The 57,671-nt window shown below is 61.4% G+C and carries 52 protein-coding genes and 1 pseudogene (1 of these 53 running past the window's edge); 23 read left to right on the plus strand and 30 right to left on the minus strand.

From position 1 onward, the window contains the following. Positions 1-295 carry the 5' portion of a recombination regulator RecX gene (gene recX, locus DEIDE_RS07130; protein ID WP_012693274.1) on the minus strand. Its footprint begins 293 nt before the window's first position, so 295 of the gene's 588 nt are visible here — the first part of the coding sequence; it begins with the start codon at positions 293-295; the stop codon falls past the left edge of the window. A 225-nt stretch (positions 296-520) separates the two neighbouring features. On the opposite strand from recX, the gene rpsT reads away from it, so the two are divergent. Beyond that, positions 521-796 carry a 30S ribosomal protein S20 gene (gene rpsT / locus DEIDE_RS07135; RefSeq protein ID WP_012693275.1) on the plus strand — a complete coding sequence of 92 codons (276 nt, stop codon included), beginning with the start codon at positions 521-523 and terminating at the stop codon, positions 794-796. 63 nt (positions 797-859) lie between these two features. Here the strand turns inward: rpsT and DEIDE_RS07140 are convergent, their stop codons facing one another. From DEIDE_RS07140 to DEIDE_RS07170, 7 genes are all read right to left on the minus strand, one after another. Then, positions 860-1,237: a hypothetical protein gene (locus tag DEIDE_RS07140; protein WP_041227483.1), complete on the minus strand. Its 378-nt coding sequence runs from the start codon at positions 1,235-1,237 to the stop codon at positions 860-862. Between the two features lie 69 nt (positions 1,238-1,306). Further along, positions 1,307-2,719, minus strand: coding sequence for an aminotransferase-like domain-containing protein (locus tag DEIDE_RS07145; RefSeq protein ID WP_012693277.1), 1,413 nt, complete (start codon positions 2,717-2,719; stop codon positions 1,307-1,309). Beyond that, the gene (locus tag DEIDE_RS07150; protein WP_012693278.1) at positions 2,692-3,003 is read right to left on the minus strand and encodes a hypothetical protein; all 312 of its coding nucleotides are present in this window, start codon (positions 3,001-3,003) and stop codon (positions 2,692-2,694) included. Before DEIDE_RS07150 ends, DEIDE_RS07145 begins: the two co-directional genes overlap by 28 nt. A 117-nt stretch (positions 3,004-3,120) precedes the next feature. After that, positions 3,121-4,176 carry a 3-isopropylmalate dehydrogenase gene (gene leuB, locus DEIDE_RS07155; RefSeq protein WP_012693279.1) on the minus strand — a complete coding sequence of 352 codons (1,056 nt, stop codon included), beginning with the start codon at positions 4,174-4,176 and terminating at the stop codon, positions 3,121-3,123. Continuing rightward, entirely contained in the window at positions 4,169-4,714 is a 546-nt protein-coding gene (locus DEIDE_RS07160; protein ID WP_012693280.1) for a 3-isopropylmalate dehydratase small subunit, read from the minus strand. Before DEIDE_RS07160 ends, leuB begins: the two co-directional genes overlap by 8 nt. A 17-nt stretch (positions 4,715-4,731) precedes the next feature. Beyond that, positions 4,732-5,991: a hypothetical protein gene (locus DEIDE_RS07165; protein WP_012693281.1), complete on the minus strand. Its 1,260-nt coding sequence runs from the start codon at positions 5,989-5,991 to the stop codon at positions 4,732-4,734. A 36-nt stretch (positions 5,992-6,027) separates the two neighbouring features. Then, the gene (locus DEIDE_RS07170) at positions 6,028-7,308 is read right to left on the minus strand and encodes a 3-isopropylmalate dehydratase large subunit (RefSeq protein ID WP_012693282.1); all 1,281 of its coding nucleotides are present in this window, start codon (positions 7,306-7,308) and stop codon (positions 6,028-6,030) included. A gap of 293 nt (positions 7,309-7,601) precedes the next feature. Here DEIDE_RS07170 and DEIDE_RS07175 point away from each other — a divergent pair, with 293 nt between their 5' ends. After that, complete coding sequence (locus DEIDE_RS07175) at positions 7,602-10,376, plus strand: hypothetical protein (protein WP_012693283.1); 2,775 nt, start codon at positions 7,602-7,604, stop codon at positions 10,374-10,376. 61 nt (positions 10,377-10,437) lie between these two features. Here DEIDE_RS07175 and DEIDE_RS19370 read toward each other — a convergent pair whose 3' ends face one another. Continuing rightward, complete coding sequence (locus tag DEIDE_RS19370; protein ID WP_012693284.1) at positions 10,438-10,851, minus strand: hypothetical protein; 414 nt, start codon at positions 10,849-10,851, stop codon at positions 10,438-10,440. A 254-nt stretch (positions 10,852-11,105) separates the two neighbouring features. Here DEIDE_RS19370 and sdhC point away from each other — a divergent pair. From sdhC to DEIDE_RS07200, 4 genes and pseudogenes are all read left to right on the plus strand, one after another. Continuing rightward, positions 11,106-11,465 (plus strand): annotated as a pseudogene (gene sdhC, locus DEIDE_RS07185) (succinate dehydrogenase, cytochrome b556 subunit); the annotation flags it as partial. Further along, the gene (locus DEIDE_RS07190; RefSeq protein WP_012693286.1) at positions 11,465-11,842 is read left to right on the plus strand and encodes a succinate dehydrogenase hydrophobic membrane anchor subunit; all 378 of its coding nucleotides are present in this window, start codon (positions 11,465-11,467) and stop codon (positions 11,840-11,842) included. The pseudogene sdhC and the gene DEIDE_RS07190, both read left to right, overlap by 1 nt. A gap of 30 nt (positions 11,843-11,872) precedes the next feature. After that, complete coding sequence (gene sdhA / locus DEIDE_RS07195) at positions 11,873-13,624, plus strand: succinate dehydrogenase flavoprotein subunit (protein ID WP_012693287.1); 1,752 nt, start codon at positions 11,873-11,875, stop codon at positions 13,622-13,624. 42 nt (positions 13,625-13,666) lie between these two features. Then, positions 13,667-14,428: a succinate dehydrogenase iron-sulfur subunit gene (locus DEIDE_RS07200; protein ID WP_012693288.1), complete on the plus strand. Its 762-nt coding sequence runs from the start codon at positions 13,667-13,669 to the stop codon at positions 14,426-14,428. Positions 14,429-14,798: 370 nt separating this feature from the next. Here DEIDE_RS07200 and DEIDE_RS17980 read toward each other — a convergent pair whose 3' ends face one another. The 5 genes from DEIDE_RS17980 to DEIDE_RS07225 form a co-directional block, all read right to left on the minus strand. Next, positions 14,799-15,305, minus strand: a complete 507-nt coding sequence (locus DEIDE_RS17980; protein ID WP_012693289.1) for a protein-tyrosine phosphatase family protein — start codon at positions 15,303-15,305, stop codon at positions 14,799-14,801. Next, positions 15,302-16,303, minus strand: a complete 1,002-nt coding sequence (gene hemB / locus DEIDE_RS07210; RefSeq protein WP_012693290.1) for a porphobilinogen synthase — start codon at positions 16,301-16,303, stop codon at positions 15,302-15,304. The genes DEIDE_RS17980 and hemB overlap by 4 nt, the downstream gene beginning before the upstream one ends. A gap of 61 nt (positions 16,304-16,364) precedes the next feature. Then, complete coding sequence (locus DEIDE_RS07215; RefSeq protein WP_012693291.1) at positions 16,365-16,685, minus strand: roadblock/LC7 domain-containing protein; 321 nt, start codon at positions 16,683-16,685, stop codon at positions 16,365-16,367. Further along, a complete protein-coding gene (locus tag DEIDE_RS07220) occupies positions 16,682-17,023 on the minus strand; it encodes a roadblock/LC7 domain-containing protein (RefSeq protein WP_012693292.1) in 342 nt (113 codons plus the stop codon). The genes DEIDE_RS07215 and DEIDE_RS07220 overlap by 4 nt, the downstream gene beginning before the upstream one ends. After that, positions 17,020-17,370: a roadblock/LC7 domain-containing protein gene (locus DEIDE_RS07225; protein WP_012693293.1), complete on the minus strand. Its 351-nt coding sequence runs from the start codon at positions 17,368-17,370 to the stop codon at positions 17,020-17,022. Before DEIDE_RS07225 ends, DEIDE_RS07220 begins: the two co-directional genes overlap by 4 nt. 304 nt (positions 17,371-17,674) lie before the next feature. On the opposite strand from DEIDE_RS07225, the gene gyrA reads away from it, so the two are divergent. The 4 genes from gyrA to DEIDE_RS07245 all read left to right on the plus strand — a co-directional run bounded on the left by gyrA (position 17,675) and on the right by DEIDE_RS07245 (position 23,692). Continuing rightward, entirely contained in the window at positions 17,675-20,110 is a 2,436-nt protein-coding gene (gene gyrA / locus DEIDE_RS07230; protein WP_012693294.1) for a DNA gyrase subunit A, read from the plus strand. A gap of 294 nt (positions 20,111-20,404) precedes the next feature. Next, positions 20,405-21,022 (plus strand): helix-turn-helix domain-containing protein, encoded by a 618-nt coding sequence (locus DEIDE_RS07235; RefSeq protein ID WP_012693295.1) that lies wholly within the window; start codon positions 20,405-20,407, stop codon positions 21,020-21,022. A gap of 124 nt (positions 21,023-21,146) precedes the next feature. Continuing rightward, a complete protein-coding gene (locus tag DEIDE_RS07240; RefSeq protein ID WP_012693296.1) occupies positions 21,147-22,517 on the plus strand; it encodes an FAD-dependent oxidoreductase in 1,371 nt (456 codons plus the stop codon). 167 nt (positions 22,518-22,684) lie between these two features. Further along, positions 22,685-23,692 (plus strand): NAD(P)/FAD-dependent oxidoreductase, encoded by a 1,008-nt coding sequence (locus tag DEIDE_RS07245; RefSeq protein WP_012693297.1) that lies wholly within the window; start codon positions 22,685-22,687, stop codon positions 23,690-23,692. Here DEIDE_RS07245 and DEIDE_RS07250 read toward each other — a convergent pair. Continuing rightward, positions 23,664-24,470 carry an AAC(3) family N-acetyltransferase gene (locus DEIDE_RS07250; protein WP_012693298.1) on the minus strand — a complete coding sequence of 269 codons (807 nt, stop codon included), beginning with the start codon at positions 24,468-24,470 and terminating at the stop codon, positions 23,664-23,666. The genes DEIDE_RS07245 and DEIDE_RS07250 overlap by 29 nt on opposite strands. 97 nt (positions 24,471-24,567) lie before the next feature. Then, positions 24,568-26,730, minus strand: a complete 2,163-nt coding sequence (locus tag DEIDE_RS07255; RefSeq protein WP_012693299.1) for a glutamine synthetase III family protein — start codon at positions 26,728-26,730, stop codon at positions 24,568-24,570. A gap of 349 nt (positions 26,731-27,079) precedes the next feature. On the opposite strand from DEIDE_RS07255, the gene glnA reads away from it, so the two are divergent. The 7 genes from glnA (at position 27,080) to clpB (ending at position 37,364) form a co-directional block, all read left to right on the plus strand. Further along, the gene (gene glnA / locus DEIDE_RS07260; protein ID WP_012693300.1) at positions 27,080-28,447 is read left to right on the plus strand and encodes a type I glutamate--ammonia ligase; all 1,368 of its coding nucleotides are present in this window, start codon (positions 27,080-27,082) and stop codon (positions 28,445-28,447) included. A gap of 272 nt (positions 28,448-28,719) precedes the next feature. Then, complete coding sequence (locus DEIDE_RS07265) at positions 28,720-29,874, plus strand: branched-chain amino acid ABC transporter substrate-binding protein (RefSeq protein ID WP_012693301.1); 1,155 nt, start codon at positions 28,720-28,722, stop codon at positions 29,872-29,874. Positions 29,875-30,210: 336 nt separating this feature from the next. Beyond that, entirely contained in the window at positions 30,211-31,233 is a 1,023-nt protein-coding gene (locus DEIDE_RS07270) for a branched-chain amino acid ABC transporter permease (protein WP_012693302.1), read from the plus strand. Beyond that, a complete protein-coding gene (locus DEIDE_RS18410) occupies positions 31,230-33,053 on the plus strand; it encodes a branched-chain amino acid ABC transporter permease (protein WP_012693303.1) in 1,824 nt (607 codons plus the stop codon). Before DEIDE_RS07270 ends, DEIDE_RS18410 begins: the two co-directional genes overlap by 4 nt. Then, positions 33,050-33,874: an ABC transporter ATP-binding protein gene (locus DEIDE_RS07280; protein ID WP_012693304.1), complete on the plus strand. Its 825-nt coding sequence runs from the start codon at positions 33,050-33,052 to the stop codon at positions 33,872-33,874. Before DEIDE_RS18410 ends, DEIDE_RS07280 begins: the two co-directional genes overlap by 4 nt. Continuing rightward, positions 33,867-34,628, plus strand: coding sequence for an ABC transporter ATP-binding protein (locus DEIDE_RS07285; RefSeq protein ID WP_012693305.1), 762 nt, complete (start codon positions 33,867-33,869; stop codon positions 34,626-34,628). Before DEIDE_RS07280 ends, DEIDE_RS07285 begins: the two co-directional genes overlap by 8 nt. Positions 34,629-34,805: 177 nt before the next feature. Beyond that, the gene (gene clpB / locus DEIDE_RS07290; protein ID WP_012693306.1) at positions 34,806-37,364 is read left to right on the plus strand and encodes an ATP-dependent chaperone ClpB; all 2,559 of its coding nucleotides are present in this window, start codon (positions 34,806-34,808) and stop codon (positions 37,362-37,364) included. A 266-nt stretch (positions 37,365-37,630) separates the two neighbouring features. On the opposite strand, the gene DEIDE_RS07295 is transcribed toward clpB, so the two are convergent. The 5 genes from DEIDE_RS07295 to DEIDE_RS07315 form a co-directional block, all read right to left on the minus strand. Then, a complete protein-coding gene (locus DEIDE_RS07295; RefSeq protein ID WP_012693307.1) occupies positions 37,631-38,044 on the minus strand; it encodes an HIT family protein in 414 nt (137 codons plus the stop codon). Between the two features lie 155 nt (positions 38,045-38,199). Further along, entirely contained in the window at positions 38,200-38,412 is a 213-nt protein-coding gene (locus tag DEIDE_RS07300; protein ID WP_041227162.1) for a WGxxGxxG family protein, read from the minus strand. A 70-nt stretch (positions 38,413-38,482) separates the two neighbouring features. Then, the gene (radA, locus tag DEIDE_RS07305) at positions 38,483-39,832 is read right to left on the minus strand and encodes a DNA repair protein RadA (RefSeq protein ID WP_012693308.1); all 1,350 of its coding nucleotides are present in this window, start codon (positions 39,830-39,832) and stop codon (positions 38,483-38,485) included. Next, complete coding sequence (locus DEIDE_RS07310) at positions 39,825-40,106, minus strand: DUF2087 domain-containing protein (RefSeq protein WP_012693309.1); 282 nt, start codon at positions 40,104-40,106, stop codon at positions 39,825-39,827. The genes radA and DEIDE_RS07310 overlap by 8 nt, the downstream gene beginning before the upstream one ends. A 98-nt stretch (positions 40,107-40,204) precedes the next feature. After that, the gene (locus DEIDE_RS07315) at positions 40,205-42,448 is read right to left on the minus strand and encodes an ATP-dependent Clp protease ATP-binding subunit (RefSeq protein WP_012693310.1); all 2,244 of its coding nucleotides are present in this window, start codon (positions 42,446-42,448) and stop codon (positions 40,205-40,207) included. A 165-nt stretch (positions 42,449-42,613) separates the two neighbouring features. Between DEIDE_RS07315 and DEIDE_RS07320 the strand changes: the two genes are divergently transcribed. Then, entirely contained in the window at positions 42,614-43,009 is a 396-nt protein-coding gene (locus tag DEIDE_RS07320) for a carboxymuconolactone decarboxylase family protein (RefSeq protein ID WP_012693311.1), read from the plus strand. 44 nt (positions 43,010-43,053) lie between these two features. Here the strand turns inward: DEIDE_RS07320 and DEIDE_RS07325 are convergent, their stop codons facing one another. Next, positions 43,054-43,728 (minus strand): hypothetical protein, encoded by a 675-nt coding sequence (locus DEIDE_RS07325; protein ID WP_012693312.1) that lies wholly within the window; start codon positions 43,726-43,728, stop codon positions 43,054-43,056. A 241-nt stretch (positions 43,729-43,969) separates the two neighbouring features. Here DEIDE_RS07325 and DEIDE_RS07330 point away from each other — a divergent pair, with 241 nt between their 5' ends. From DEIDE_RS07330 to DEIDE_RS07340, 3 genes are all read left to right on the plus strand, one after another. Continuing rightward, entirely contained in the window at positions 43,970-44,731 is a 762-nt protein-coding gene (locus DEIDE_RS07330; protein ID WP_012693313.1) for an electron transfer flavoprotein subunit beta/FixA family protein, read from the plus strand. A gap of 45 nt (positions 44,732-44,776) precedes the next feature. After that, entirely contained in the window at positions 44,777-45,727 is a 951-nt protein-coding gene (locus DEIDE_RS07335) for an electron transfer flavoprotein subunit alpha/FixB family protein (protein ID WP_012693314.1), read from the plus strand. Between the two features lie 131 nt (positions 45,728-45,858). Further along, on the plus strand, positions 45,859-46,626 hold the full coding sequence (locus DEIDE_RS07340; RefSeq protein ID WP_012693315.1) for an SDR family NAD(P)-dependent oxidoreductase: 768 nt from the start codon (positions 45,859-45,861) through the stop codon (positions 46,624-46,626). Positions 46,627-46,783: 157 nt separating this feature from the next. Here the strand turns inward: DEIDE_RS07340 and DEIDE_RS07345 are convergent, their stop codons facing one another. From DEIDE_RS07345 to DEIDE_RS07365, 5 genes are all read right to left on the minus strand, one after another. Continuing rightward, a complete protein-coding gene (locus DEIDE_RS07345; RefSeq protein WP_012693316.1) occupies positions 46,784-47,230 on the minus strand; it encodes a disulfide bond formation protein B in 447 nt (148 codons plus the stop codon). Between the two features lies 1 nt (position 47,231). Continuing rightward, on the minus strand, positions 47,232-47,939 hold the full coding sequence (locus tag DEIDE_RS07350; RefSeq protein ID WP_012693317.1) for a DsbA family protein: 708 nt from the start codon (positions 47,937-47,939) through the stop codon (positions 47,232-47,234). Continuing rightward, the gene (locus DEIDE_RS07355; protein WP_162485414.1) at positions 47,917-48,561 is read right to left on the minus strand and encodes a hypothetical protein; all 645 of its coding nucleotides are present in this window, start codon (positions 48,559-48,561) and stop codon (positions 47,917-47,919) included. Before DEIDE_RS07355 ends, DEIDE_RS07350 begins: the two co-directional genes overlap by 23 nt. 8 nt (positions 48,562-48,569) lie before the next feature. Next, a complete protein-coding gene (gene uvrA / locus DEIDE_RS07360) occupies positions 48,570-51,584 on the minus strand; it encodes an excinuclease ABC subunit UvrA (protein ID WP_012693319.1) in 3,015 nt (1,004 codons plus the stop codon). Between the two features lie 319 nt (positions 51,585-51,903). After that, on the minus strand, positions 51,904-53,082 hold the full coding sequence (locus DEIDE_RS07365) for a class I SAM-dependent rRNA methyltransferase (protein WP_012693320.1): 1,179 nt from the start codon (positions 53,080-53,082) through the stop codon (positions 51,904-51,906). Positions 53,083-53,379: 297 nt separating this feature from the next. On the opposite strand from DEIDE_RS07365, the gene DEIDE_RS07370 reads away from it, so the two are divergent. Together DEIDE_RS07370 and DEIDE_RS07375 are read left to right on the plus strand one after the other, a co-directional pair. Further along, positions 53,380-53,901 (plus strand): hypothetical protein, encoded by a 522-nt coding sequence (locus tag DEIDE_RS07370; RefSeq protein ID WP_012693321.1) that lies wholly within the window; start codon positions 53,380-53,382, stop codon positions 53,899-53,901. A 98-nt stretch (positions 53,902-53,999) separates the two neighbouring features. Beyond that, a complete protein-coding gene (locus tag DEIDE_RS07375) occupies positions 54,000-55,256 on the plus strand; it encodes a S41 family peptidase (protein ID WP_012693322.1) in 1,257 nt (418 codons plus the stop codon). Positions 55,257-55,280: 24 nt separating this feature from the next. On the opposite strand, the gene DEIDE_RS07380 is transcribed toward DEIDE_RS07375, so the two are convergent. The 3 genes from DEIDE_RS07380 to DEIDE_RS07390 all read right to left on the minus strand — a co-directional run bounded on the left by DEIDE_RS07380 (position 55,281) and on the right by DEIDE_RS07390 (position 57,241). Continuing rightward, the gene (locus tag DEIDE_RS07380) at positions 55,281-55,538 is read right to left on the minus strand and encodes an NAD(P)H-dependent oxidoreductase subunit E (RefSeq protein WP_012693323.1); all 258 of its coding nucleotides are present in this window, start codon (positions 55,536-55,538) and stop codon (positions 55,281-55,283) included. Positions 55,539-55,710: 172 nt separating this feature from the next. Further along, on the minus strand, positions 55,711-56,508 hold the full coding sequence (locus tag DEIDE_RS07385; protein WP_012693324.1) for a TerC family protein: 798 nt from the start codon (positions 56,506-56,508) through the stop codon (positions 55,711-55,713). 142 nt (positions 56,509-56,650) lie between these two features. Next, positions 56,651-57,241, minus strand: a complete 591-nt coding sequence (locus tag DEIDE_RS07390; RefSeq protein WP_012693325.1) for a TetR/AcrR family transcriptional regulator — start codon at positions 57,239-57,241, stop codon at positions 56,651-56,653. Positions 57,242-57,671: the final 430 nt, after the last annotated feature.

Here is a 57,671-nt window from a genome sequence, read left to right on the forward strand (position 1 = left end):
GGCTGTTTTCTGCGCGGGCCACCTGTGTGTCATCCTGATATCCCAGCTCACGCACACGTTCCAGGACTGCGGTCACAAGCGCTTCGTCCTCGCTGCGCCGCTCTAACTTGGCACGCAGTTCCGATGCTGTCATAGCCCTGGCGGCCAGTGCCCTGAGGGCGTAGGCCATCAGAGCCTCACGGGCCTCGTCCGGGGTTGGTGGGGTGCGGCGCTCTGGGCGGACGGGGTGTCCAGTGTCTGTACCTGGAGCCTCACCTTCTCCAGGCGTGCGGGCACGGCGGCGTGCACGATACATGGCCTCAGTATGCCGCTTGCACATGGCATGGACTGCCAGTATAGTTACGAGGTTGTCTATCCCCCACGGGTGGACAATCCGGTGCATCTACTGCTGAACAGATAGAAAGTACCGGCGCGCCGCGCATACCTCAGCGGACGCATCGAGTTCCCCGCCAGACCGGCGCCGGAACCGCCCCGACCACGACGGCAAGTCGTGTGAGCCGGGAGAACAAGGAGAAACAGCATGGCCCTTCGTCACAAATCCGCCCAGAAACGTCACCGCCAGAGCCTCAAGCGCCGCATGCTCAACCGCAGCCGCAAGAGCACCATCAAGACCTTCACCAAGCAGGCCGTCGCTGCTGCGACCACCGGTGAGAACCTGGCTGCTGCCCAGAGCAAGGCCGAAAGCCTGATCGACAAGGCCGCCAAGGGCAGCACCCTGCACAAGAACGCTGCAGCCCGTAAGAAGAGCCGTCTGGCCAAGGCCATCAACCGCGTCAAGGCTGCCCAGCAGAGCTGAAATCGTTTCAGGAAGAGGCGGAGAAACCGTATAGGTTTCTCCGCCTCTTCCTGTTCCAGATACTCAGGGGGCCCGTCCACCTCTGACTTCTTCCAGATCCAGGGTTCCACTGAACTTGTCCAGGTCCACCACAAGGCGGTAAGTTCCGGCTGCGCCCGATCCCATGATGTTCAGAGCCCACTTGCCCTTCGGACAGGACTGGCCGGCAATCTGTCCCCCTTTAGGGTCATAGAGGCGCACGACAGCCTGCCCGCTGCGCACCTGACACGAGCCTTTTACCCCCACCGACTGATCTGCCTCGATTGTCCTGAATGTGTAGGAATTCTGGCCGGTGGCGTTCCACATATAGGTGGGGGTAAGAGTGACGTAGCCGAAGCGCAATCCGGCAGTGAAATACACTGCGGCCACAACGGCAATCAGGACAAGCACGAGAAGGCGCATCGCCATCAGTGTACCGTAAGGCACAATCCGGAGCGAAAGACAAGGCACTTTGTTCAGCCGCCCAGGCTTTCATAGCAGGCGAGCCACCCCCTCTCTGATCAGATGAGGCTCAAGATGTCCGAAGGCCATAAGCACGGCGTGCGAGCGGACGGTAGTCCCTGCAGGTGACAGTGCGACGCCCCGACCCGCGGCATAAGCCACTGCCTCAGCAGATGTCATTTTACCCGGCAGACTGACATACACATGGAGTCCGGCACGAGCAGGGGTGGCGTGCCACTCAGGTAACGCCGCGCCAAGGGCATCGATAAGCACCTCATGCCGGTGACGCAACGTCTGCCGGGCCCGGCGCAGGTGACGCCCGTAGGCGCCAGAAGCAAGGATGTCTCCCAGGGCCAGCGCGTCAAGTACTCCTGGCACGCGGTCAGTTAGAGGACGCGTGCCTGCCAGCACACGTGTCACAGATTCCGGCGCCACCAGAAAACCACTTCGGGTCACCGGTGCCAGACTCTTGCTGAAGCTGCCCAGCAGGAGCACCCGGTGCGGTGCAAGCCCCTGCATCACGGCAGGCGGGCGGCCTGTGTGGTGCAGATCAGCAGCGTAGTCGTCTTCCAGAATAAATGCACCGCTGTGCTCAGCCCAGTCGATCAGCGCCCGCTGGCGGGCAAACGGAAGGGTCACGGTGGTGGGGTACTGGCACCCGGGGGTGATGTAGAGCAGCGTGGCCCGTTCAGGCAACGCGGCGGGATCCAGCCCCAGGGGGTCCACCGGCACATCCACGACCTGGGCGCCCGTTGCCGCCAGAGCTGCCCAGGCACCGGGATAGGTCGGCGCCTCGATAGCGGCAGTCCGGCCCGGCTCCAGGAACACCCGGGCCAGGGCGTCCAGGGCTGACTGGGTACCTCCAGTCAGCATGACCATGCCGGGGGTCACCCGCGCACCCCGCTCGGCATTCAGATAGGCCGCCAGCGCACGGCGCGTTTCCAGTGGGCCCAGGGGATCGCGCAACACGTGTGATTCGGCGCTGCTGCGCCCGGCACGACGGGCCAGCGCCTGCATCCAGGCAGCTTCCGGATACAGCTCGGGGACCGGTTGACCCACCCGGAAGTCCACCGCGAAGTCGCCTCCCACGTCCTGCTCCTGACCCGCCAGGGCCCGTGCGGCCCAGGCACTCAGGGGCAGTGGAGCACTGTGTGGTTCCGGACCAGCAGACTGCAAGGGTGCGCTTACCCGCGTTCCGCTGCGCCCCTGGGCCGTGACGTAACCTTCCGTCTGCAGCTGTTCCAGGGCGTCCACCAGGGTGTTGCGTGACACGCCAAGCTGCGCTGCCAACACGCGGTGGCCAGGCAGACGGCTGCCTTCCGGCCAGTAGCCCTGGGTGACCGCCAGACGAAGCGTGCGGGCGACCCGGGCGTGCAGGGTCTCCCCCAGTTGTTCAGGCAACAGGTCGGGAACGCTCAGCGTTCGAACTCGCGCTCCAGCCATGCCGGGTTCCCACCCTCCTGTCTGAGAGCCTCGCCAGCCAGCCGCAGGTACAGGTCACGCGCTTCCTGAGCCTGCCCGGGCGACAGGCTGTACAAGGCGGGGTCAGAAAGCAGTTGGCGGATCAGTGGAAACACCGGCACATCTGCATGCAGCTGTCCATTGATGGTCACGTCGGCTGTCCATCTCAGGAGGTAGTCGAGTGCATAGGGGCCCGGCTCAAGCACACAGCCTCCGGGATAGGGAATGCGACTTGGACCGCGGAAGGTTACTGCAGGAGTCGACATATCAACAGCATGGCGCACCGACGCGCAAAGGCAATGAGGAGCCGAGCAGCAGCACGCTTGACTCGGTGATAAGAAGGGCGGATTCCGCCATAGAATCCGCCCACTACCGTCAGCAGTTCAGCCTACTGCAGGTGTGCCCATGGCCTCCAGCACGGCCCGCGTAAAGGTGCGGGTATCGGCTCGGCCACCCAGGTCACGGGTCGGATGCTCGCGCAGGGCCAGAGCTACCGCCCGGTCCACGACGTTCGCGGCGTCGCTGCGCTGCAGGCTGTGCCGCAGCATCATGCCCACACTCATAATGGCCGCTGCCGGATTGGCGATGCCCTGGCCAGCGATGTCAGGAGCACTGCCGTGAATCGGCTCGAACAGCCCTGGTCCATCACCCAGCGAAGCACTGGGCATCAGGCCGAGGCTGCCGGGAATGACAGCTGCAAGGTCCGACAGGATGTCTCCGAACAGGTTTTCCGTGACGATCACATCGTAGCGGGCCGGATCAGAAACAATCAGCATGGCCACGCTGTCCACGTATTCATGGTTCAGGTGAATGCTGCGGTACTCGCGGTCACGCAGGGCCTGGACGTCACGGCGCCACAGCTCCGAAACTTCCAGCACGTTGGCCTTATCCACGCTGGTGACCCGTCCCTTGCGCTGCTCAGCTGCCCAGAAGGCCACCTTGGCCACGCGCTCTACCTCGGCGGTGGTGTAGCGCATGGTGTTGTAGGCAGTGTCGCCTTCAATCTTGCGGTCTCCGTCGAAGTAAATGCCTCCCAGGAGTTCCCGCACGATCAGAATGTCCACGCCACGGGCCAGCTCAGGCTTGAGCGGGCTCAGGTGCTCCAGTCCCGGCTGAACCCGGACTGGGCGCAGGTTGGCATAACAGCCCAGCGCCTTACGCAGGGCCAGCAAACCGGACTCGGGGCGCAGATGACGGGGCAGGTTGTTCCAGGGGCTGGTGTGTGCCCCGCCTACAGTGCCCAGCAGCACAGCGTCTGCGTCCTGCAAGGCGTCGCGGGTCCGCTGCGGTAACGGATCGCCGTATGCGTCGTAGGCGCCGCCGCCAATGGCGTGCTCCTCAATAGTGATATCTGGAGCCACCTCACGCAGGACTTCTACTGCCGCGCTGGTCACTTCAGGGCCAATTCCGTCTCCGGGCAAGGTCACGATCTTAGGCATGGGCATTCTCCTTTCCGGGGTGGGGTTGAGCCGAGGAGGAGTCATCGGCCTCCGCAGGAACCTGGGCGCGCATGTACTCCAGCCAGCCACCGGCTTTCTGCACGTCCAGGGCAAACTGTGGCACCGGAACGAAGGTCAGGGTCTGCCCGGTGCGCAGGTTGGTAATGGTCCCACCTTTCAGGTCGAGGTTGGCCTCGTCACCGTCCTGAAAGGCCTCCACGATACCGTCGCATTCCAGCGCCAGAAAGCCGTTGTTGATGGAGTTGCGGTAATAGATTCTTGCGAAGTTCGGGGCGATGACCGCGCCCACACCTGCGCCGCGCAGCGCCCATACGGCGTGCTCCCGGCTGGACCCACAACCGAAGTCCGCCCCGGCCACGATGATGTCGCCGGGCTGAACGCGTTTGGCGAAGTCGCGGTCGTAATCCTCCATGGCGTAGGGAGCCAGTTCGGCTTCTATATCGGTGGTCAGGTGACGCGCAGGAATGATCTCGTCGGTGTTGATGTGGTCGCGGGCAAACACGTGCACTCTGGGCATGGGACTCCTTAAAGATTTCAGTTGGTGGTATTTCCAGCTGCGAAGGGCTGGAGTTCTTCGGGAACTTCCTCGTCGTACAGGTCGCGCCAGTGCGAGCCGTCGAAAGTGACTTCCGATTCCATAAAAGTCTGGGCCAGCGGGTCTGGATCACTCAGGGCGTCCAGAGGAATATCCAGGCGCACGGCCTGCGGCACCGGCAGCTCAGCGTCCTGGGGAATAGCGAGTTCGTGGTCGAACGTGGAGCGCAGCAGCTCACCCGTCCAGGCGGCCCAGGCGTCCTGGTTTCCTGCTCCGGTAGATTCACGCAGGTCGGTGCGCAGGTGCTCGGCATGCTCCTCGGGAATGACGCCGTCCTCCCATTCCACACGTCCATCGGCGTGCACCGTGACCGAGGCGGTTTCCACATCGAAGAACTGAGCCAGCTCCGGGTGAAGTGCATCTTCCTGAGCCTCGGCGTCCGGATCACCGTAGGGGTGCCACAGCTCACCGTCGAGCGAGAAGGTCGACTTTTCGATGTTGGGATGGAACTCGACATTCCCGTGGGTAGCAAAGGCAAGGCTGAGCGGCGAGTGCAGCGGCGCAGGCCGGCGCAGATCCAGCACGAGGCGACGCGCCACCGGAACCGGGCCTTCCTCGTCCTGCTGGAGCAGATCGTGGTGCGTACTTGCCCACAACTCCGGCGTGTCTCCATGGAATTCGCGCGCCACGCCTTCCAGCGCTTCGAGCAGGTCATCGGGCGGCTCCGGAGTCACGTCGATCCGCCCCTCGCCCCACTGCTCGATCAGGAACGTGGCCACGAGTTCTCCCTGCAGGTTCAGGGCCGGGTGCTGCAACAGGTATTCCAGTGCCCGGCGTGGATCGGTATGGGCCGGGAAGCTGTCCCACCGCTGACCATCGAAAGAATGCCGCTGTTCGCGCAGGCGGATGCTGCCTCCCTCAACCTGGAAGGACATGCCAGCGCCCTCGGTCGCCGTCTTTCCTAGCACCAGATCACCGCTGAAACGCCGCAGAGGCGGCACGGGAATACTCTGCACATCCTCGGCAGTCTCCAGAAAGCGGTCTGGCCGACCGGCCATCACATAGGACGTCCGGTACTCACTGTCCCAGGCGGCCCCGTAAGGCTGTGAGGCCTTCAGGGCACCTTCGATCAGTTCGCGCAGAGCGGCGTCCTCAGGTGCGCGGCTAAAGGTCACTGTACCTTCAGCGTCCATGTGCGCCTCGAAAGCGTGCACGTCAGGCATCAGGCCCAGTTGTTTGCGGCGTTTGGCTTCACCCATACGGTCAGTATCCCAGAGTCCGCAACGGTACCGGCCTCAGTCGGCGGCCACGCTGTTGTACTCACGCGGGTCACTGATGAAACCAGCCACCGCACTGGCCGCCACTGTCGCGGGGCTGGCGAGATAGATCTGCGCCGTGGGGTCTCCCATGCGACCCACGAAATTGCGGTTCGAGCTGGAGATGCATACGTCGTCCGGCCCCAGAACCCCGCTGTGCATGCCCAGGCAGGCGCCGCAGCTGGGGTAGCTCACGCTGGCCCCGGCATCCACGAAGATTTCCATGAGGCCTTCCTGCGCGGCCTGCTTCCAGATGGCCTGGGTAGCGGGAACCACGATCATCTGCACGCCGTCGGCGACCTTGCGTCCCTTGAGAATCCGGGCTACTTCACGCAGGTCACCAATCCGGCCGTTGGTGCAGCTCCCGACATAGGCGTGAGTTACAGCGATCCGGTCAGTGCCTGCCACCCGGCCATTGCTGGGAATGTGTGGGTAGGCCACGGTGGGCTCGACCGCGGAAGCGTCCACGTCAATAACGACCTTGTACTGTGCGTCCGCGTCACTCACGTACTCGGTGTACTCTCCGGGCTGCACTCCCCGCTGCTGCAGGTAGGCGCGGGTGGTGTCATCCACGGCGACGATTCCGGTCTTCCCACCGGCCTCAATGGCCATGTTGGTCAGGGTAAAGCGCCCTTCCATATCCAGCTGGTCGATGTAGTCCCCGACCCATTCCATGACCAGGTAGTTCGCGCCGTCCGCTCCGATGCGCTTGATCACTTCGAGGACGATGTCCTTGGGCGTGACTCCGGGCTGAGTCTGACCGCTGACCCGGATCAGCATGGTCTCAGGCACCTTGAACCAGACCTTGCCGGCGTAGATGGCTCCTGCCAGGTCGGTGCTGCCGACCCCGGTAGCGAACATGCCCAGGGCCCCCGCATTGCAGGTGTGGCTGTCACCACTGACCAGGGTCTGGCCAGGGCGAACAAGGCCCGTGTTTTCCAGCACCACGTGAGCGATTCCGCCGCGCCCCACATCATAGAAGTGCTTGATGCCTTTTTCCTGGACCCAGGACTTGAGCTTCTGGTACATCTTGGCGGCCTTGATGTTCATGGCAGGCACGCTGTGGTCGGGCACGGCCACGATCTGGTCCGGGTTGAAGACCTGATCCATACCGCGTTCCTCGAGCATCCGGAGTGCAGCGGGCGTGGTGATCTCGTGGCACAGCACCCAGTCGGTGGCACATTCGATCAGCTGTCCAGGAACAACCTGATCGTGCCCGCTGTGAGCTGCCAGGATTTTTTCTGCAATCGTCATTCCCATACTGGTGACCTTCCTTTATTTGGCGAGCGGGGCGTTCAGGAAAGCGCCCCCGAAACCTCTGGGCTTCGGGGGCACGTGCAGAACGCGGGGTCAGCGCTCAACGCCCCCAGCGAAGAAGAAGGCCCGCTTGGGCTTCCTTGTTCTGTATTGGCACGTCGAACATGACGGCAGTGTAGGCGTATGAATTCAGGCCGGAAGCGGGACGTGTAGACGGGTGGTCGTAGACCCCTGTTGCCACGGTGGTCATATTCGCTCGCATCGTTAAACATGGGAAATTAGAATGCTGAGGATTTATGAAGAAACTGCCTCTTTCTGCCTCAATGCTGGGTCTGACCGTTCTTCTTACTGCATGTCCTGGCCCCACGCCGCCCACGGAGATGACCCACTCGCTCACTGTTACGCTCTCGGGCGCTGCCAGTGCCCCCGTCAAAGTTATCAATACTTCGACTGGTGCCACAGTCTTCAACGACACGCTCGCGGGCAGCAAGACTTTCAATGGCCTCAAAGCGGGGAGTGTCCTTAGCGTCGAAGGGGGAGCAGTCAACAATTACACTACTCCTTCCACGCAAACCGTTACTTTGAATGCGGACAAGACTGTCACACTGGCCTATCAGCAATTGGCCGGAACCGCGCTCAACGCGTCCATGATGACCGGCCTCATTACGGGCACCGATCTTGCATTGGGCAGCGCCTACATCGGCAGCCCCCGCAGCGTGTTCTTTGGAAAGATCCAATTAAAAAATAACGCTATGAATTTTGACCTGAGTGCTCTGGTTCCCACTGCTGAGGACCTAAGGGGCAACCTCTATACAGAAGGTTGCACCGGCGCAAACAGTGAGCCCGCAGCTCGTACGTTGTACAACTCTAGTATTAACGTCTACGGCGTGCAGGGGGATCTTCTGGGCACTGTAGTTGAGAAGGTTATTGCCGGGGCGGACGCCACCAAATCAAGCCCGATCATCGTGCGACTTTACTCAGACCGTGCTTTCACCTTCACGGGAAGCTGCACACACAAGCTGGCGGATGGCAGTTCTTTCAAGGAATCCGTGGAGATCTCCGTTTCGAAAGGCTGGAACGCATTAGTATCCACTGTGAACGGAAACACGCTGGACCTTCGCAACGCCAGTGCGGATGACCGCATTCAGATGGCATTCGAAAGCGCGGCTCCAGGTGTTGCGGTATTGCTCGAGTCCGAGACAGTGCAGTTCACGACAGACAGTCCAGTCACTATCAATGCCGATATCGTCCAAGTTGGTGGTTACACCGGTACTGTTCACCTTTCTACAGATATCCCTGGACTATCCGTAGAACCTGCCACCATTACATTACCCAGCCCGCCAACCTTGCAGGGTCAGGCGGTACCGGATGAGGTCACCTTGGAGCGGCATAGCAGGTCGGGCCTGAAACCTCAGCAGGTCACAACCAAGCTCACTTTCAAGTACAGCGGCAACGATAACCTGACTTCACCGTTTAACATAATCGTTAAAGATGGGGCAAATAAGCAGGTTGGTAGTGGAGAAGGTAGGCTTGAAGTCACTCGTCCTGGCTTTACGCTTTACGCGTCCGGTTATAACCTTCTGCTTCCTCGAAGCAACTCCCTAAAATTTCCAGTCACGTTAAATGCAACACAGAACTTCACAGGCGAGGTCACATTAAGTGCCACAGGACTTCCAGCTGGAGTTACTGTCACCCCCACCACTGTGAAACTTTCTGGCTCTGCCTACACCGAACTCACGCTGACAAGTAATGCTTCTGCAGCGCCTGGCACTTACCCGATTACCCTAACGGCTAATGGGGGGGGCCGGAGCGCATCAACGAAGGTGGACTTGGTTATCCCAGAGCCCAGCGTTAACGTCAGCGTGGGTACCTACGCCGCCGACATTTCCCGCGAGGGTGAGGCAAGCATTTCGGTTAACGTTTCCAGCGTGCACGGGTTTGATGGGACAACCACTTTAACCCTTACAGACCTTCCTGCCGGCGTCACTGCTATGCCTGTTACCGCAAAGGTCACCCCCACGACCAGTACCACCGTCAAGATACCGGTCACGGCTGCTGCGAGTGCGAATCTCGGGACATACACTGTCAAGGTAACTACTCCTGATCTCGCAACGAATAGTCACAATGTGTCGTTCCAGCTGAGCATCATGCCTAAGCGCGTTCTGATTGGAAGCTCTGCCTCCAGCCTGACGCCTTCCGGTAGTGGTGTGTGGCTGGTTACAGGAAGCACGTACAACCAAAGCACAAACAAGACAGATACCACTGTGAGCCGGTACGTTGCCGGCAAGCTGTCCGCAAGCGCAATCCTGACGGACATGTCTTCGCCACGACTGCTGCCAAAAACAGACGGCAGCGTGTTGGCTATAGGTTATTACAGCGGTACTCAAGCTTTCTCCATCAGTTCCGCCGGTAACGCCACCGCCACCACACACCCGTTCACCAGTAACGATACAGTCGCTGGTTTTCCGGACGTTAAGGGGCGAATCTGGTTCGTTCAGCGGGCCTACACAGGCATCGGCGGCATGACCACCGCTCTGGCCCACTGGGACCCAGCCACCAGCACCGTCGTTCAAGTGGACACGGCGACAAACTATGGATACTCCCAGAGTGGGAAGTTCGTTGTTAGCCCCGACGGCGCAACCCTACTTTTCGTCCCGTCCTATTCAGGCAGCGCGAACAAAGTCGTCAAGATCAATGCCACCGACAGCACTATGAGTACACTTGATCTAGGTGCCACCGACAGCTTTGCTATCGACAAGGTAGGTACCATCTGGATGACGGACTACAACCATTTGAAGCGACTCAATGCTGATGGCAGCGTCACGACATTTACCAGCCTTACCCTTGATGGCGGTCAGCAGCTTATCGGTTTCGACAAAGGCACTTCGCACATACTCTGGGCCCGGAACTACAACGGAATTGTCAAAGTCGACACATCAGCTCTTTCCGCAACCAAGATTAGGCTCACTGGCGATATCTCAGGTGCCGTTACGATGGAGAACGGCGGCCTCAGTGTACTGACTTCAGAGTACACGGGCCAGAGCAGTAGCTACCTATCTATTTTGGAATAACACCTCAAAAAATTAAGCGCATCGGGGATAAGACATACCCGATGCGCTTCTTATATACTCGTCAATCCATTTTGATATCAAACACTGGGACAGGTGTCTTGTCACCGGCGTCGTCGGCTGAAGGCTGTGAGATGGATTCCTGAACTGCCAATGGTGACATCTGTACAGCTGAACCAGCGTCGGTCTGAGGGACTTTCGGCGGCACGATAGGCGTGCTTTCGTCGATGGGTTGATAAGGCTGCCCAGGTTTGACCCATTTCGTGCCCAGAATCGCTGGAGGCTGTGGGGCTCCCCCCGGAGCCGATGCCTGAGCCGGAGTCGCTGCAACAGCCGCCTGTTGCGCAGCCCGCAGAATGGCGTTCACTTCGGTGGTACTGAGCAGACCCTTATGCTCCAGGGTGCTCAGAATTCCTAGCGCCAGTCTCCGTATGTATTCGGCTTCCAAAAGGGGGTCTCGGTCATGCGGACGGGTCATGCCTTTAAACTAGCGCTCCCGGTCCTGAGAAGGGGAACGGAAAGGACACCTGCCTGTGGCGCAATTGCCCGCTTGGGCGTATGCTGCCCCTTCGAGTAACACAGATGAACAGAGTTGGTACAAAGCCGGCAGATCATCAAGGGTGTTATTCTTAAGAAGTCTGAAAAGGTGGCGTGAACACTCACCCACACGGTAACGCGTCGGTCAACCCGTATGGGGCGGCGTGACGGGAATGAGACGTTCAGGAGGACTTTGGAATGTACCGAGGAAGAGAGGGGCAGTGGGCGTTCCTGCTTCACCGCCTGTCGGGGCTGGCGATTCTGGCTTACCTGCTGTTGCATGTATTCAGCATCGGGTCGCACATTTTCGGCGAGCGGTTTTATATGGCAATCCACCACACCTATGACCTGCCGGTCTTCCGCGTGGGTCTGATCTTTATTGTCGCAGGAGTGGTGTACCACGCTTTTAACGGCCTGCGCATCATCGTGATGGACTTTACGGGAGCGGGCGTCGCCTACCAGCGGCAGATGTTCTACGCGGTGCTGGCCATCACCCTGCTGGCGACGGCGTACTCCGCGTACCGTCTGTACCCGCGACTAATGGGAGGCTACTGATGATCCGCGCGCGGACCTTCACCGATGCCCGGCAGCAATCGCACAACAATGCTGAGCTGAACTGGTGGATCTTCATGCGTATCAGCGGGTTGATCCTGGTTTTCCTGGTGCTCGGGCACATCTACATGACCTTTATTCAGGTCAGTGAATCCGATGCCACCTTCGACGCGGTGGTCGCCAAGCTCAGCAACCCTGCCTGGAAGTTCTACGACTGGATGATTCTGTTTCTGTCCCTGCTGCACGGTGCGAACGGAGCACGGTATTCGATTGAGGACTACATCCGTTCGCGGCCCAACCGGGCCTGGGTCAAGAGCATTTTCTACACGGTGATCGCGCTGGTATTTGCCTTTGGCACGATCGGCCTGATCTCCATTTGACGCACGGCGTTTTCCCAAAGGACTTTGAATATGCATCATCGTTATGACGTTCTGGTGGTCGGGGCAGGCGGCGCCGGCCTGATGGCCGCCCTGTACGCCGCCAAGGGCAATGTGTCTGTGGCGTGCATCAGCAAGCTCTACCCCACCCGTTCACACACCGGAGCTGCCCAGGGGGGCATCGGTGCGGCGCTCGGCAACGTAGCCGAGGACCACTGGGAATGGCACATGTTCGATACCGTCAAGGGCGGCGACTACCTGACCGATCAGGACGCCGCCGAAGTGTTCGCCAAGGACATCATTGACGCCGTGTACGAGCTCGAACACATGGGGCTACCCTTCTCCCGCACGCCTGAGGGCAAGATTGCACAGCGCAAATTCGGGGGGCACACCCGTGATTTCGGGAAGGCCGCCGTGGAGCGCAGCTGCTACGCAAAGGACCGCACGGGTCATATGATCCTGCAGACGCTGTACCAACAGAACGTCAAGTCCGGGACCACCTTCTACAACGAGTACCACGTCACCGACCTGCTGATCGAGAATGGCCGCTGCCGCGGCGTCGTGGCCTACGATCTCGCCAGCGGCGAACTGCACACCTTCCACGCCAAGGCCGTAATTCTGGCGGCGGGCGGGTACGGTAAGGTCTTCAAGATCACCTCCAATGCGCTGACCCTGACCGGCGACCTGATGAGCATCTATTACCGCAAGGGCCTGCCGCTGGAAGACATGGAGTTCTACCAGTTCCACCCGACCGGTCTGGCCAAGCTGGGCATCCTGGTCACCGAAGGTATTCGTGGTGAGGGCGGCATCCTTCGCAACAGCAACGGTGAGCGCTTCATGGAGCGCTACGCTCCGACCATCAAGGACCTGGCGCCGCGTGACATCGTTTCGCGCAGCATCGTCACTGAAATCCGCGAGGGCCGTGGTGTGGGTCTGGACAAGGACGCTGTCCACATTGACCTGACGCACCTGCCGCGCGAGGTCATTGAAGGCAAGCTGGCCGAAATCACCGACCTGGCGCGCACCTACCTGGGCCAGGACCCGGTCAAGGATCTGGTGGCCATCCAGCCCACGGCCCACTACGCCATGGGTGGTATTCCCACTGACCTCAACGGGCTGTGCCTGAGTGACGGCATGGGCGGCTCCGTGGAAGGTCTGTACGCGGCCGGCGAGCAGGCCTGCGTCTCGCTGCACGGGGCCAATCGCCTGGGAACCAACAGCCTGGGCGACCTGATCGTGTTCGGCCGCCGGGCCGGGACTTACGCCGCGCAGTATGCCCGTCAGGTCGAATACGCTGAGCTGCCTGAAAACCCCGAGCGTGAGAGCCAGGAGATGTTCGAAGCGCTGCGTCGCTCGAAAGGCAGCGACAACGCCGCCACCATCCGCAAGGAGCTGCAGGAGTCGATGATGAACAACGTCGGCATCTTCCGCAACGGCCCGGATATGGAGCGCCAGGTGGGCATCATTCAGGAGCTCAAGGCGCGCTACAAGAACGTGGGCGTCTCTGATCCCAGCCGCCGCTACAACAGTGAGCTGATCGAAGCTATGGAACTGGGCTTCATGCTTGACTGTGCTGAGGCCATGACCAGCAGTGCGCTTAACCGCACCGAGTCGCGTGGCGCACACGACCGCGAGGATTTCCGCGAGCGTGACGACGCCAACTGGCTCAAGCACACCATGGCCTACAAGGACCTGAACAACGACGGCAACGTCGTCATCGGGTACAAGGATGTGGCGCTCAAGGGCTTCACGCGTGCCTTTGAACCCAAACCCCGCGTGTACTAAGAAAGATCCGTTGTCATCCGGTCTTTCCAGAAAGGACGCTTCATGACCCAGACCCATGCTCAAAGCGCCGCCCCTGTCGCCGCACCGGTGCAGATGGTGAATCTGAATGTCAAGATTCTGCGCTTCAACCCCGAAACCGACAAGAAAGCCCACTGGGACACCTATCAGGTTCAGGCTCAGCCCAGTGACCGAGTGGTGGATGTCCTCAACGACATCAAGTGGTACAAGGAACCCAGCCTGACGTTCCGCCGCTCGTGTCAGCACGGTATCTGCGGATCAGACGCCATGCTGATCAACGGACGCAATCGCCTGGCCTGCAAGACGCTGGTACGTGACGTCGCCAAGGATGGCGGCACCATCACGGTGGAGCCCATTCGCGGCCTGAAGGTCGAGCGCGACCTGCTGGTCGACATGGAACCGTTTTTCGACTCGTACAAGGCGATCATGCCGTACTTCATCAACGAGTCGCCGGCCCCTGCCGGAGAGCGTTACCAGAGCGAACTCGATGCCGAGCGCATGGAGCACTCCAGCAACTGCATCCTGTGCGCCTGCTGCACGACCAGCTGCCCCATCTTCTGGGTCAACGGCGCGTACCTGGGCCCGGCTGCTATCGTCCAGGCGCACCGCTTCATTTTCGACAGCCGTGACGAAGCCACCCACCAGCGACTGAACATCATGAACCAGAACACTGGCGTCTGGCGCTGCCGCACGGCCTACAACTGCACTGAAGCCTGCCCCCGCGACATTCCGATTACTACCCTGATCGAGGAAGTCAAACGGGCCATCATGTTCCAACAGTCCTGAAGTTTGTTGTAAACCAACTTTAAAAGTCTCCAGCGGCCGGATGGCCGCTGGAGACTTTTATGTGCGCGGGATGTTGGGACGGGTTCAGCATTCTGGGAACGGTGTGCCGATGATTTTTCTCAGTGTCGTCATGCTGGCGGCGATTCCCAGACTAGAACGAGGCAGGCACCTGCCTGAATCCGTCCTACAGCAAAGCCCTAAACAACAACCTCAGCGCTTCCTTCCTCCTTGAAGCGCCTGACGCCGCAGGGAGGGCCAGAGCCGCCTATGCAGCATGAGACCAGTCAGCCTGGGCGCTGGTTCTTACCGTAACCGGGTGGCGCCAGCGAAGCCTGATGGTTTCTATCCTGCCCGGCGCGGGCTGTTGCCCTTAGCACTTCGTCTCCCCTACGCGGCCTTCGAATGCTTGGACATACTCCTCTTGTTCGCCCGGCAGAGCCTGTTCCCCGCCAGCTCGGCGCACCAGCGCTAGAGCCGCATGTGAAGGCAGACCCGCCTGCATAAGCAGGCACGCCGCGACCAGTCCACCGTGGTGCTGATGCTGCCGGCTCACCACAACCACCTGCCGCCCATCAAGCAGTGCGTTCATCACTTCATCAAGAAAGGAAGCAAAGGCCTTCGAATCTTCAGCGCGTTCAGGTGATGGAAGAACGCCGGGCACGACGTCCAGCCCTGCGTGTTCGGCAGGGGTCCGCTGCCCGGAATGCTCAGTGCCTTCTTCATCAGGCATGACGGCCAGCAATCCAGCACCCTCGCGGGCCAGCATGGTCCATATGTCTGGTATTTCCAGATCAGCGTCACCGCACAGGCCCAGCTGACCTGGCCAGACTGCCGTGGGAACCCAGACGACAAGGCCCGGGCCAGACTGGTAGGTCACCCCTGGGCCTCGCGGAGCCAGCGCGCAACGTCCATAGCGTGGTACGTAATGATCGCATCAGCGCCCGCACGCCGCATGCTGGTCAGGGTTTCAAGCACCGTGCGTCGCTCGTCCATGAAGCCAAGCTGGGCCGCCGCCTTGATCAGGGCGTACTCGCCGGAGACGTTATAAGCCACCACAGGGAGATCAAATTCATCACGCAACAGTTTCAAAACGTCCAGATACGCCAGCGCAGGTTTGACCATCAGGGTGTCGGCGCCCTGTTCGACGTCCAGGCGGGCTTCGCGCAGCGCTTCACGGTGACCACCAGCGGGGTCCATCTGGTAGGTACCGCGGTGACCTACGCTCGGGGCGCTGCCGGCAGCATCACGAAATGGGCCGTAATAGGCGCTGGCGTACTTCACGGCGTAGCTCATGACTGGAATGTGCGTATATCCAGCCTCGTCCAGCGCGGAGCGGATGGCCGCCACCATACCGTCCATCATGGCGCTGGGCGCAATAACATCTGCCCCAGCCTGGGCCTGCGACACCGCCGTGCGGGCCAGCAGTTCCAGGCTGGGGTCATTGTCCACCGTCCAGGCATCTGCCCCGGTCTGCCCTGGGACCTCACACAGAGGACCGCAGTGCCCGTGGTCGGTGTACTCGCACAGGCAGGTATCGGCGATCACGGTGACCTGAGGCACCTGGGCCTTGATGGCCCGCGCGGCCTGCTGCACCACGCCGCCTTCCGCGTATGCCTGGGTCCCCAGAGCATCCTTGTGATCGGGAATGCCAAACAGGATGACACTGGGAATCCCCAGCGACAGCGCCATCCGGGCCTGCTCAACAGCACCCTGGACGCTATGACGGCTTACCCCTGGCATGGTGGCAATAGGATGCTCCGCTTCCCGTTCGTGAACGAAAATCGGATGAATGAAGTGCTCGGGGCTGAGATGAACCTCGCGCGTCATGGCACGCAGGGCGGGGGTTCGGCGCAGGCGGCGGGGGCGGACTAGCATGCGTCTACGCTAGCGCCACAGGGGCGGGACGAATGCAACGCCGCCCGTCAGCAGGCCAGAATCAGGCTTTGCCGAGAAGCCGGCGCACAGCGAAGCGCACGCGGCCCAGGCTGGACACGTCGTCGAAAGCCGCCAGCAGAACCTGGTCGCCGTGAGGGGTCAGCAGGAGGGGCCCTCCTGCAACATCGAGCATCAGCTCGGTCCAGGCAGACGCACCGGTTGCACTGCGCAGACTGGCAATCACGGCGCGGGCAGAGGCCACCAGCACACCCAGCTGCGCTGCCTGATCTGCGCCGATTCCAGCGCTGGTCACAACATGGCCATCAGCGTCCAGCAGGGCGGCGTGACGGATACCACGCACCTCCAGCAGCGGGCCGATCATGCGCGCTCCATCCGGGGCAGGTCACGCAGGTCGAGTGCCAGCCTGGCCAGGGCCTGCTGGATAGAGCGGGTGTCACTGCCCCGCAGCATGACTGCTCCTACGATGTAATCCCCACTGGTGACAGCAACCACCTCAATGCGCTCGGTGGTAAAACCAATGCGGGTCACGTCTCCCGCGCCCAGGCGGCGGCTGGTTCGGTCCAGGCTTGCGCGCAGGGAGGCAAGTTCGGCCGCCAGAACGTCGGCTCCTTCACCATAGGAGTCCAGCGGCAGACCGTCGGGGCTGACCAGGGCACTGGCGACTACGCCGGGCAAATTCCTCAGGGCGTCAATTTTCACAGGAGGCTCTCCAGGTTGCGGGCGGTCGAACGGCCATACAGCCGCGCCTGACCCAGGTTGCTGCGGGCGTCAAGAGCAAGAAGCAGAAAAAACTGGGGGTTGATGGGATGCAGATATACGCTGAGGCGCTCGCCGCGCAGATACAGTTCGCGCGCTTCTCCCCCGTTAAGGGACTGGGTATAAGCCCCGGACGCCGAACGTAACAGCCCAGCGTGTTCGGCCACCAGCAGGTTGAGGTCGTCGTTGGTAGAAGCGTGCCCTTCGACCAGCAGGCCGTCGAGTCCACCGATGGCAGCGGCCCAGGCGCCGTCCACATCGGATACAAGTTGGGTAAGGTGTTGCAGCATCGGCCCTCATGATATGTGCCTGAAACAGACCTATTTCTTACACTCCTGCTGTAATTGTGCGGAAGTCTGCAAACTGTGCATCGGCGTGCCGTGTTCCGAGGCCGCAGCACAGCCGGCAGCTCCCTATTTGCTGTATATGGCAGCAATTTCGGGTAGAATAAGAGGGTTGAGGCACGCCCAAGGAATTACGCCCATAACATAATATGTGGTATACTGGGGCCACTTCACGGCCTGAAACCCGGGCCGGACTCACCCCTTCCTCGGCACGGCTCTCCCGCCCGCCGAGCCCACAGACTGGAGCCCCATGACTGGAATTCATCCCGTTGACATCACCAGCGAAGTCAAGACCAACTTCATCAACTACGCCATGAACGTGATCGTGGACCGCGCGCTGCCTGACGTGCGCGACGGTCTTAAACCCGTGCAGCGGCGAATCATGTACGCCATGCTCCTTGAAGGCCTCTACAGCAACCAAAAGCACGCCAAGTCGGCGTCGGTTGTGGGTGAGGTTATGAAGAAGTACCACCCGCACGGGGACTCTTCTATTTATGACGCCATGGTCCGCCTGGCCCAGTGGTGGAACATGCGTTACCCGATGGTCCACCCCCAGGGCAACTTCGGGTCCATCGACGGCGACCCGCCCGCGGCCATGCGATATACCGAAGCGCGCATGACCAAGGTGGCCGAGGAACTGATCGCCGACCTTGAAAAAGAAACGGTGGACCTCAAGCCCAATTACGACGAAACCACCGAAGAACCCAGCGTGCTGCCGGCTGCCGTGCCGAACCTGCTGATCAACGGCGCTACCGGGATTGCGGTGGGCATGGCCACGAACATTCCGCCGCACAACCTCACGGAGATCTGCAACGGTCTGCTGGCCATGATCGACGACCCGAACCTGACGCTCGACGGGTTGATGGAGCACGTCACGGGTCCCGACTTCCCCACTGGGGGCCGCATCACTAAAACCGGGATTCGTGAAGCCTACGCCACTGGACACTCCGGCCTGAAGGTGCGGGGTAAGGCCCGCATCGAAGAGAAGAACGGGCGCAACCAGATCATCATCAGCGAGATCCCGTATCAGGTGAACAAGACCAACCTGATCCAGACCATCAGTGCGATGTATAAGGCGGGCAAAATTCCAGATATCAGCGCTCTGCGTGACGAGTCCGACCGCAAGGACCCGGTGCGGATCGTGGTCGAGCTCAAGCGCGGCGCGATTCCCACGCTGGTGCTGAACCAGCTGTACAAGTACACCCAGCTGCAGACCACCTACACGGTGATCAACCTCAGCATCGTGGGCGGCGAACCACGGGTGTTGCCGTTGCTGAACACCATGCAGTATTTCCTGGATCACCGTGCAGATGTGGTGACCCGGCGTACACGTTATGACCTGCGTAAGGCCGAGGAACGCGCCCACGTCCTGGAAGGTCTGCTCAAGGCGCTTGATCATATCGACGAAGTCATCAGCCTGATCCGTGGGAGCAACACCGGGGCCGAGGCGCGTGACGCCCTGATGGTCCGCTTCGGGCTGACCGAGATTCAGTCCCAGGCCATCCTGGACATGCGTCTGCAGCGCCTCGTTGGGCTGGAGCGCGAGAAGCTCCAGGCCGAATTCGACGAGTTGCAGAAAACCATCGAGTACCTGCGTTCGATTCTGGGCGACGAGAAGCTGCTGTGGCGCGAAATCAAGAAGGAAATCCGTGCCATCCGCGACAACTACGGTGACGAGCGCCGCAGCACCATCACGGAACTCGAAGAGGACATCGGGAAAGAAGACCTAATTGCCGTCGAGGACATGGTCATCACCATGACCAAGGCCGGTTACCTCAAGCGCACCAAGCTGGACGCCTACCGTGCCCAGGGCCGTGGAGGACGCGGCTCCAGCGGTGGCAAGCTGCGCGAAGAGGACGTGAACACCCGGGTGTTCGTAGGCTCAACCCACGACTACCTGCTGTTCTTTACGGACCAGGGCCGCGTGTTCCACGAGAAAATCTATGATCTGCCTGAAGCCGGCCGTGACGCCAAAGGCACGCACATCCGCAACCTGCTGCCCAGCCTGCGTGAGGACGAGAACATCGCCAGCGTGCTGAGTGTGGGAGGCTTTGATGAGCCCGGCTGCTTCATCTTTGCCACCCGCAAGGGCGTGGTGAAAAAGACGCTGATTACCGAGTACGGCAACATCACATCTGCGGGCCTGATCGCCATCAACCTGCAGCCCGGTGACGAGCTGATCGGAGTTGGCATTGTCAACGACATTGATCACGTGGTCCTGGCCACCCGCAACGGTAAGGCCATGCGCTTCGAAAGCGATGAGGTGCGCGCCACCGGCCGTGCCACTCAGGGCGTCATCGGCATCCGCCTGCGCGAAGGCGAGGATGACGCGGTCGTCAGCATGGCACTGGTTCCCGGCGGCGACGAAGCCAGCGAGCTGCTGGCCGTCAGTGAATGCGGCCTGGGCAAACGCACCCCGGTGGGCGACTACCCGGCCAAAGGGCGCGGCGGTATGGGAGTCATCACGCTGGACGTGACGGAAAAGACTGGCAAGCTGGTCACCCTGGCCCGCGTTGCGGGCAACGAGGAACTGATGGTCCTGACGGAGAAAGGGACTGTGATCCGCACCCGCGTCGAAGAGGTCCGGGTCACCGGACGCAACGCCCAGGGGGTCAAGGTAATCAACATTGCTGAACGCGACAGTGTGATCAGCGCCTTCCCCATCCGCCGCGAAGACGAGCTCTAAGACACCAGTAACCCGTGAGCCCGGCCCGTCAGTGGCCGGGTTTTTTTATGTCGCAAGCCATTCAATGTCAAAGTTTAATGAACCGGTTGTGAGGCATCAGCTGGGCCTCAGCCAGGAAATAACAGCTCCTGGCAGGCTTTTTTCAGCACCCTCCTCTCTAGACACTTTGTAAGGTAAATACTGATTAAAGAAACAAAACTGTTTACAAAAATGTGTCTTTGGGTTACACTGTGTTCAACGTTGGGAATGGTCCCGACGGCACCCCCAAACATCACCGCCCAGGAGGCGACCCAAATGACACAGACCCAGACCAGCACCAACAGCCGGACCTTCGTGGACACCGTCACGTACCGCCCGGGCGCCGTTATCCTCTACCCTGGCAAAAGCGACATGCTGTACCGCGTCTCCAGCGGCCTGGTGCGCGTGCACACCATGGATGACGACGGCAACGGCCTGACCCTGCGCTACGTCAAGCCTGGTGAATACTTCGGCGAGGAAGCCCTTGCTGGAGCCAACCGTGGCTACTTCGCCGAAGCCGTGACTGACAGCAGCATTGATGTCATCAACCCAGCACTGATGAGCGCCGAGGACAACCTGATTGTCACGACGCACCTCGTCCGGACGCTGGAGCGCGCCTACGAGAGCATCTACCGCCTGGTCGGCAAGCGCCTGCGTGCCCGTATCGCCGGTGAGCTGCTGGAGCTCAAGGACACTGCCCTGGCCACCCAGCTCGACAGCGGCGAGACCATGATCTACGCCACGCACGATGAACTGGCCGCCGCTGTAGGCAGCGTGCGCGAGACCGTCACCAAGGTCGTAGGTGAACTGTCCCGCGAGGGTGTGATCAGCGCAGGCTACGGCAAGATCACCCTGAAAAACGAGAAAGCGCTCAGCGAAATCGCCGCTGCCTGAATCAGCTGTTCGTCCCTCTGCCGCCCGGTCATGTGCCGGGCGGTTTCTGTTGTCCGGGCGGGTGGTTCACTCGTGAAAGACATAGGCCGGTCAATGTTTGCCAGACCCCGCTAGACTCAGACTCATGAGTGAGCCTGTCATTTCTTCTTTCAACGATCAGCGCCCGTTGCGGGTCGCCGTGATTGGCAGTGGGCCCAGTGGCATCTTTGCCACTGAAGCCCTGCTGAAGCAGAGCGAGCTGCCGGTGCAGGTAGACGTTTTTGACCGTCTGCCTACGCCCTACGGCCTGGTGCGCTACGGCGTAGCCCCAGACCACCTGACAATCAAGAGTGTCACACGTGGTTTTGAAAAAACTCTCTCGGACCCGCGTGTACGTTTCCTGGGGAACGTGGAGTTTGGGAGCGACCTCACGCATGAGGAGGCCCGCGCCCACTACGACGCACTGCTGTACACCGTGGGCGCCAGCAGTGACCGCCGGCTGGGAATTCCTGGAGAAGACCTGAACGGCAGCATGAGTGCCACTGAGTTTGTCGCGTGGTACAACGGCCATCCCGACGCTGCGGCGCGTGAAATGGTCCTGCACGCCAGCGGCGTGGCCGTTGTAGGTGTAGGCAACGTGGCACTGGACGTGACGCGTATCCTGGCCAAGACTTCAGCTGAACTGCACGATTCGGATATTGCTGCGCACGCGTTGAGCGCCCTGGAGCAGAGTCCCGTCCGGGACGTGTGGATCCTGGGACGCCGCGGGCCAGCCCAGGCCAGCTTTACCACCAAGGAGCTGCGGGAATTTGGGGAGCTGGCCGAGGCCGAGCCGGTGGTGTACCCGGAGGAAATTGCGCTGACGGAAGCTGAGGAAGCCGCAATCACGGACAATGTCAAGAAGAAGAATGTAGAAGTGCTTCGTGACTTTGCCGGGCGTACCTCTGAAGGCAAGCCCCGGCGGGTGCATTTACGTTTCCTGGTGTCCCCTATCGAAATTCTGGATGACGGACAGGGCAACGTGGCAGGTCTGAAGGTGGAGCGCAACCGGCTGGATGAACAGGGCAATGCCGTAGGCACCGGCGAGTACGAGACGTTGCCCGTACAGATGGTGCTGCGCAGCGTTGGCTACCGCGGGGTAGCGCTGCCTGAGGTGCCTTTCGACGAGCGGCGTGGAGTGATTCCCAACACTGAAGGCCGGGTCGAGGGCCGCACTGGCGAATACACGGCCGGCTGGATCAAGCGTGGGCCAAGCGGCGTGGTAGGAACCAACCGCAAAGACGCCACGGATACGGTGGCTCATCTGATTGCCGACGCGAAGGCTGGGGTCCTTTCTCCCGCCGTTCGAGGCCGTGAGGATGTCGACGCCCTGCTGCAGGCCAAGGGCGTCGATGTGTACACCTTCTCCGACTGGAAGGCGCTGGATGCTCACGAACTGTCTCAGGGGCAGGCGCTGGGACGTCCCCGGGCCAAGGTCGTGCACCGCCACGAGATGCTCACGCACCGCAACAAGTAAGGTCTGTTTCCGAGCAGTAAGGCTACGCAGACAGTGTGACGCTGCTGAACTGCAAAATGTCCTGAACGCTTGAGCGTCATGATGGCCTCTGCTTTACCGCGCAGATGCTGCCCCCAGCTGACAGGCTGCCCATAGATTGGGCAGCCTTTTGCCATAATTGTCGGCACATGGACGGCCGGCATTCCGACATTCTGGTGGTAGGAGGCGGTCCGGCCGGGTTACATGCCGCGTTTTACGCTGGGTGGCGCGGTCTTCAGGTACAGGTGCTGGAGGCCCGTCCCGTGTTGGGAGGGCAGCTCCAGGCACTGTACCCAGACAAGGTGGTGTATGACATTCCTGGCCTCCCCGCGGTGGTTGCCTCTGAGGTGGTCAGCAATCTGGTTGCTCAGCTCAGTGGGCTTCCGGTCTCTGTCCAGGTGAATGCCACGGCCCGGCATCTGAGTGCCCACAACGGCGGCTGGCGGATAGCCACGGACGACGCAACGTTCACGGCGCGGGCCGTCATCCTGGCTCCGGGGCTCGGAGCGCTCACAGCCCGCGCGGCGCGGGTTGCCGGAGCAGAAGTGCATCCTGGCGTCCGTACAGAAGTCCCCGAAGCGGCCGCGCTCTCCGGGAAGCACGTGCTTGTCGTGGGAGGAGTGCCGCAGGCTGTTCAGTCTGCCCTGGAGCTGGTTGATGCTGGTGCCCATGTCACCCTGACGCACCGGCGCGCGGGCTTCCGGGGGCACCCTGCACAGTTGGCCCGGCTCGACCAGCTCCGTATGGAAGGGCGCCTTGAGATCATCGCTCCGGCGCTCATGGACAGGCTGACTTCAGAGGACGCAGTTCTGCTGGAACATGGCACAGAACGCCGGGTCCAGGCTGATACGGTGCTGCTACTCAACGGATACCTTCCGGACCTGTCGCCGGTGCAGACATGGCCTCTGAACTGGAATGGCGACTACGTGCCGGATGGCACGGGCGGTCAGACTGTGCTTCCCGGGGTCTTTGTGGCGGGCGACGCCGCATATTCAGGAGGCAGCTTCAAACTGATCTCTGTGGGCCTTGCCCAGGCAGCTATTGCAGCGAACCACGCGGTTCATCACGTGAATCCTGAGCTCAAGGTGCGGCCCGGTCACAGCAGCGAAAAATGGCTGGCGCCCAGGCCTAGAGGGCCGGGTGAGGACGGGGTCTGAGCCCCTGAGCGCGCACGAGTTTACGGACCTCCTGGCACCGGCAGCTGGAATACGTGCAGAGCAGCGCCTCAGGGTCACGGCGCAGCAGGGCCACTGTCTGATCGACCAGATCACGGACCCGGTACAGTCTCAGGGTCGCCCCGCCCACTACGGCACTGCGCATAGAGAAATGCATCAGGGGCTGCAGATTGTCAAAGTCGGCCGAACAGTTGGGAAACGCCGTGGGCAGAACGCCACCGTCCAGCGCTACATAGCGCGTCAGCAGGGGCATGCCGGCAATATGCTCGCCGTAGTGGATGGTGGTATTACTGCCGAAATCCACTCCCATCAGCAGGGCGTATCCGTCCAGGTCATACAGCGCACCAATAGGCTGATACGGGCTCGACAAGGTCTGCACACCGCAGATCCGAGCCGCTTCCTGCCCCAGCGCAATAAAACTGAGGGTCGGGTGGAAACTGCGCACAGCTTCAGGTCGTTCGACCATTTCCTGGGGAACCCGGCCGATATCTCGGCTCACACGACTGTCCCGCCGGTACCGCGCATGCACCGGTGACGTTGCGTGGCGGAGCAGGGTGTTGTAAGTGAAAGCTGGAGCCACCACTGTGGCCGTGCGCCGCTCGAGTGCCCCAACGACCGTACGCGCCCCACCTTCAAGCTGTCCGAACGACTTGAGGCTGGCATGCACAATCAGGTGCTGGGTTCCGTCCAGCCCGAGAGCACCCAGACCTTCATCAAGCTGGGCTGGGGAAACGGCCGGTTTGCGCAGCAGGTTCAGCACAGCCCTTAGTGTACGCCCTGAACAAAAGAACACCGCCCCCGAAGGAGCGGTGTGTGAAGCCAGATTCAACGTGCTGGCCCGGTCGGACGCGGCAAGGTTACTTGACGAACAGCATCTGGCGGTAGGTCGGCAGCGGCCAGTGCTTGCTGCTCACCACTTTCTCCAGGCGGTCTGCGGCGCGGCGCACTTCCTGCATGGCAGGCAACACGTGATCACGCATATGGTGTGCCTTCTCGTGGATTTCTTCACCGCCGAGAGCTTCGTTCTGCTCGCGCAGGGTGCGCAGGTTCTCGTACAGCTCATCTGCGATCTCCACGAGTTCTTCGGTCACCCCTTTGACCGCCTTGCTCTTGATCTCGACATTGCCAAGTTCGGCAAGATAAGTAATCGCTGCGGGCAGGATCTGGGTCTGCGCCATGTACTCGGTGGTTTCACCCTCGATGTTCACGGTCTTGAAGTAGATGTCGTACATGATTTCCTGACGTGCGCCCAGTTCGCGCTCGTTCAGGACGTTGTACTGCTCGAACAGGCGGAGGTTCTTCTCGCTGTTGAGGTGCTCGATGGCGTCCAGGGTGGTGCGCAGGTTGAGCAGACCACGCTGGTGCTCGGCTTCCTCGTGCCACGCTTCGCTGTAGCCGTCGCCGTTGAAGATGATGCGCTTGTATTGCGTGTAGGTTTCCTTGACCAGTTCAGCGACAGCACTGTCCAGCGTGGCGTCACTGCCCTTGAGCTTCTCGTTGAGCTGCGCGGTGAGCTGGGTGATCGCGTCAGCAATGATCAGGTTAAGTACGGTGATGGGGAAGGAAATGCTCTGCGAGCTGCCCACTGCACGGAACTCGAACTTGTTCCCGGTGAAGGCAAACGGGCTGGTGCGGTTGCGGTCACCAGCGTGCACAGGAATTTCCGGCAGCACGCTGCTGCCCAGGCCCAGCAGACCGGCTTCGGGGCCGCGGCCGCCTTTCCCACTGGCCAGGCGATCGAAGATGTCGGTCAGCTCGCTGCCCAGGAAGATGCTGATAATTGCGGGCGGTGCCTCGTTGGCTCCCAGACGGTGATCGTTGCTGGCACTGGCCACGCAGGCACGCAGCAGGTCCTGGTGGTCGTCGACGGCTTTGATGACGGCCGTGCAGAAGAACAGGAACTGCATGTTCCGGTGGGGCGTCTCGCCGGGATCGAGCAGGTTCTCGCCCGCGTCGGTGCCCATGCTCCAGTTGCAGTGTTTGCCCGAGCCGTTGACGCCTGCAAAGGGCTTTTCGTGCATCAGGCACACCAGACCATACTTACGGGCGGTGGTGCGCAGCACCTGCATGATCAGCTGCTGGTGGTCGGCGGCAATATTGCTGTTCTCGAAGATGGGCGCAATTTCAAACTGACCGGGCGCCACCTCGTTGTGACGGGTCTTGACCGGAATGCCCAGGGCATACAGCTGCATTTCCGCATCGGTCATGAAGCTCAGCACGCGGTCAGGAATCGCTCCGAAGTAGTGATCTTCGAGTTCCTGCCCACGCGGGGGCTTGGCACCGAACAGGGTGCGGCCGGTCATCACCAGGTCGGGGCGGCGGTAGTAGTACTCCTCGGCAATCAGGAAGTATTCCTGCTCGGCGCCCAGGGTGCTGCTGATTCGGGTTCCCTCCGACGCACCGAACAGGCTGAGCGCCGGGGTAACGGCCTTGTTCAGGGCCTCGATGGAGCGCAGCAGCGGGATTTTCAGGTCCAGGGCCTCGCCGGTCCAGGACAGGAATACGCTGGGAATACACAGGGTCGCGCCGTTGGCGTGCCGGACGATGAAGGCGGGGCTGCTGGGATCCCAGGCCGTATAGCCACGGGCCTCGAAGGTGGCGCGCAGGCCGCCCGAGGGGAAGGAACTGGCATCAGGCTCAGCCTGGATCAGTTCCTTGCCGGAGAACGACATGATAGCCACGCCGTCACCAGCAGGGTTCAGGAACGAATCGTGCTTCTCGGCCGTGGAGCCGGTCAAGGGCTGGAACCAGTGGGTGTAGTGGGTCGCGCCCTTTTCCATCGCCCAGGTCTTCATCGCCAGGGCTACGGTGTCTGCGATGCTGGAGTCAAGCGTCTCACCGCGCTCGAGCGTGGCCTGCAGGCTGCGGTAGTCGGGCTTGCTCAGCCGGGCCTTGAGCTGGTCAAGCGTCAGCACGTCGCTGGCGAACAGCTCGTTGACCAGTTCACTGGGGGTGGCCGAGACGGAGGCGTCAACGCGCCAGTTGCGGGCGGCCGAGTTTACATCGAAATCCTGGTTCATGGGGGCTCCCTGGGAGTGCAGTACGAAGGAAAACGGGGCCGGTCAGGACAACCTGGTGCCGGCAGCTCGGGGAGAAGTATAGGAGTGCCGTTTGCACGGGTCAATGATCCGGTTGGACAACTTGCACATTAGAGCCACGTGATGTGCGGAATTGATTTCTGATTCTGCAAATTGTCCGAGTCAATCTTGATGAACAAACCGCTCTTTCGGGACATTTTGTACTAGACCCGGAGTGCCCGTGTGTACGGAGCAAGAGATATGGTAATGACGACCACCCAACGAGCGCCGCGCCGGATCACCGCTGCGGCCTCTTTACAATGAGCCGCGCCAACGGAGGTTGCCTTTTTCTATGACGCCTGACGCCACCACACAGAATTCCAATCTGACGCCCGCCGAGCTCCTCAAACGCCTGGAACAGGAAGATGTTCATTTTCTGCGCCTGCAGTTCACGGACATTCTGGGTACTACCAAGAACGTCGAGGTGCCCCGGTCCCAGTTTCAAAAGGCACTCAACGGCGACGTCACCTTCGATGGCAGCGCTGTGGAAGGATTTACACGGGTCGAGGAAAGCGACATGCTGCTCTCCCCTGACCTCAGAACGTTCCTGATTTATCCCCAGTTCTCCCGTGAAGAGGGTGAACGGGGCCGCGTGGCCCGGCTGATCTGCGATGTCACTCTCCCTGACGGCACCCCCTTTGAGGGTGATCCCAGGCAGGTACTGCGCCGGCAGGTGCTGCGTGCCAGAAACCTGGGTTTTGAAATGTTTGTTGGCACCGAGCCGGAGTTCTTTCTGTTCGAACGCACAACGGACGGCCGGGGCACCACGGTCACGCATGACAAGGCCGGCTACTTCGACCTTGCTCCGATCGACAAGGGAGAGCGCATCCGGCGTGAAATCGTGAACAAGCTGCTGCATATGGGCTTTGACATCGAGGCCGCACATCACGAGGTCGCGCCAGGACAACACGAGATCGATTTCCGGTATGCGCCGGCCCTGGAAACTGCGGACCGTATTGCCACGTTTAAGTTTGTGGTCAAACGCGTGGCGCTTGAATATGGCCTGCTGGCCTCGTTCCTTCCCAAGCCAATTGCCGGGATCAGTGGCAGCGGCATGCACTGTCACCTGAGTCTGTTCAAGGACGGAGTGAATGCTTTCGCAGATTCAAGTGGCGAGCACGGGTTGTCGCCGACAGCAATGCAGTTCATCGCGGGGCTCCTGGAGCACGCAGGCGGCATGACTGCCATTACCAACCCGCTGGTCAACAGCTATAAACGGCTGGTGCCCGGCTTTGAGGCTCCGGTCAACGTGGCCTGGAGCACCAGCAACAGGTCGGCTCTGATCCGCATTCCGGCCAAGCGAGGCGCCTCCACGCGCGCAGAGGTTCGTATGCCCGACCCCAGCTGCAATCCATACCTGGCGCTTGCAGTCATGCTCGCAGCCGGCCTGGACGGCATAGAGCAGGACATGGAGCCAGCGCCGGCCATCCAGCGCAATATTTTCAAGATGACTGTTCGCGAAAAGCGCCATCACCGCGTGCGGGAACTGCCGACAGACCTGCGGGAAGCTCTGGAAGAACTGGCCAAGGATGACGTGATTGCCGGTGCGCTCGGAGATCATGTCATGACCCATTTCGTGGCCGCCAAGCGAAGCGAGTGGCAGGATTACAACTCCACAATTCACGCCTGGGAACTCGACCGCTACCTTGACCTGATCTGAGTCCTTAAAAGTCCCAGCGCAGTGACCACGCCGTCAGTACAACCGAATACATCTGAAGTGAGCGATGACTTGCTGGGCAAGAGCAACATAATTGCGAAATATATATACAAAGGCGCAATAACCTCCTCTGACTAGGGGCATTTTCTCCGCACAATTTCAAAACAGAATGTGAGTTAAGCATTGACACCAGATAAAGACCTGCCTAGAATCTCAGCATCTCTACATCCGCAGGCCTTGGCCATACGGCCCCTGCTTCTATACCCGGAGGATCCATGAAAAAGACCACCCTGAGCCTTAGCCTGATCGCCGCCCTTGCCCTGGGGAGCGCCAGCGCCCAGACCACCATCAAGATCGCGACGCTGTCCCCCCTGTCCGGCGGCCAGAGCGACCTGGGCACCCAGATCAAGAACGGCGCGCAGCTCGCCGTCAATGAATACAAAGAGCAGTTCCGCAAGCTGGGCTTTAACCTGCAGCTCGTTGGTTACGACGACCAGGCTGACCCGGCCACCGGAACCGCCGCTGCCCGTAAGATCGCCGCAGACCGCCAGATCCTGGCTGTCGTCGGCACCCTGAACAGTGGCGTGGCTATCCCCAGCAGCGCTGCCCTGCAGCCCAGCCGCGTGGCCCTGGTCAGCCCCGCGAACACCGCCAACCAGGTCACCGACCGCGGTCTGAGCAACATGAACCGCATCGTTGCCCGTGACGACGCGCAGGGCCCTGCTGGCGCCAACTTCATCACCGGCACCCTGAAGGCTAAGAAGGTCTACATCCTGAACGACAAGACCGCCTACGGCGAAGGTCTGGCCAAGGAAGTTGAAAAGACCCTCAAGGCCGGCGGCGTGCAGATCGTGACCAACGAGGGCACCGAAGAGAAGAGTGACTTCTCCAGCATCGTGGCCAAGATCAAGCTTCAGAAGCCTGACGCCATCTACTTCGGCGGCATCTACAACCAGGTTGGCGTATTCATCAAGCAGCTGCGCGAAGCTGGCATCAATGCTCCTGTGGTCGGCGGCGACGGCCTGGACAGCAGCGAACTGGCCACCATCGCCGGCGAAGGCGCCAACAACATCTACTTCACGACCGTGGCTGCTCCTATCGAAGCGCTGCCGGCCGCCAAAGTGTTCGCTGCCAACTACCAGAAGACCTTTGGTAAGCAGGCACAGGGCTTCGGTGCGTTCGGTTACGACGCTGCCAAGGTCACCCTCCAGGGCGTGCTGAATGCCATCCGCGCCAACAAGAACAAGCTCCCTACCCGCGCTCAGGTTGAGTCGGCCATCCGCAAGGGCTCCTTTACCGGCCTGCTCTCTGGCAACGTAAGCTTTAACAGCTTCGGTGACCGCAAGGCCGGCACCCTGTACGTGATGGCCGTGAACCAGGGCAAGTACAAGCTGGCGACCAGCATCCCTGTTAAGCCTGCCAAGCAGTAAACCAGTCATCTGGAATAAGGGTGCCTTCCGTCTGCTTCCGCTCCCGGTGTAGCGAGGCATTCCACACCAAGAGGCCGGGCCTAGTGCTCGGCCTCTTGGTGTGGAACGGAACGAACTTGTCTAGCTCGCGCTTTGTCTGAACAACTGTTCCTACCTCGCAAATCGACCAACCATCTTGGACAGCGGTCGCACGAAATCCTGTTGTGACACTGAGGGAGATACACTCCATTCACCACCAAGGCCATCGTGTCATTGTGCACACTTCCACCCTATCGGCACTCGTGTCCCGCGTTTAAGTAACGCCGGAATTCTCTACCTTGAAAGGAGTTGAGTTATTTGGATCTTGCCACCCTTCTGCCGTTCCTCGTGAACGTGATCGTCGGGGGACTGGTGATCGGTTTTGTATACGCGATCATCGCACTCGGCTACACCATGGTTTACGGCGTTCTGCAGCTGATCAACTTCGCCCACAGTGAAGTGTTCGTGACTGGAGCCATCGTCGGCTTCGAGGTCTTCCGCCTGCTGGCCAACAATCCTATGAACGGGTATCTCAAGCTCATCATCGCGCTGGCGTCTGCCATGCTCATTTCAGGGCTGCTGAACGTGCTGATCGAACGTCTGGCGTACCGGCCACTGCGCAACGCACCCAAGCTGGTTCCGCTGATCACTGCCATCGGGGTCTCGCTGATCCTGCAGGATCTGCTGAAGCTGTTCGAAGCATTCCAGACTCCCAGCCGCTTTGACCTGACCTACACCCTTCCGCAGGGTTTTGCCGCTCCTTTTTGCGGTACCGAAAGTTCTTGTGCTCCGTTTGGCACGTTCCTCAAGGGCATTGGCATCGAAGTGCAGCTTAAAGATGTCATCATCATCGGCGTATCGCTGCTCAGCCTGGCGCTGCTCAACCATCTGGTGAACCATACCCGGCTCGGCAAGGGTATTCGCGCTGTGGCTCAGGACCGCGTCACTGCCGGTCTGATGGGCATCGACAGCAACCGCATGATCAGCGCCACCTTTGCCATCGGCGGCGCCCTGGGTGGCGTCAGCGGCGTTCTGTTCGGCATGAAGATCGGCACCGTCAACGCCTACAGTGGCTTTGACCCCGGCATCATCGCCTTCACAGCCGCCGTACTGGGTGGTATCGGCAGCATTCCGGGCGCCGTGCTCGGTGGTCTCACGCTGGGCGTTATCCAGAACCTGATCGGCGGCGCCTTCAGTGTGCTGGGTGGGCTATGGCAGGTATCGAACCTGGAAGCCATCGACGCGTCCTACCAGCGCATCGGGGCGTTTATCGTGCTGGTGCTGATCCTGATCTTTAAACCCACCGGTCTGCTCGGCAAGAGCAACACGGAGAAGGTATGACGGCCATCAACCCTTTACAGGCTCGTGTAAAGCAGGGTGGTCCTGACCGCACCATTCTGCTGATCCTGCTGTTCCTGGTCACCAGCGCAATTCTGCTGGTGTCCCACAACTCAGACATGCTGTCCCAGATGGGGCCGTTGGGCGTCGTGCTCAAAAACCCCATCATGGAAGCTTTCGTAGTTTCGCTTTTCCTGGCCAACGTGCTGTTTGCCTATCTGTGGCGCGCTGCCCCGTGGGCCAAGCTTCTGGTCGGCCTCGCAAGCCTGCTGCTCGTGCTCCCCATGGCCGGGCGTGCAGACACCAGCCTGCTTGACCTGAGCATTCAGATCATGATCTTCGCCGCGCTGGCCCTGGGCCTGAACATTGTGGTCGGCCTCGCGGGCCTGCTGGACCTGGGCTATGTGGCGTTCTTTGCCGTGGGAGCCTACGTCTGGGGTATTTTCGCCAGCCCACGCTTTGCCGAGGTGCTCCGCTACTTCGGAGAAAACCCAGGAGCCAACGCCATCGGTACGATGCTGCTGGGTCTGGCGACTCTGGTAGCAGGTCTGGGCGGCTACCTGGCCCTCCAGAAACGCCGCGCCGACAGCACACCAAGCCGGGCGGCCTGGACTCTGGCCCTGTCGCTGGTGGCCGGCATCGTGGTCTGGTTTTTGGTGGGCCGCAGTCTGTTTACCCTCGGTGAGCGCACCTGGGCACTTCCGGCGCTCTGGATCACGCTTCTTCCGGTTCTTGCCGGTCTGATGTTTATGGCCTACAACCAGTCGCGCGGCCACGACGTGCGCGGCGGGCTGCTGAACTTCACGCGTGTTCTGGCGGCTCTGGCTGCGGTGGCTGGTCTGACCCTTGTGCTGCGCGCAATCATGGTGCTGATGTCCGGTCAGGCCAACGCTCTGGCCACCGGCATTGACCCCAGCTTTTTCTGGTTGTTCCTGGCGCTGAGCATTGCGGCGGCCGCTATCGTGGGGGTACTGATCGGTCTGCCCGTGCTGAAGCTCAAAGGTGACTATCTGGCCATCATCACGCTGGGTCTGGGCGAAGTCATCCGGGTGCTGGCCAACAACCTGGACCTGTACTCCGCCGGATCTCAGGGCGTCACGCCCATCAAAAGCGCTTCCGTGCCGGTGTTTGACCGTTTTGCTGCGTCTCTGGGCTTCGCGCCGGACCAGCACAACCTGCTGTTCCTGTACCTGCTGGTGCTGCTGGTCATTGCAGCGGTGTTGATCGTCAACATCCGCCTGGACCGGAGCCGAATCGGCCGGGCCTGGATCGCCATTCGCGATGACGAGGTCGCTGCCCAGGCCATGGGCGTCCCGCTGGTGAAGACCAAACTGATCGCCTTTGCGACCGGCGCTTCCTTCGCTGGCGTGATGGGAATGATCTTTGCCGCCAAACAGACGTTCGTAAGCCCCGAAAGCTTCAACTTCAACCAGAGCATCGGCGTGCTGAGCATGGTGATTCTGGGCGGCATGGGCTCCTTCCCTGGCGTGATTCTGGGCGCTGCCGTGGTGACCCTGCTGAACCTGCGCGTCCTGCCAGGAATCGGCGAAGCGACTGCCAACGTGTCCTGGATTCCGCAGCAGGCCAATCCAGGACAGCTGCAGCGCCTGATTTTCGGCGCCATTCTGGTGGCCATGATGCTGCTGCGCCCCGAAGGTCTGCTGCCCAGCCGGCGCCGCGCGCTGGAACTGCATCACGATGACAACCAGGAAGATGACAGTGCCCATGGAGACGGCAATGCACTGTCCAACACCGGCGCAGAGGTATACAGTCCCGGGCTGGCGCCGATCAACGAGACTGATTCCGCAGGGGGCAAGAAATGACCGCCTTCACCACTGGTGGCCACATCCTGGAAGTTGAGCACGTCACCAAGATCTTTGGTGGTCTGACGGCTGTCAACGACGTCACCATGACCATTCCCGAGCGCAGCATCGTCAGCGTGATCGGACCGAACGGGGCCGGCAAAACCACGTTCTTCAACATGATCACCGGCATCTACACGCCTACCCGCGGCAGCATCCGTCTGGCCGGGCAGGAACTTGTCGGGTTGCGTCCTGACGAGGTGACTGCCGCCGGGATCGCCCGTACGTTCCAGAACATCCGCTTGTTCTCCACCATGAGCAGTGAGGAAAACATCATGGTGGGCCGGCACAGCCGTCTGAAGAGCACCTTTGTCGACGCCGTTCTGCGCACGAAGAAGTTCCATGAATCCGAAAGCGAGGCCAGAGATGCCGCCCGTATCATGCTGGATTTTGTAGGCCTGAGCAAATGGCGCAACGAGCTGGCCACCAACCTGCCCTACGGCGATCAGCGCAAACTTGAAATTGCCCGCGCACTGGCCACCACACCCAAACTCATCCTGCTCGACGAGCCGGCCGCAGGCATGAACCCGCGGGAAACCGAAGATCTCAAGGCCCTGATCCGCCGCGTCCGTGACGATCTGGGAGTCACCGTGTGTCTGATCGAGCACGACATGCGCCTGGTCATGACCCTTTCCGAGCACATCACCGTGCTGGACTATGGCAGCAAGATCAGCGAGGGACTGCCCCACCAGGTCCGCAACGACCCGCGCGTGATGGAAGCGTACCTGGGCCGTGGCGCGGCTGCCGGCGAGTACGGCAAGGAGGAACGTCCGCATGTCTGATCCCACGACCCTCACCCGTGACGCCTCGGCCACCGGCACCCCCATGCTGGAACTGAACAACGTTCACACCTACTACGGTCACATTCACGCCCTGAAGGGCATCAGCATGACGGTCAACCAGGGTGAGATCGTCGCGCTGATCGGAGGCAACGGCGCGGGCAAGACCACGACGCTGCGGACCATCAGCGGCATGATGAAGCCCAAAAGCGGCACCCTGACGTACATGGGGCGCAACGCTGCCGGGGTGCCTGCCCACCTGATCATGCAGCAGGGCATGAGTCACGTACCTGAAGGCCGGCGGATCTTTCCGCAGCTGACCGTTCGCGAGAACCTGGAGGTGGGTGCCTACACGGTTGGCGACCGCAAGGTCATCGAGCAGCGCATTCAGGAAGGCTTCCAGTTCTTCCCACGCCTGAAGGAGCGCGAGAACCAGCTTGGTGGCACCATGTCGGGCGGCGAGCAGCAGATGCTGGCCATTGCCCGCGCACTGATGGTCAATCCCAAGCTGCTGCTGCTGGACGAGCCGAGCATGGGACTATCTCCCCTGTTTGTGGAAGCCATTTTCGACATCATTCAGCTTCTGAACAAGGAGCGTGGCACAACAGTGCTGCTGGTCGAGCAGAACGCCAACATGGCCCTGGGCATTGCCCACCGTGCCTACGTGCTTCAGACCGGCGAAATCAAGCTCAGTGGCAAGGCCAGCGACATTGCCAAAGACGAAAGCGTACGCAAGGCTTATCTCGGCGAAGACTGAGAAGCGCCACGTCAAAGGCCGGAGCATGATGCTCCGGCCTTTTTCGTTTCCGGCCTCTCTGGACTGCAATTCAGGCACCTGTTGAAATCCTCAATAAACTTGACATGACTACGCTCAAGTTTCAGAATAGGAGCAGATTGAACTCTGTACCCATTCCTTCTTCTGGAGGTCACTGCCTTGAATCCTGAACGCTTTACCGAAGCCAGTGCCCAGGCCCTGGGCGCCGCCCAACAGCTGGCCCAGGCCTCCGGGCACCAGACCCTGACGCCCGCCCACGTTCTGCGCACCCTGACTGACAACGACATCGCGGCCCGTGCCCTGACCCTGGCCGGCGCCGATCTGGGAGCAGCCAGAGCGGCACTCGACGCCGAGATCGGCAAGCTCCCAAGAGTGCAGGGAGGCGGAGACAACCTGTACCTGGATCCTGCCCTGAGCCGGGCATTCCAGAAAGCCGACACCCTGGCAGGTCAGCTGGGCGATAGCTTTGTGGCGGCCGACACTCTGCTGCTGGCCCTGCGCGGCGAATACCGGGGGCCGGGGCTGCCGGGCGAGGCTGAGCTCAACCGCGCCATCACTGAACAACGCAAGGGGAAAACCGTGACGAACAAAACTTCTGAACAACAGTTCGATGCCCTCGCCAAATACGGCACCGACCTGACGCAGCGCGCCCGGGACGGCAAGTTCGACCCGGTCATCGGACGCGACGAGGAAATCCGCCGCACGATGCAGATCCTGCTGCGCCGCACCAAGAACAACCCGGTTCTTATTGGGGAACCTGGGGTGGGCAAGACCGCTATCGCTGAGGGACTGGCTATCCGTATCGTGCAGGGTGACGTGCCGGACGGCCTGAAAAACAAGCGAATCGTCAGCCTGGAGATGGGCAGCCTGCTGGCCGGGGCGAAGTTCCGCGGCGAGTTCGAGGAGCGCCTCAAGGGGGTGATCGACGAGGTTGTGCAGTCTGCCGGCGAAATTATTCTGTTTGTGGACGAGCTTCATACCATCGTGGGAGCTGGCAAGACCGAGGGCAGCCCTGACGCGGGCAACATGCTCAAGCCGGCCCTGGCGCGGGGCGAGTTGCACCTGATCGGCGCTACTACCCTGGACGAGTACCGCGAGATCGAGAAGGACCCTGCGCTGGAGCGGCGCTTCCAGCCGGTGTTTGTGGACGAGCCCAGCGTCGAGGACACCATCTCGATCCTGCGCGGCATCAAGGAAAAGTACCAGACCCACCACAATGTGGAAATCACCGACCCGGCGCTGGTCGCAGCCGCACAACTGTCCAACCGATACATTTCTGACCGTCAGCTGCCGGACAAGGCCATCGACCTGATCGACGAGTCAGCGGCGCGCCTGCGCATGGCACTGGAAAGCAGCCCCGAGCGGATCGACCAGCTGCAGCGCCGCAAACTTCAGCTGGAAATCGAGCGTGAAGCCCTGCGCAAGGAAAAGGACCAGGACTCGCAAAACCGCCTGCTTGATATCGAAGAAAGCCTCAAGTCGCTTGAAAGCGAGCTGAGCGATGTTCGCGCCCGCTGGCAGAGCGAACAGCACGACGTGCATGAATTGAAGGCCAAACGCGACGCCCTGGACCAGGTACGAACCGACATCGAAAAGGCGCGGCGCGACTACGATCTGCAACGTGCCGCCGAACTCGAATACGGTCAGCTGCCTCAGCTGGAAAAAGAAGTCGCCGACCTTGCCGAGAAGCTCAAGGGCGCCGAGTTCGCCCACACCCAGGTCACCGAGGAAGACGTCGCGTCGGTCGTCAGCCGCTGGACTGGGGTCCCAGTCAGCAAACTGATGGAAGGCGAGCGCGAGAAGCTGCTGCGCCTTGAAGAGGCCCTGCACGGGCGCGTCATCGGGCAGGACCGTGCCATCATCAGCGTCTCGGACGCCATCCGCAGGGCGCGCGCTGGGCTGAACGACCCCAACCGCCCGCTTGGCAGCTTCATGTTCCTGGGGCCGACCGGCGTGGGTAAGACTGAGCTGGCCAAAGCCCTGGCTGAATTCCTGTTTGACAGCCCTGACGCCATGGTCCGGCTGGACATGAGCGAATACATGGAAAAACACTCGGTCTCGCGGCTGATCGGCGCCCCTCCCGGCTACGTGGGTTACGAGGAAGGCGGGCAGCTCACCGAGTCGGTGCGCCGGCGCCCCTACGCCGTGATTCTGCTCGACGAAATTGAAAAAGCACATCCTGACGTGTTCAATGTGCTGCTGCAGGTGCTCGACGATGGTCGCCTGACTGACGGCCAGGGCCGAACGGTGGACTTTCGCAACACCCTGATTATCCTGACCAGCAACATCGGCTCGCCGCTGATTCTGGAAGCGCAGGCGCGGGGTGACAGCGCCGAAAGCATCCGTGATCAGGTGCTGGCAGTGCTGAATCAGCACTTCCGCCCGGAGTTCCTGAACCGGGTCGACGACATCATCGTGTTCGATGCCCTGACGGCGGCAGACCTGACCCGCATCGTGGATATCCAGACGGCTGGCCTGCGCAAGCGCCTGGCTGAGCGGCGCGTGACGCTGCACCTGAGCGACTCGGCCAAGGCCCGCCTCGCAGAGATCGGCTACGATCCCGCTTTCGGCGCCCGCCCACTCAAGCGTGCCATTGCCCGACAGATCGAAACGCCGCTGGCCCGTGAAATCCTGCAGGGCCACGTACCGGACAGCAGCAGTCTGCACGTGGACTATGTCGATGGCCAGTTCAGGTTCAATACCGGAGTTCTCAACTAAAGGCTGGCTCAAGCCGTTCTAGTGATGCACCAGCGGCGTGCCACCTCATGGAGGGACACGTCGCTGGTGCATCTGCACAGTTCCAAGGAAGCATCCTTGCTCCGTTGTTCCCTGACTCTTTACCCGACTATGGCCCTGATGACCACGGCAGTCGAACCATAACCTCCTGAACGAACATACCCGTGTCGTCGCTTTACTTGCCTTCTGTACCGTTGATGTGGCGTGGCAACCGGCCTTGTGCCTGGGCTCGCGGTCCGGGGTATCCGTCAGGTCTTCAGGAGAGATGCACGGCGGTTCTCGACCGACTTGAGATGGCTGCGAATGCCGCGCCCTGCCATCGGTTCGTCTGCGAAGCGGGGAATCACATGGAAGTGGGCGTGCATGATGTGCTGTCCCCCGAGCTCCCCTACATTCCACCCGACGTTGTAGCCGTCCGGAGCGAGACCGGCATCAAGGTGATCCCTGGTCTGATGAAGCAGGGTCTGCGTAGCCGCCCACTCCTCTGTGGTCAGATCAAAGACGGTGGGGCGATGCGCTTTCGGAATGATGATGCCGGCTCCTTCAAGGGCGCCATTCTCGCTGGGTTTGATACTCAGGAGGCACAGGTCATTCTCGAGAACGAAGGCCCCGCGCCGCATTTCAGCAAGGTCGCAGTACGGGCAGGCAGATGATTGAGGCATGACGAGCTGAGCATAGGACACGATTGACGGGTTAAGAGGAGCACTTGGGCCTGTCGCCCGACATTCGGGCAGACACTCCCCGAAACGCCTTTTGAAGCCTCAGGAAAATCAAACAAGCGCCGCCCCCAACGGGACGGCGCTTCATGTTTTCAGGGTTAGCGGCGAACAGTGGACGTTTCAACGTGACGGCGCCCAGCAAGTCCAGCAAGCCCCAGCAGGCCCGCAAGGCCCAACCAGCCCCAATCGGTACCGCGTTCATTCATCTCGATGTTTGTGGTTTCGGTGGTCGTGTTGGTCTCCTGGGCACCTGCGTTGACGGGCAGGGCAAGGACAGCAGAGAAAGCCAGCAGTTTCAGCAATTTCGTCATGGGCGCAGTGTGACGCAAACCACCCTCTGGAAGGCTCGATCAGCTTGAGAAAATCTGCACACTCATGGCTTCAGCGCGACGCACCCGCTGAAGCCCACACCGCCGCCACGGCTTCCTCAACACTTTTGATGCCAGGGTGTCCATCGAGCCCCGGAGGTACGACCAGGCGTGTATAGCCGGCCCGCCCTGCCTCTTCAGCGCGGCGCAGCGCCGCCTGGGTGGAGCGGACTTCCCCAGCCAGACCGACCTCACCGAAAACGGCGACATTCCCCGGCAGGGCGCGCCCGACGACTGCCGAATACACCGCCAGCGCCACTGCGAGATCCAGGCCCGGGTCGGGAACCTTGAGACCGCCAGCCAGGTTGACGTACACATCCAGGCCGCCCAACGTGAGGTCCAGCCGCCGCTCCAGCACGGCCAGCACCACATCAACCCGGCGGGGGTCCAGGCCCACGACCACGCGCCGGGCGTTGGGATACGGCGTCTTGGACGCCAGCGCCTGAACCTCCAGGAGCATGGGCCGCTGACCGTCGATGGTGGCCGCAACAACGCTCCCCGGCACGCCGACCGGACGCTCGGCCAGAAAAGCCGCCGAAGGGTTGTCCACAGCAATCAATCCTTCGCCGCGCATCTCGAAGACGCCGAGTTCACCCGCCTGTCCAAACCGGTTCTTGACGCTGCGCAGCAGGCGAAAGGCGCCTACAGTTTCCAGAAATACGGTGGTGTCCACGATATGTTCCATCACCTTGGGCCCAGCAACCGTGCCGTCCTTGGTCACGTGGCCTACCAGCACCGTGGCCGTGCCGGTTTCTTTGGCCGCGCGCGTCAGCATGGACGTGCCGTCGCGTACCTGGGCCACCCCTCCTGGGGCTCCCTCACCTTCCACCGTCACCGTCTGGATCGAATCCACGATACACAGGGCAGGCTTATGCTCAGCCATGAGTGCAGCCACGTGCTCGGCACGGGTATCACGCGTCAGCTGAATGTCGGCTGTGACGCCCAGACGGTCAGCCCGCAGACGGATCTGCTCGAGCGATTCCTCACCGGCCACGTACAACACGGGGCCACCTTGACGTGAGACCCGGTCGGCCACCTGAAGCAGCAGGGTACTTTTGCCGATTCCCGGCTCACCGCCTATCAGGGTGACACCACCGGCCACCAGCCCACCGCCCAGGACCCGGTCAAGCTCAGGAATACCTGTGGAGGTACGGGGTTCCTCCCGGCGCCCCACAGTGGACAGGGAGGTGAGCTTGCCGCCCACAACTCCGCCGTAGGCCCCCCCGCGTCCCTTGCCGGTCGCTACGGCAGGAGTCTCTTCTTCAAAGGAATTCCAGGCCTGGCAATTGGGGCAGCGCCCCAGAGGCTTGGCCGACTGGTAGCCGCAGCTGTTGCAGACGTACCCTACGCGGACTTTAGCCACGTGCCCCTGGGCGTCCGTCGGCCCGCCAGTACATGCCGTCTGCCGTCACGAGGTAGTCCCCATCCAGCAGTTCGGTCAGCAGGATGCTGGGGTCTTCGAGTGTGCTGTGGTCAGCCAGAATCTGCTCGACCTGGCCCTGGTCATAGGCAACTCCGGTCTCGAACAGGCCCTTGAGGTAGTGCAGGATGGCCAGCTGATGGGTGCGGCGCCGGTCACTGGGCCAGGTGGTAATGCGGCCGAATTCGTCCTGAAAGTCCAAGATACTTTTGGTCATGTCGCCCATGCTACGCGGCTGGCGCTCATCTTGCCTGCCGTATGCCACAAAAAGAAGGCGGAAGCCACACGGGCCTCCGCCTCCACTGCTATCCGGCTTCAGGCCAGAATCTGCCGTGGAGCAGCTTCTTCGCCTTTCTCAAACTGAATCCCAGTCTCGCCCAGGACCACGCGCAGTTCCTGGCCGTCAATAGCCATCAGTTCCATGGCCAGGGGATCTTCCAGCTCTTCGCGCACAAGTGTGCGCAGCTGCCGCGAACTGCCGACGGCGTGCTTGGGACTCCGGGCTTTGAGCTTCCCGACCAGCCAGGCTGCGATGGCCGGATCGAAGGTCACGCGCATCTCACGGCTGATCAGTTCCTCGCGCATCTCGCCCAGCAGCTGCTGGGCCACCCGGACCAGCTCCTCCTCACCCAGTGACCGGAAGCGGATCACATCATCCAGCCGGTCCAGGAATTCGGGAGTAAAGATGTGCCGCAGCGGCGCGTTGTTGTCCGGCGTCACCGGGCTGAAGCCCACCGTCGGGTTGACGTTGAAGCCCGTGTTGCTGGTCATGATGATGATGGTCCGGCGGAAGTCCACTGTCCGGCCCAGACCGTCGGTCAGGCGACCATCGTCCAGTACCTGCAGGAAGGTGTTGTACACGTCTGGGTGGGCCTTCTCGATCTCGTCGAGCAGAATCACGCTGAAGGGCTGGCGGCGCACCGCCTCGGTCAGGCGTCCCCCCTGCTCGAAGCCTACATAGCCGGGAGGCGATCCGATCAGCTTACTGATGGAGTGGCTTTCCTGGAACTCGCTCATGTCCACCCGGATCAGGGCGCGCTCCGAGCTGAATAGTGTGCGGGCCAGTGCCTTGGCCAGGTGGGTCTTGCCGACGCCGCTGGGTCCCACGAACAGGAAGCTCGCGGCGACACGGGTGCGGCCACCCAGTCCTACCCGCGCGCGGCGTAGCGCCGAGCTGAGGGCCTTGACCGCGTCGGGCTGACCGTACACCTGTTCGGACAGCTGCAGGTCCAGATCGCTCAGCTGCGCCGCCGTTTCCTCGCTGTAGATGCCACCCATGGAGTTGATGACGCTTTCGATATCCTCACGGGTCACGTACGGTTCGCCCTGTTCATTTTCGGCCACTGGCAGGCCCACGCTCATGTTCAGGCGCACGCGGCTGGCAGCCTCATCGATCAGGTCAATGGCCTTGTCCGGGAAGTTCCGTCCGGGAAGGCTGCGCTCGCCGATCCGCACTGACAGTTCCAGAGCCGTGTCCGGAATCTGCACACCGTGGTGCTCCTCGTACTTGGGCCGCAGACCGCGCAGAATCTGTAAGGTTTCGGCGGGGCTTGGCTCCAGCACGATCACCGGCTGGAAACGGCGTTCGAGAGCGGCATCCTTCTCGATGTAACGGTGGTACTCGCCAGTGGTCGTCGCGCCGATTACCTGGATCTCACCGCGGCTCAGGGCTGGCTTGAGAATGTTCGCAGCGTCCAGCGTGCCCTCGGCACCGCCCGCGCCGACCAGGGTGTGCAGCTCGTCGATAAAGGCGACCACCTTGGCGTTGCGCAGTTCCTCGATGATCTGACGCAGACGTTCCTCGAACTCACCGCGGTACTTGGTTCCGGCCACAACGCCGCTGAGGTCCAGGCTGACCAGACGCACGCCGTGCAGGTTGGGTGGCGTCCGCTTTTCATGGATGGCCAGCGCGAGACCCTCGACAATGGCCGTTTTGCCCACGCCGGGGTCACCGATCAGCACCGGGTTGTTCTTGGTACGGCGGGTCAGGATCTGCGTCACGCGGCGGATTTCCTCACTGCGGCCGATCACCGGGTCGAGTTTGCCTTCACGCGCCCAGCGGGTCAGGTCACGGCCGTACTCGTCCAGGAACGGCGTGGCCACCGGCTTGGCAGGCTTGGCGCTCGAGCCTTCACCCTGCGCCAGCACACGCCAGCGGATGGTGTCGACGTCTTTGGTCAGTTCCTGCAGGATCCGGAAGGCAACGCCGTCGCCTTCACGGATAATGCCCAGCAGGATGTGCTCGGTTGAAGTTACCTGCGCGCCGAGGCTGCGGGCCTCGCTGGAGGCAAGTTCCATCACGCGGCGGGCACGTGGCGTAATGCTTGGGGCGTCGTTCAGGCGGCTGCCCTCGCCCCGGCCGATGATGTCTTCGACCCGGCGGCGCAGGCCGTCAAGCGAGGCACCGAATTCGCCGAGGATGGTGGCCGCCGTACCGCCCTCGCGCATCAGGCCAAGCAGCATGTGTTCGGGGCCGACCATCGCGTGGCCCAGGCGGTTGCCTTCTTCACGCGCGTAATGGAACACCAGTCGGGCGCGGTCGTCGTATCGGTTGGTCATTGGGCTCCCCCTCGTGGTGGTCCACGGTCAATTTGACGTGTGATTCGGTAGCGGCTAAGGCTAGAGTAGCGTCCCTGAACCACTGTTCGTAAGGACAACCTCACCATCTGCCTGGACCTTTGCTTGATCTTTCTCCACGGGCAGGGCGGCAGTTACCCTTGGAACATGACAGATCAGCCAGTGTCCAGGGCCGAGGGCGATGATCAGCCCCGTGCCCGTGAGGTTATTTTCGGCCGGCAACATGACCGGATTCTTGAGCGCCTGGAAGCCCTGGACCCTACCCTGGCCGGCTTTACAAAAGACTTTGCGTATGACACCGTGTACGATCTGCCGGGACTGGACCTGAAAACCAAGGAGCTGATTGCCTGTGCCCTGCTGGTATCGCTGGGAAGCCCGCCGGAATTGCGTACGCATCTGCGCGGCGCCCTCAACGCAGGAGCGACCGAGACCGAGCTCAGGGGAGCCCTGCTGCTGTGCGTGCCGTACCTGGGGTTTCCCCGGGTAGTCGCCGCCTTCGAGGTCCTGCGACAGCACATGGAGGCTGAACAGCAAAAAAGGTAAGCAGGCCAGATGTGGCCTGCTTACCAAGGAAACGTTGCCGATCGTTAGAACATCATCTTGAAGCCGATGCGGGCCTTGAAATTGGTGCCAGGACGGACAAAGCGGTTGTCGATGGCGTCGTAAGAGGGGTCACCAGGTGCGAAAGAATCGCTATCAGTAGTCCCGCCAGCCCTATTGGTATTGCTGTTGATGGTTGCGTCGAAGAAGTGGTCAATACCCAGGTCGCCGACCAGACTGAGGTTGCCGCTCAGGGCGTAGCTGGCCATAAAGCCGGCTCCAATGCCAAAGGCATTGCTCGTGTAGGTGGTGTTCAGGCCCGAGCCGTAGTCTTCAGTCGCACGGAACATTCCGTAGCGGCCACCGGCATAAATCATGGTGTCCAGGCCAGGGGCAATTTCACCGAGGCTGTAGGTACCATCCAGGCTTACCACGGTATGGCTTCCCGACTCGGTCGCCCCAGCCGCCTTGAAGCTGCCGAAGGTGCCCGTGCCAGGTGCAAGTTCACTCTCATCATTGATGGCGTCCGCAGCGCGGGTGAAAGCCACCCCAGCCTTAACACCGAACGGGCCGGCGACGAAAGGAGCGTGTACGAAGACTTCACCACTGAGTCCGGCAGCGTAGCCTCCGGTGAGACCAAGCTCAAAGGGCTGGGTGCTGACGGTCTGGGCTCCGGCAGTAGCGATAACGGTAAAGGCGCTGAGGGCGAGCAATTTCTTCATATTGTCAGCTTCGTCCAGAAAGATGAGGAGCACTCATGAACTAGCCCATGGCGCGTTAACGTAAGCATGGTTACTGATCAGAAATCTCTCATCTTTCGGGTTCATGAGGACCTGAAGCACCATCTGGCAGGGTGTTCCCGGGACAGTGGCGCAAACACCTTCGCTTTGCTAACTTGTACTGAGTTCAATTTGTCATGCTGGGGAGGTTGTCTGTCCAACTGACCCATCTCTGGAGGAGCCCATGAACATCCTGACCCTTGTAAGACAAGTTCCGGACGCGGAAGCCCGCGTAAAGATCAACGCCCAGGCTGTTGACCTCGAAGGCACCACCCTCGTGATTGATGGCATGGACGAATATGGCGTCGAAGAAGCCCTGCGCCTCCGCGAAAGCGGTGCGGCTGTTGAGCAGATCATTGCGCTGGCCGTGGGGCCAAAGCGCGTTGAGGATGCTTTACGCACCGCACTGGCTATGGGCGTAGACCGCGCGATTCACGTAGAAACCAGTGAACGCCTGGATGCTGTCGCCCTGAGCCGGATTGTGGCTCAGATCGCGCAGGCGGAAAACATCGGACTGATTCTGGTCGGGGGGCAGGAAGCTGACTGGGACTCTCAGGCTCTGGGGGCGGCCACCGCCGAACGCCTGGGATGGCCGCAGCTCACCTGGACCAACGAACTGAAGATAGAGGGTGACGTTCTGACCGGCCGTCACGATGTGGACGACGGCAACGAAAGCTTCCGTGCCACTCTTCCCGCAGTGGTCACCACCCAGCAGGGTCTCAACGAGCCCCGGTACCCCACGCTGCCCAACATCATGAAAGCCAAGAAAAAGGAACTGCGCAAGGATGATCTCTCGCAGTACGGGGTCCAGCCCATGGTGCGCTATGTCAACGCAGAGATCCAGACCCGTGCGCGGCGCAACCACATGATCGACGGTAAAGACCCGCAGGCAGCGGCGGCCCAACTGCTGGAACTGCTGCGCAATGAAGCGAAAGTCCTGTCCTAAGCGGCGCCTTCAACCAAAACTTCCAAAGTCCTTCAAGGAGTCCAGATGATTCTGATTGTTGCTGAACACGCCGGGGGCAAACTCGGCAAGTCCACCCTGGAAATGGTCACTGCTGCGCGCGAAAGTGGCCGCGAAGGCCCCATTACACTGCTGGTTCTGGGCAGCGGCGTGGCTGAAGTCGCCAATGCCAGCGCCGCGTATGCCGATCAGGTGCTGGTGGCCGACCTGCCCGAGCTGGCCACCTACAACGCCGAGCTGTGGGCTGCGGCCACCGCACAGATCGCTCAGGAAGGCGAAGCCAGCACGGTGATGATCGGCGGAAGCCGTTCAGGGCGCGAATACGCCCCTAGGGTCGCTGTAAAGCTCGACGCGCCCTATCTCGAAGACGCCATCCGGCTGACGAGCAGCGGCAGCGCCCTGCAGGCTCAGCGCTACACGTACCTGGCGCGCGTCACAGAGACCGTCGAGGCCGAGGGGCCTGTCATCGTTGTGACGGTCAAACCCGGTTCGTTTGCACCGGCGCAAGCTGCGGGCACTGCCGGCGAGCAGTACGACGTGGAACTTACTCTGCCTACTCCCCGGGTGGAAGTCACTGGCAAGAGTGTCGAAAAGACCAGCCGCGTGGCCCTGACCGAGGCCGACGTGATCGTGACGGGTGGCCGCGGCGTAGGCAGCCCCGAAAACTTTTCTGCGTATGTGGAGGGTCTGGCTGACGCTATCGGTGCCGGTGTTGGGGCAACCCGCGCCGTGGTAGACGCCGGCTGGCGCCCCTACGCCGAGCAGGTAGGACAGACCGGGAAGACCGTGCAGCCCGGCGCCTACATCGCCCTGGGCGTCAGCGGAGCCGTGCAGCACCTGTCTGGCATGGGCAAAAGTAAGCACATCATCGCCATCAACAAAGATGCCGAGGCGCCGATTTTCAAGGTGGCCGACTACGGCATTGTCGGTGACGTCAATCAGATTGTCCCAGCCCTGATTGCAGAAGCACGCAAGTAACGCGAGTTGCAGTGTTCACCGCGCCACCCGGATCCCGGGGCGGCGCGGTTTTTGTGAGGCCAGGGGCCTTTATAACTTCAGCGTTTTTTGACACTTTGCCCACTGTCTCAGCGGCTGTCCGACACTAAAGCATGACGCCTCAGATCCCTGAAACAGGCGCCCCTCCGTGCGTGATCGTGACTGGGGCGGCGCGCGGCATCGGGCGGGCGATCGCGGAACTGTACACCGAGCGCGGCGCCCGGGTGCTGAGTGTAGACCTGACCCTGCCGCCGCCCCTGCGTGGCCAACGAAGGATCAGGGCAGATATCAGTACCGCCAGTGGTCGCGAACGTATAGGACGTGCGGCCCGGGAACTGGGGGGCGTGAACGTCCTGGTCAATAACGCGGCCTTTCAGGGAGCACATGGAAGCGTACTGGAGGTCAGTGAGCGCGGCTGGGCGCGGACCCTGAGCGTGAATCTGACTGCGCCGCTGCTGCTGACACGTGCCCTGATTGATCTGATGCCTCATGGAAGTACGGTCGTGAACGTGGCCAGCGTGCAGGGCCTGTTTGCCGAACAGAACAATGCCGCCTACAACGCCAGCAAGGGTGGTCTGGTCAACCTGACGCGCGCGATGGCACTGGACCTGGCGTCCCACGGCATCCGGGTCAATGCCGTAGCCCCCGGCGCAATCAGCACCGAAGGAGTTCTGCAGGCTATTCAGGACAGTTCCGATCCCGTAAACACCCGCCGGGACTATGAGGACCTGCACGCCCTGAGGCGCCTCGGGGCCCCCCGTGAAGTGGCGCAGGTGGTGTATTTCCTGGGCAGCGACGAGTCCAGCTTTATGACCGGCGCGATTGTTCCCGTGGATGGCGGCATGACCGCGAGCTTCATGATGGCTGGGCGACCAGTCTGACCCACGCTCAGGCGGGAGGGATTCGTGGCTGCCCGAGCCGCTGAAGCGAACCGCTGAGCAGAAGGGCAGGAGCATCTGGACAAGCGCCCCACGCAGACAAACAACACCGGAGCCACAAGAAAGCGGCCCTTTCTCGTGGCTCCGGTCCTTTCCGGCCTTATATGAAGCGTTCGCGGCGCCAGGAAAGAAGCGCCAGGATCAGCGTAAATGCAATCATGCTCAGTACCGGGATGGTAATGACACTGTTCAGTCCGGAAAGCGCACCACTGCCCCAAAGCGGCCAGGGAATATTGCAGGCCACGGTGGTGGGGTCCGGAGCACAGGCCTTGAGGGTGGGAATCCAGCCCCAGTCCTCGGCATTCTGGACCAAGGCGATGATCCACCCGACGGCCGCCAGGGGCCATGCGTAGACCCGGATGCCTGTATCTCCCCTCAGTGCCGCAATCCCCAACCACAGGGCCAGTGGGTACATGCAGATGCGCTGGTACCAGCACAGGACGCAGGGCTTGAACCCCAGGACATTGCTCAGATACAGGCTGCCCAGAGTGGCGACCAGGGCCACCACCCAGGCGGCGTAGATCCGGTTATCAGCGGAAGACAGCACGTTAGTTGCTGGCGTCCTCAATGGCTTTGCTCACATCGGCCATCAGGTAGCTGCTCTGCCCCTGGGTATTCATGACTTCCTTGCCATTGACGAACACCGTCGGCGTGTGGTTCACGCGGGCGTCCTCAACCATTTTCTTTTCAGCCTCGACGAGGGAGGCAGTGGCGTCGGTGTCAAGGCAGGTCGCGAACTTCCCGGTGTCCAGACCCTCAACGTTGGCAGCCAGTTCCTTGAGGCGGGCCTTGGTGGCCCAGACTGTGCCCTCGTCCCCCTGAGCACGGAACAGGATGCTCTTGAAGCTGCCAAACGCCTTATTGCCTCCCTGATCGTAAACGCAGCGGGCCGCCTGAGCTGCGAGCTTGCTGTCATCGGTGGGCAGGCGGCGAGCCTCAGCCAGGAATGGCCAGACCACGGTATAAAGCTTGGCCTTGCCAGTCTGCACGTACTTGCTGGTCAGCTCCGGAGCAATGGTTTCCTCGAAGGTCTTGCACACCGGACACTTGAAGTCCTCGACCACCACCACACTGACGGGGGCTTCTGCCAGCCCGGCGTAGGGCACAGTGGACAGGTTGAAATCTGCGGTCAATCCTGCGCCTGGAGCCGGCTTTCCACGAACGGCGATCAGGGCCAGCCCGATCAGGAGCGCCGCCAGCAGCGTCCCGACGACCAGCATGGTTCGGTTGGGGTTACTTCCCTGAAGTCTCGTCATTTGCTGAGGAGTTTACCGTTTCCCTACCAGCAACCGTGTCCGGGACACGTTCTGCGGTTCCTCTGTCCTGTCCGGCTGCCACCGGAACCCGGGCACGGTGCTGATCCCGGGTCCGGGCTGCCCGCCGACGCAGGATAATGCCGACAACCTGACGGACAAAGCTGAATGCCAGCCCGATCATCATGGCCAGAATGGCCGTCCGCTGGAATTCAACGTTGGCAGGCAAGGTCAGCTGAGGATCGATGCGTGGACCAAAGCGACCTGTCGCCAGCAGGGTTCCGGCAAAAAGCAGCCCTGCAAAGGGCAGGACGAACGGCCCCCCTGAATGCTTGATCAGCAGTAACCCCATCAGCGGACCAGCAACGAGGGGGACAATCACCGCCCACTGGGCCGGAGCCCCACCGGGGGCAAAAAACGCCAGCCCCCCCAACAGCAGCCCCAGGTACCCGAACCAGCCTCCCAGTTCGTCGGCCAGGATGACGAGCAGCACCCATATGAACAGCAGAGCCGGCCACTCCCCGGTCGCCCACATCAGAAACGCCAGGATGCCCAGCAGGGTCAGGCCAGTAAAGACCCGCATAAAGTCCAGGAACCGGCCACGGTTACGCGTCTCTGCAGTCATGACGGCTGTCAAGCGCCCGCCGCCTTCTTGGTCCGGGGCTTACGGGCCGGGCCTGCAAGAACCGGCGCAGGTCCGGCAGCCACGATGCCCGGCACGCGGCGCAGGTACTCTCCGGTATAGCTCGTGGGGTGCGCGGCCAGTTCCTCAGGGGTGCCTGTAGCCACCACCTGTCCGCCGCGCACGCCTCCCTCGGGGCCAAGATCAATCAGGTGGTCGGCACACTTCATCACGTCCAGATTATGTTCGATGATGACAAGCGTGTTGCCACCCTCTGCCAGACGCTGAAGCACCACCATCAGCTTGCGCACGTCTTCAAAGTGCAGGCCGGTGGTCGGCTCGTCGAGAATGTAGATGGTTTTGCCGGTCGCACGGCGCGCCAGTTCGGAAGCCAGTTTGATGCGCTGGGCTTCTCCTCCCGAAAGCGTGGTGCTCGGCTGACCGATCCGCATGTACCCCAGACCGACGTCACACAGCAGCTGCATCTTTTTCTGAATGGCGGGAATGGCCTCGAAGAAGCTTTCAGCGTCCTCCACGGTCATGTCCAGCACGTCGGCAATGGTTTTGCCGTTGTACTTGACCTCCAGCGTCTCGCGGTTGTAGCGCGCCCCCTTGCAGACCTCGCACGGTACGTAAATGTCCGGCAGGAAGTTCATCTCGATTTTCATGACCCCGTCGCCCTTGCAGTGCTCGCAGCGGCCACCTTTCACGTTGAAGGAGAAGCGCCCGGCCTGATAGCCGCGCCGGCGGGCCTCCGGGGTACGGGTGAACAGGTCCCGGATCTCGGTGAACACGCCGGTGTAGGTGGCCGGGTTACTGCGGGGTGTACGGCCGATGGGCGACTGGTCGATCTCAATGACCTTGTCCAGATGCTCCATGCCTTCGATGCGCTCACATCGCCCTGGAGTGGTCTTGGCACCGTTGAGTTCCCGGGCCAGCGTGGCGTGCAGGATGTCATGAATCAGCGTGCTCTTACCGCTGCCTGACGGCCCGGTCACTACTGTCATGGTGCCCAGCGGAATCTCGATGCTGACGTTCTGCAGGTTGTGCTCGGTGGCACCCAGCACCTTGAGCCGCTTGCCGTTGCCCCGGCGGCGCTCGGTGGGCACCTCAATTTTCAGCTCACCGCGCAGGTAACGTCCGGTCAGGCTGTCCTTGTTTTTCTTGACCTGCTGTGGTGTGCCGACAGCCACGACTTCACCGCCGTGAACGCCGGCACCTGGACCCATATCGACCAGATAGTCAGCCTCCATCATGGTGTCCTCGTCATGCTCCACCACCAGCAGGGTGTTGCCCAGGTCACGCAGGTGCTTCAGGGTGCCGATCAGGCGGTGGTTGTCCTTGGGATGCAGCCCGATGCTGGGTTCGTCGAGCACATACAGCACGCCGGTCAGGCCGGAGCCCACCTGGGTCGCCAGCCGGATACGCTGCGCCTCTCCCCCACTCAGGGTGTTGGCGGTGCGGTCCAGGCTCAGGTAGTCCAGGCCGACGTCCACCAGGAACTTCAGCCGGGTGCGGATGGCCTTGAGGATCGGGGCAGCCACGGCGCTGCCGAAGGCATTCAGCGTGTACTCGTAATGACGGGGACCATGCGCCCGCGCGGTGCCGCCCAGGTGCCCTTTCAGGTGCGGGGCAATGGTGTCGTGGTTGAGCAGCCCCTCTTGCAACTGACCGAAATACGCGTCGGCATCCAGGACGCTCATGCCACTGGTCTGGGAGATGTTGAGCCCACCCACCCGGACGGCCAGGATCTCTGGCTTGTAGCGGGTGCCGCCGCAGGTAGGGCACGGCTGGAGCTCCATCAGCTCTTCAAGCTTCTCGCGCATAAATTCCGACTCGGTATCGGCATAGCGCCGTTCCAGGTTGGGAATCACGCCCTCGAACTCGGTCATGAAGCGCATGGTCTCCTTGCCGTTACGGCGGTAAACCACCTCAAAGGGCTTGCCGGGGCCGCGTAGCACAGCCTTCTGGGCCGCTGCTGGCAGATCACGCCAGGGCGTCTTCACACTGAAGCCCAGGTGCTCGGCCAGGGCCTGCAACTTGTCCCAGTAATAGATCCCGCCGCCCGTGCCCTTCTTGCTCCACGGGAGGATGGCACCTTCAGCGATAGACAGTTTGTCGTCGATCACGATATCGGGGCTGAATTCCTGCTTGCTGCCCAGTCCCGCGCAGTCCCCGCAGGCACCGTACGGCGAGTTGAACGAAAAGGACCGGGGCTCGAGTTCTTCGAGCACGCTGCCGTGTTCCGGACAGGCGAACTTCTCGGAGTACAGCTCCTCATGAGCCCCGCCATCCTCGCCAGCGTCGGGCATCAGGACCCGCAAGAGGCCCTCGCCACGGCGCAGGCCCAGTTCCACACTCTCGGCAATTCGGGTCCGGTCCGACTCACGCAGGGTCAGACGGTCAATCACCACGTCGACGTCATGCTTCTCGAACTTTTCCAGCTTGAGCTTCTCGGCCTCTTCAAGCTCGTACAGGGTGCCGTCCACGCGCACCCGGGAAAAGCCCTCACGCCGCAGGTCCGCGAACAGTTTGCGGTACTCGCCCTTGCGGCCGCGTACCATTGGCGCCAGCAGAATGGCCCGCTTGTCGCTGTAGCCGGCCAGAAGCCTGTCCGTGATTTCACTGGGGCTCTGCTTCTCGATCTTTCGGCCGCAGACCGGGCAATACGGTGTCCCGACCCGGGCGTACAGCAGGCGGAGGTAGTCGTGGATCTCGGTGACCGTTCCCACCGTGGAGCGGGGGTTATGGCTGGTGGTCTTCTGGTCGATGGAAATGGCCGGTGACAGGCCGGTGATGCTGTCTACATCCGGCTTTTCCATCAGCCCCAGGAATTGCCGGGCGTAGGCCGACAGGCTTTCCACATAGCGGCGCTGGCCCTCGGCATAGATGGTGTCGAAAGCCAGCGTGCTTTTGCCGCTTCCCGAGACGCCAGTAATCACCACGAACTGGTCGCGGGGAAGCTCGACCGTGATGTTCTTCAGGTTGTGTTCGCGTGCGCCGCGCACGATCAGGTTGTTCTGCAAGTCAGCCACTCCTTGAACGCGGCCAGCACAGCAAAACCAGCCGCCCTTGGTTACGTTGCGTGCGTAAGGCAGGGCCCCCGCTCTGAAACGAGACAGTTTAGCAGGGCAGGGCGGCACACGGCTACCGACAGGCCCGTATGGGATTGGTTAACCTTGCCCCGAGCAGCTCCTGGACAGCGATAAACCTTGACTTGCCGTAAATCCCGGAGGTCTAAGCCCCGTTTCGGTGGCCCAGAAACCCCGGTCACTCCTCCATCACACATTCTGCTGAGCGTTGTTTATGCCACATCTGCCACCCGCGCTCACTCTCCGTACCGCCTCAAGTCTGCTTCCTCAGCAGGATGCTTTTCAGATACAGGCTTTCCGGAACGCTCAGCAGGTGCGGGTGGTCGGCGGGCTGGTACGTGACGGCGACCACTTCAGCGTCCGTGCCCGCCTCGGCAGCAGCCACGCGGGCAGCGTCCAGCAGGTCATCAACGCGGATGTAATGAGCGCAGGTACTGATCAGCAGGTGCCCGCCATCTTCGAGCATGCGCAGTGACCGCGCCGCGCCGTCAGTAAAAATTCGCTTGGCTTTGGGTACATCGTCACGGCGCTTGGCCAGGGTAGGCGGATCAAGCACCACTGCACTGAATTTCCGTTTCTCCTTCTCCAGGCCAGCCAGCTGCTCCAGCGCGTCACCCCAGCGCACCCCGACATTCACCCCGTTGGCCCGCGCTGCCCCTTCCAGCGCGCCCAGGGCCACCTGATCCTTGTCCAAGGCAACAGCTTTGGCTCCTTCTTTCGCCGCATGCAGGCTGAAGCCCCCGGTGTAGGAATACACATCGAGAAAGCCACTGCCCGGACGCACGAAGGTCCGCATCATGCGGCGGTTGTCGCGCTGGTCCAGAAAAAACCCGGTCTTCTGGGCATCCATGGGAGCAAAGTGCAGCTGAAGGTCATCCTCGTAGAACTCCACCCGTTCCGGCAGATCACCCCACAGAACCCCCGTCTGGAGGTCCAGGCCTTCCCTACGGCGTTCTCCCGTATCACTGCGCTCGTAGGCGGCGACCGCGCCAGTGGTTTCACGCAGGGCTTTCAGAATCAGGTCGCGGTGGCGCTCCACCCCGGCATTCCTCAACTGCACACTCAGCACGTCCCCGAACTGGTCGGCGATGACACCCGGCAGACCGTCCGCTTCGGCGTGCAGCACGCGCACAGCGTTCGTGTTCAGAATACGGCCCTCGCGGCGGGCACGCGCAGCCTTAAGCCGTGTGCGGTAGAACGCCAGGTCGATATCCTCTTTCTGCCAGGTCAGCATGCGCAGAGGCGTCGCGCCCTGCGGGTTGAAGTACCCCCGGCCCAGAAAAGCCCCGCCCTGAGCCTGCACGGTTACGACCTCTCCAGGCGTGATACCGGGGTCCGCGTCAGCGATATCGCCGGAATGACCGAAAGGGTATCGGCCCGCGATTCGACGCACCGATTGAGGTTGAATGGTGACAGTCAGGGACTTCTTCATCCGAGCAGGCTACCGCACCGGTCGCCGCGCATCCGGGAGCCTGCAGCCAGAGTTCCGGCAGATCCACTGGAGGCAGATCTGTTCAGAGTTGTGCATGCCACACCCAGGGTTCCGGTGTTTCAGATGCTTCGCTCTACGCTCCGGATGCCCTGGAACCCGGTCCTTTTCCAGATCTTCAGGCAGCGTAACGGCATTCTGAAGACAGTCCGGAGTAAATATCGGTAGCCTGTGTGGGCCATCCCACAGGCCTGGAAGTGAAAGTCGTGTACACCCTACGGATCAGGAGGTTGACCACCCATGAAAAAAGCCTTGTTTGTAGCTCCATTTGCCTTGAGCCTCGCTGCGTGCGGGATTATTCCCCTCCCATCTATACCTATTCCAAATGCTGAAATTCCCCTGTCATCGGTATTGGCAACCACTTCTAATCAAGTTGTGTATCTGAATCGCAATGCATTAGGGGGCGCGAGCATGCCTTCACAGTTAAGGGACCTGACCATTACTGGGGATGCGGTGTATGTAAAGAAGGGAGGCACTTTGAAGTCCCTGAGACTGTATGTGCGCTCTTCCTTGCCCACTACTGACTGCAAACTTATCGGTACCATGGCGTATGCTTGCCCAGCTGCTGGCGAGGGGTCACAGGTCATCGGTACAGTTAACCTAAATGCCACCGAGCCCCAAAAGTTCACGTTACGTGGGGAAGCCTTGGACGAGGCGGCCAAAAAAGGCACAGGCTTTTTCGGCGTGCAAATCATTGACGGTATCCCAGTGGAATCCGAAATTATCGAACTACGCAATATGCGGGCTCAACCCAGGCTCTGACTTACCCAGGCCAGACTCTAAGACGCCCAATCCCATCCCAGCCAGCGCACCGGCAGCCAGCGCACAGTCTGCCGGTGCGCTGGCTTTAATCTGTAGGAGTGAAGCCACTACGTCGCCTGTCCGGGCTCGTCCTGGTGCTGGGCATGGCGTCGGCCAGCCCGGCGACCGACCTCTATTCCGCGGCAACCAGCGCCGTCAAGCGCGATTATTTCGGCTGGGCCACCGCAGACTTCAGTGCTCTGGCCAGAGAGTACGAAGCCGTCCTGGCTGAACGCTGCGCCCCACAGGGAGAAACCTGCGATTACGGCACAGGCCGGGCTGTATTGACCGAATTGTTCAAGGCCTTTGGCGACGCCCATACCAACGTCCGCGATCCTGAAGGGGCCCAGCGGCTGAATGAAGTGACGCAGGACAGGGCCGTGCCGCGCACCGGCGTGCGTGTGGTGCGGGTAGAAGGAGGCCTGCTGGTCGCCTCTGTCATGCCCGGCAGCCCAGCTCACGCGGCGGGTCTGCGGCGCCTGGACTTGCTCCCCATGGTCAACGGTGAGGCAGCAGGCAAGCGTAACAGCGAGAATGCCCCTGTAGGTCCGGTCGAGTTCGTGCGTCTTGAACGTGCAGGTCAGCCGATCCGGGTCACCCTGCGCAGGGCAGGCGAACCCGAGCGTGAGCTGCTGCTGAGCAGTGATGTCCTGAAGGCACGGGACGTCGCGACCCTGAGCTGGGTCGGCAGCGATGGGAAGACCGCCCTGATCGACCTGCCCACTTTCCTGTCCAGCGATGCTTCCGAGCTGTTTCTGGCCAAGGTGCGGGAAGCACAGGCAGCGGGGGCGCGGCGGCTCATCGTGGACCTGCGCTTCAATTCAGGAGGCAGCCTGACCCAGTGCGTCGCGGCGGCCAGCACCTTCGAGCCGGTTCGCTACAAGTCGCAGTTCCAGGTGGGCAGTTACACCTACATCGGTGTAAACGGTAAGAGCGTCTCCGCTCTGGGCCGGGTCTTTACTCCCGCTGACGCCCGGATCTGGAAAGGGCCGGTCGCTGTGCTCGTGGGACCCAATACCGCTTCCTGCGCCGAAGTGTTCTCGTTTTTTGCGCAGAAAGCAGGCGCCGTCACCGTGGGCGAGTTAACACGGGGTGTCGGCAACAGTGGCGTGCTGTTTTCCCCCCTGCCTGACGGTGGCGTCCTTTCAGTGACGGTACTCAAGGCTTTTACTGCTGACGGTCAACCGCTTCCAGAGCGCGTGATACCGCTGGTGGTCGCGCCGACCGATGTGGCCCTGCTCAGCGCTGAAGGCCGGGATTCTACTCTGGAAGCCGCACTGTCCGCACTGGACAGGCAGGAAGCAGCAACGCGCTGACATCCTGCATTCCTACACTGGGAATCAGCGTACCCAGCGGCGCATCAGGGTTGACAGCCGCTCGGGGGTGACATTGCGGTATTCACGGCCGTCCACCCGGACAAACGGCGCGTCTTCAGGCAAAACACCCTGACCACACTGACACAGGGCAAGTTCGACATTCCCATCGGCCGTGACCATACCCGGGCTGATGCGCAGGGCAGTCCAGACAGCGTCCAGCAGGTCTTCGCGCTGATCGATACTCAGGTATTCGGTGCAGATTTCCAGACGGGTTACGGACAAAACAGGGCCTCCTCATGGCCGGAAGACAGCCGGAACATCCTAGCGGATGGAGGCAGAGTGAGCGCCCGGATGCCCTCGGAACGGGTGAGCTGAAGCGCATCCATTACACAATGCCGGACAGCCTCCCACATGTTATGGGAGGCTGTTCGGTTCCATTTTGATGTGCTCTGCTTCAGTGAGGGTGGCGATCTGTAGGGTGCAGGTCCACAGGGCGGCCCCGCCGCAGGCGCAGGTTCAGCAGCTCCACGGCAATCGCAAAGCCCATTGCGAAATAGGTGTAGCCCTTGGGGATCTTGAATCCGAAGCCATCGGCTATCAGATTCACGCCGATCAGCAGCAAAAAGGCGAGGGCCAGCATTTTCAACGTGGGATGGGCCTGCACAAAGGCGCTGATCGGCCCGGCAGCGACCAGCATGATCAGCACGGTGACCACCACGGCCGAGACCATGACGCCAATATCGTCCGCCATTCCGACAGCCGTAATGACCGAGTCCAGGCTGAACACGATGTCCAGCAGCATGATCTGCCCGATGATCGCTGCGAAGTTCGCCCCGACCCGTCCGGCAGTGGTCGGCCCTTCATGCTCGGGGCCTTCAAGCTGCTCGTGCATTTCGGTTACCGCTTTGTAAAGCAGAAACAGCCCCCCGCCGATCAGAATCAGGTCCCGTCCTGAAAACCCCATCCCGAACAGGGTGAACAGGTCGTCCTTGAGCCGATAGATCCACGTGATGGAAAACAGGAGGGCCAGGCGCATCAGCATGGCGCCCATAAGGCCAATGGTCCGGGCACGTGCCTGCTGATCCGGAGGCAGCTTGGCCGCCAGGATGGAAATGAAAATGACATTGTCTATGCCCAGGACGATTTCCAAAAGCAACAGCGTGCCGAACGCCAGCCAGGCTTCGGGTTGGGTAATCCAGGAAAACAACGACTCCACAGGTACACACTCCAGGAACAGATGAATGAAAGACATCTCCGTGTCTTCCGGTGCAGTGCGGCTGAACGATACGCGCCCCGTCAGACCGGGACGCGTTGCAGCTCATGCTCCGGGAGAAGTTGTGCACGAACTATGCGAGTTGACTAAAGGTTTTTTATCTAGCCTGCAGAAGGTGAGGTCAACGTGGGGTGGCGCCATCCAGGTATACCGCCAGGAGGGCACGGGCTGTCTGTTGAGGCTCATGGGGAACAGGGCCGGAAACCAGCGGATAGGAAATGGCCAGAAATGCCCTGGCCAGCACAGGCGGCGGCAGATCAGCGCGGAGTTCCCCGCGGGAGGCCGCCGCCTCGAACAGGGCGGCCAATCCACCCATCCATACTCGGCGGTACTCGCCTTCAAACGCGGCGCGGCGTTCCGGCGAAACGTGCCTCAACTCGCTGGCCAGTTGCAGTCCCACACGCTGCTCAGGCGCACTGGCAACCAGCTCGTCCACCAGAGTCTCAAGCTGAGCGCGGATGCCCTGCTGGGCAGATGCGTGCGCCACCAGCCGGCTCAGACCGGCGAGCGCGCCGTCCAGCATGGCCAGAAACAGGGCTTCCTTGTCGGCGTAATGGTGATACAGGGCTGGCTTGGTGACGCCCACCGCCTCGGCCACCTCACGCATGCTGACACCGTGGTATCCGCTGGCCACAAACAGCCGCGCCGCCTCCTGTTGAATACGGGCGCGCGTGCTGTCTGGAGCGGAGCTGTACGGGGTCGAAACGGTCACACGTTCATGATACTCGGGCCTCACGTTGACTGGGGATTGCCTGGGGATTGCACTGGCGGGCTCTACTGACGCGCGCGATCATCCGGTCGCTTCCGGTCCCTGCGTTGTGTGGACTGATTTATGGTCAGCAGGTTCAAATCTGACCTGGCCTCGCGGGAGGAATGGCCAGGCGGATTTGCATCGCGGTCCTGCTCAGCCAACCGTTCCAGGGGTGGCGTACGTAGCCGCTTACGCTCAGCCGCCCTGAAAGCTCCTGTATTCAGCAGCCAGAAGGCCATAGGCCGGCTGGAAGGCCAGTGCCTATAGTTGCCAGCCAAAGGCGTGTCCCAGCATCTGCTTTGACGCAGTCCTTGCCTGATCTGGCGCTAGAGTATGCTAGAAAGCCGAAGTTCGTGAACGTCACCTGTCACAAGACAGTTACCGCGGAGAG

Origin of the sequence: Deinococcus deserti VCD115 (assembly GCF_000020685.1) — a bacterium.
Taxonomy (GTDB): Bacteria; Deinococcota; Deinococci; order Deinococcales; family Deinococcaceae; genus Deinococcus; species Deinococcus deserti.

Bases quoted from the DNA above. Each gene is read 5' to 3' on its own strand.
- DEIDE_RS07325 (WP_012693312.1), bottom strand. From the start codon at position 43,728: ATGAAGAAATTGCTCGCCCTCAGCGCCTTTACCGTTATCGCTACTGCC.
- DEIDE_RS07150 (WP_012693278.1), bottom strand. From the start codon at position 3,003: ATGTCGACTCCTGCAGTAACCTTCCGCGGTCCAAGTCGCATTCCCTAT.
- DEIDE_RS07200 (WP_012693288.1), top strand. From the start codon at position 13,667: ATGACCCAGACCCATGCTCAAAGCGCCGCCCCTGTCGCCGCACCGGTG.
- DEIDE_RS07165 (WP_012693281.1), bottom strand. From the start codon at position 5,991: ATGGGTGAAGCCAAACGCCGCAAACAACTGGGCCTGATGCCTGACGTG.
- DEIDE_RS07215 (WP_012693291.1), bottom strand. From the start codon at position 16,685: ATGATCGGCCCGCTGCTGGAGGTGCGTGGTATCCGTCACGCCGCCCTG.
- DEIDE_RS07240 (WP_012693296.1), top strand. From the start codon at position 21,147: ATGAGTGAGCCTGTCATTTCTTCTTTCAACGATCAGCGCCCGTTGCGG.
- leuB (WP_012693279.1), bottom strand. From the start codon at position 4,176: ATGCCTAAGATCGTGACCTTGCCCGGAGACGGAATTGGCCCTGAAGTG.
- DEIDE_RS07295 (WP_012693307.1), bottom strand. From the start codon at position 38,044: ATGCCTCAATCATCTGCCTGCCCGTACTGCGACCTTGCTGAAATGCGG.
- DEIDE_RS07235 (WP_012693295.1), top strand. From the start codon at position 20,405: ATGACACAGACCCAGACCAGCACCAACAGCCGGACCTTCGTGGACACC.
- DEIDE_RS07245 (WP_012693297.1), top strand. From the start codon at position 22,685: ATGGACGGCCGGCATTCCGACATTCTGGTGGTAGGAGGCGGTCCGGCC.
- DEIDE_RS07170 (WP_012693282.1), bottom strand. From the start codon at position 7,308: ATGGGAATGACGATTGCAGAAAAAATCCTGGCAGCTCACAGCGGGCAC.
- DEIDE_RS07255 (WP_012693299.1), bottom strand. From the start codon at position 26,730: ATGAACCAGGATTTCGATGTAAACTCGGCCGCCCGCAACTGGCGCGTT.
- DEIDE_RS07370 (WP_012693321.1), top strand. From the start codon at position 53,380: ATGAAAAAAGCCTTGTTTGTAGCTCCATTTGCCTTGAGCCTCGCTGCG.
- DEIDE_RS19370 (WP_012693284.1), bottom strand. From the start codon at position 10,851: ATGACCCGTCCGCATGACCGAGACCCCCTTTTGGAAGCCGAATACATA.
- DEIDE_RS07385 (WP_012693324.1), bottom strand. From the start codon at position 56,508: ATGTCTTTCATTCATCTGTTCCTGGAGTGTGTACCTGTGGAGTCGTTG.
- DEIDE_RS07145 (WP_012693277.1), bottom strand. From the start codon at position 2,719: ATGGCTGGAGCGCGAGTTCGAACGCTGAGCGTTCCCGACCTGTTGCCT.
- gyrA (WP_012693294.1), top strand. From the start codon at position 17,675: ATGACTGGAATTCATCCCGTTGACATCACCAGCGAAGTCAAGACCAAC.
- DEIDE_RS07335 (WP_012693314.1), top strand. From the start codon at position 44,777: ATGATTCTGATTGTTGCTGAACACGCCGGGGGCAAACTCGGCAAGTCC.
- DEIDE_RS18410 (WP_012693303.1), top strand. From the start codon at position 31,230: ATGACGGCCATCAACCCTTTACAGGCTCGTGTAAAGCAGGGTGGTCCT.
- DEIDE_RS07320 (WP_012693311.1), top strand. From the start codon at position 42,614: ATGACAGATCAGCCAGTGTCCAGGGCCGAGGGCGATGATCAGCCCCGT.
- DEIDE_RS07265 (WP_012693301.1), top strand. From the start codon at position 28,720: ATGAAAAAGACCACCCTGAGCCTTAGCCTGATCGCCGCCCTTGCCCTG.
- DEIDE_RS07340 (WP_012693315.1), top strand. From the start codon at position 45,859: ATGACGCCTCAGATCCCTGAAACAGGCGCCCCTCCGTGCGTGATCGTG.
- DEIDE_RS07300 (WP_041227162.1), bottom strand. From the start codon at position 38,412: ATGACGAAATTGCTGAAACTGCTGGCTTTCTCTGCTGTCCTTGCCCTG.
- DEIDE_RS07175 (WP_012693283.1), top strand. From the start codon at position 7,602: ATGAAGAAACTGCCTCTTTCTGCCTCAATGCTGGGTCTGACCGTTCTT.
- DEIDE_RS07225 (WP_012693293.1), bottom strand. From the start codon at position 17,370: ATGCTGCAACACCTTACCCAACTTGTATCCGATGTGGACGGCGCCTGG.
- DEIDE_RS07190 (WP_012693286.1), top strand. From the start codon at position 11,465: ATGATCCGCGCGCGGACCTTCACCGATGCCCGGCAGCAATCGCACAAC.
- DEIDE_RS07285 (WP_012693305.1), top strand. From the start codon at position 33,867: ATGTCTGATCCCACGACCCTCACCCGTGACGCCTCGGCCACCGGCACC.
- DEIDE_RS07350 (WP_012693317.1), bottom strand. From the start codon at position 47,939: ATGACGAGACTTCAGGGAAGTAACCCCAACCGAACCATGCTGGTCGTC.
- DEIDE_RS07330 (WP_012693313.1), top strand. From the start codon at position 43,970: ATGAACATCCTGACCCTTGTAAGACAAGTTCCGGACGCGGAAGCCCGC.
- hemB (WP_012693290.1), bottom strand. From the start codon at position 16,303: ATGCTAGTCCGCCCCCGCCGCCTGCGCCGAACCCCCGCCCTGCGTGCC.
- DEIDE_RS07140 (WP_041227483.1), bottom strand. From the start codon at position 1,237: ATGCGCCTTCTCGTGCTTGTCCTGATTGCCGTTGTGGCCGCAGTGTAT.
- DEIDE_RS07315 (WP_012693310.1), bottom strand. From the start codon at position 42,448: ATGACCAACCGATACGACGACCGCGCCCGACTGGTGTTCCATTACGCG.
- rpsT (WP_012693275.1), top strand. From the start codon at position 521: ATGGCCCTTCGTCACAAATCCGCCCAGAAACGTCACCGCCAGAGCCTC.
- DEIDE_RS07160 (WP_012693280.1), bottom strand. From the start codon at position 4,714: ATGCCCAGAGTGCACGTGTTTGCCCGCGACCACATCAACACCGACGAG.
- DEIDE_RS07365 (WP_012693320.1), bottom strand. From the start codon at position 53,082: ATGAAGAAGTCCCTGACTGTCACCATTCAACCTCAATCGGTGCGTCGA.
- glnA (WP_012693300.1), top strand. From the start codon at position 27,080: ATGACGCCTGACGCCACCACACAGAATTCCAATCTGACGCCCGCCGAG.
- DEIDE_RS07280 (WP_012693304.1), top strand. From the start codon at position 33,050: ATGACCGCCTTCACCACTGGTGGCCACATCCTGGAAGTTGAGCACGTC.
- sdhA (WP_012693287.1), top strand. From the start codon at position 11,873: ATGCATCATCGTTATGACGTTCTGGTGGTCGGGGCAGGCGGCGCCGGC.
- DEIDE_RS07355 (WP_162485414.1), bottom strand. From the start codon at position 48,561: ATGACTGCAGAGACGCGTAACCGTGGCCGGTTCCTGGACTTTATGCGG.
- DEIDE_RS07310 (WP_012693309.1), bottom strand. From the start codon at position 40,106: ATGACCAAAAGTATCTTGGACTTTCAGGACGAATTCGGCCGCATTACC.